This window comes from Parabacteroides sp. CH2-D42-20 (assembly GCF_003670185.1).
Taxonomy (GTDB): Bacteria; Bacteroidota; Bacteroidia; order Bacteroidales; family Tannerellaceae; genus Parabacteroides; species Parabacteroides distasonis.
The window spans coordinates 57672-99776 of the sequence record NZ_RAYG01000003.1; the positions used below are offsets into that span (position 1 = coordinate 57672).

Sequence of the window (42105 nt, forward strand, 5' to 3'; positions counted from 1 at the left end):
AATCCTCCGGAGTAAACCAATTCTTCGGGAACGGCGGCATCGTAGCTTTCCGGATATTTCTGCGCTAAATACTTGGAGAAGACATCATGGCGGGCAGAGGTCAAACCATTGCTACCCATACCTCCATTGTATTCTTTCTCGTAAGTGGCTTGTCCGGAAGATGCCAGACCTACGATCACGTCTCCTCCTTGGATATTCTTATTGTCGATTACGTCCGAACGTTTCATGCGGCAAGTGACCGTACTATCTACGATGATGGTACGAACTAAGTCGCCAACGTCTGCGGTCTCGCCACCTGTCGCATAGCAACCAACGCCCATCTCACGTAACTCTGCCAGCAACTCATCTGTTCCATTGATGATCGCCGAGATCACCTCGCCCGGAACCAACAGCTTGTTACGTCCAATTGTAGAAGAGACCAAGATATTGTCTACGGCACCTACGCAAAGCAGGTCGTCGATATTCATGATAAGAGCGTCTTGGGCGATACCTTTCCACACCGAAAGATCTCCGGTCTCTTTCCAGTACATATACGCCAAGGACGATTTGGTACCGGCACCATCCGCATGCATAATATTACAATATTCAGGATCACCGCCTAAGATATCGGGGATGATCTTACAGAACGCTTTCGGAAAAATTCCCTTATCGATGTTCTTTATCGCGTTGTGAACATCTTCTTTTGAAGCGGAAACGCCTCGCAGGTTATAACGTTGATCACTCATTGTACTATATTATTTGAACCGCAAAGGTAATACTTTTTTATGTTACTTATCTAAGTTTTAAGACATCTCCTTCCTCCGGGATGTAATCTTTGTCTTTTTTATTCATTTTATACAGACTCTTGATCTGGATTCCGTACATCTGCGCGATACTGTGCATAGACTCTCCGACTTGTACTACATGGTCGTAATTCGGCTTGTCCGCTTTCTTCTTTTTCTTTTCCAGATATACGATATCGCCTGCCTGCAACGGGAAGTCTTCGGGCACCTCGTTGAATTTCATCAACTGCTTGGCCTTGAATCCCATGCTTCGGGCGATCTGGTCGAAACTGTCGTTATCCTTAGCGTATACATAGATCAAACCGTGGGTACGATAGACTTGATAATTGAACACCGGAAGATTTTGCTTCTTGGTAGAGGTCTTCTTTGTTCCCTTACCGGAGTCAAAGCGGTATAACTCATAATCTTCGATAACCTTGATTAATTTATTTGCGTAAGCACGATCGGTGGCGTAACCGCATTTTTGTAGTCCTTTGGCCCAGCCTTTGTAATCCTTGATGTTTAATTTGAACAGGCGTTCGTAGCGGGAGCGTTCGGCGAGGAAGCGGGAATGGTCATCATAAGAATCCTCTACTCGTTTGTATTTCCGGAAGCACTCTCCCCGCAGGTCGTCGTCGTGATAGACCCTGCCGCCTCGCCAGTCCGAATGGCATTTGATACCGAAGTGATTGTTGGAGCGTCTGGCCAAGTCGCTTTGCCCAGCTCCGGATTCCAGTAATCCTTGCGCTAAGGTGATACTTGCCGGAATGCGATATTTCTTTTGGTGTTGAATCGCCAAATCACTGTATTTACTGATGTATTTTTGATAGGAAGTCAGCTTCCGCTGGCTTTCCGCCCCTGCGCTTAAACAGACGAGGGACAATAATAATATACCTAAAAAATGAAGGGATAAACGCATAACTGTTCTTTTCGATCCGATTTTACCGGACAAATATATAAAAGAAAATACATATCTACCGAGAATTGATGGGTTAAAAATAGGAGATACGGGCTAGATAATCGTAATGCTCCCCATCTTCTATTTTTTCCGCTTTAAAGCCGGCTTGCCTTGCGTATAGATTCAGCGTGTTGAAATCTATATATAACCAATCAAATGAATCCCCTTTGATACTTTTATATTGCATGCGGAAATCGATCTCTCCGAAATAATCATCCTCGGGGGCGATATCCAGATTCCCGTCTTCATCTTCAAATAAATAACTTAAGTCGCTAGAGTCAAGTAAAAGCTGTCCGTCCCGGGCTAGAACCTCTTTTAAGCGGTGAAAGAAAGCCGGGAGATTTTCCAGTTTACCGATAATCCCGGAACCGTTCATTAAGAGAAGAATGGTATCGAATGGTCCGGTTAAGCTCTTGTCAAAAAAATTCTGTAAGCGGGCGTCTTTTACGCCCCGTTTGTTCATGGCCTCTACGGAAAGAGGGGATATATCGATAGCGGTAACCTCTTTACCCATTTCCTGTAAAGCCAAGGTGTGGCATCCACTTCCGGCACCAACATCCAATATTTTACCTGTACTGAGTTGAAGGGCTTTCTGTTCCAAGGAGGGCATTTCTTGGAAAGTCCGGAATAATTGATTCACGGGAATCTCATCTTCATCGAACATGGAGGAGAATACACGGAGTTTACTCGCTTTTCCATGTGCGAGATAATCGATGATAGCGGCGCCCATCGGGTCTTTATCGGATGTAAGAAGCATTGAATGCATATGTCTTTGTTCTATATTAAGGTATATTCTATGATGTGGGTGCGAAATTAATATATTCTTTTTATATTTATAGCCTATAAGAATTATAGTTATGTTTCTTTCAAAACATTAAAACAATCAAGAAAATGAAAGAATTGAAATTAGAGACCCGGGTAGAGGTCTATGCGGTAGGAGAATTGGATAATATATATAGGCAATTGTACGAGGCCGCTTTTGAAGCCTCGAAAAAAGCTTATGCTCCTTATTCCAAGTTTCATGTGGGAGCGGCGGTTCTATTGGAGAATGGGGAGATACTTTCCGGAAATAATCAGGAAAACGCAGCCTATCCGTCTGGGCTTTGCGCGGAGCGGACCACCTTATTTTATGCGGGAGCACGTTATCCGGATGCGGCAGTTCAGATTTTGGCGATCGCGGCTATGAAGGATGGGGAACGTGTGGATCTTATCACGCCTTGTGGTGCCTGCCGGCAAGTGATGTTGGAAACCGAGCAACGTTATAACAAACCTATGAAAGTCCTTCTTTGTGGAAAAGAGGAAGCGTATCTCGTTCCGAGCGCGACGGCCTTGTTGCCGTTTTGTTTCAGTAAGTCTGATTTGATCTGATAGAATAAAAAGAGGCAAGAACGATTCTCGCCCTTGCCTCTATATGTAATAATTAAGTTCGATTAGATCCCTAAAGAAGCCTTGATCTGATTGATCTTTTCTTCTGCCGCTTTCTCTGCCTCCGGCAATTCATCGATACTCTTTACCTTGGAGTGAACCTCGCAATAGAATTTGATCTTCGGTTCTGTTCCGGAAGGACGGATAGATACTTTCGTATTATCTTCCGTGAAGTATTGAAGCACATTAGAGGTAGTAGGCATATCTAATGTAACGGTTTCGTTCTCTGCATAGTCCTTACCTTTCAATGTAGAGTAATCGTAGAAATAAGTTACCTTAGAGCCTGCGATCTCTGTCAATGGGTTCTCGCGGAACTTTTTCATCATAGCCTCGATCTCTTCCGCTCCACTCTTGCCTTTCTTCACGACAGAGATACCTTTCTCCTTAGAGAAGCCGTATTCCACGTAAATCTTCTGAAGCAATTGATACAAACTCAAACCTTGATCTTTTGCCCAAGCTGCGATCTCGGCTAAGATAACGCAAGCGGAAACAGCGTCTTTATCGCGAACGAAATCCTCGCAAAGGAATCCGTAGCTTTCCTCGCCACCACCAATATAGTTTTTCTTGCCTTCGTTCTCACGCATAACGTTAGCGATCCATTTGAAGCCTGTATAAACATCGTACATTTCTACGCCATTACGCTCGGCGATCGTCTTGATCGTCTCTGTCGTAACGATTGTCTTTACGATATATTCTTTACCATTGATCTTACCTAACTCTTTCCAGCGAGTGATTAAATAGTAAACGAACATCAAAGCGGTTTGGTTACCATTCAAAAGTACCCATTCGCCTTCGTTATTCTTAACGGCGGCACCTACACGGTCTGCGTCCGGATCGGAAGCCATTACCAATTCAGCGTCAGTCTCTTTTGCTTTCTCTACAGCCATAGCTAAAGCAGCCGGCTCTTCCGGGTTCGGAGAGATAACCGTCGGGAAATCACCGCTAACAACATCTTGTTCCGGTACATGGATAATGTTCGTGAATCCGTAAGCTTTCAAAGCGGCAGGAACCAATTTAACACCTGTTCCGTGAATTGGAGTATACACGATCTTCATGTCCTTATGGCGGGAAATAGCCTCCGGAGACAAAGAAATCGTTGTTAATTCCTTGATATATTCATCATCGATCGCTTGTCCGATGATCTCGATCAATTCTTTATTTCCTTTGAATTTAATCTCGCTAGCGTTACGGATCTTGTTAACCTCAGCGATCGTATTCTTATCGTGCGGGGCGATCATTTGTGCGCCATCATCCCAATAAGCCTTGTATCCGTTGTATTCTTTCGGATTGTGAGAAGCCGTCAAGATGATACCGCTCTGGCATCCCAGTTTACGGATAGCGAATGACATTTCCGGAGTCGGACGCAGGTCTTCGAATAAATAAACCTTGATACCGTTAGCGGAGAAGATATCGGCTGATATTTCCGCGAACTTACGGCTGTTGTTACGGCAATCGTGGCCGATGACAACCTTTATCTGCTCAAGATCTGCGAATTCCTTTTTCAGATAGTTGGATAAACCTTGGGTAGCCGCGCCAACCGTATATATATTCATACGATTTGAACCTACTCCCATGATTCCCCGCAATCCACCTGTTCCGAATTCTAGGTCTTTATAAAAACACTCGATTAACTCAGTAGGATCTTCGTTGTCAAGTAACGCTTGAACTTGAGCACGAGTTTCCGCATCATAACTTTTCGTAAGCCATCCTTGTGCCTTACTTCTTACCATTTCTAATAAGTCGTTGTTTTCCATGTTTATAATATTATTGTGTTTATTGTTGAGCAATCTACTCAATACGATAAATATACAAGAAACAAATATACGAATTTCTTAAAGTAAAGCAATCAAAGGACTTATATTTTGCCTAAAAAATACGATAAATCGTCCTACCAAGTAAACGGATGTGTATAAATCGACTCATTTCCGCAAGCATCCGTTACGATTAATTTAAGTTCATGCTTGCCTCTTTGCAACCTCTTTTTATCGAAGCGATAGGTAATAACCGATTTATTATTCATCTCGAATAAGACAAACTGCCCGTCTATTTCTCCCCGGTAGGTTTGTACCCCGCTTAAGTTATCGGACAAACGGAATATGAAGTTCTGTTTGCTGATCCACGTCTGTTGGTTGATCGGCGTGATAACCGGAGCCTTTGTATCTTGTTGTATCTTATAACTGCCGAATTCCTTGATATTTGCGTCGATCCAGCCATTACGGTATGTACCGCCCATCCAAGAGGCACGTCCGTTTTGTAAGCGAACCACACCATATTGTTGTTTATTCTCAAGCGTATCGCTTTGCAAGAATAGTGATAACTGGGCCGTTCCATGCAAAGGGATTGGCTTATCGTGCAATATGTGGGTGGCTGATAATGAGGTACTATCTTCTTTCACCGAATAGCGGAAGTAGAGGTCATTATATAGATTACCTTTAGGCATGACGAGACGGATGCCTTTAGCGCCGAACCTATTCTCGCTACCCCAATGGAATAATTCTGTATGAGTCGTATCGATCTGGGGAATCTCTTGTTTCTTTCCCTCGATCCAGATGGATAAACGGGTGGCATTGCCGAAAGCGTCAGCAAGTGTATACGTCAAATGATAGGTACGAGGTTCATCTATACGCAAGATTCCCCGGTTTACGCTTTCAAGGAAGCGTAGACGGTTTCCCGGCTCGATGAAACTACGCATATAGAAAGAGCGATGATCTTTCCATTCTTCGTAATCTGTGAATGTGTTCAGATAACGGGTCTCGTCAAATGCGAACTTATCGAGATTACTATGGAAAATCACTTGGCTGTCTGCCGTGAGCGTGATTTCTCGTACGCCATAAATGTTAGTCGTATTATCCATATAATCATAGGCTTTTACAGCGAGCCCTATTTCTCCCCATGCCTCGATTTTTCCAGTGATTGTCTGTTTCCCGTTTTTCGCCGTGACGGGTTTTATCTCAAGCTTCTTGCTTTTGCCGTTTACTACGCCTTTTCCTTCGATGGGGACGATCTGTATTCCTTGGATTTTAGGAGGACGGGTATCGGTTATCCGATCCGAGAAATAATCCAAGGGGTCCATGACTTCCTCGGTCTCGGTGTCTCGTATCTCAAAATGGAGATGAGGTCCACCAGAGCTTCCGGTATTGCCGCTTAACGCTACGACTTCATTTTTCTCGACAGGAAGCAAATCCGGCGTAAGGAAGAGATTTACATTGAAACTTTCTTGTGCGTATTGTTGCTCTTTTACATAATTCGCTATTTTCTTCGAGAATTTTTGTAGATGGCCGTATACGGTGGTCGTTCCATCCGGGTGTGTGATGTAAAGCCCGTTACCGTAGCCCCATGGACTTACGGATATACGTGATACGTATCCTTCTTGTACCGTATGTACGGGTTTACCTTCTACCCCTTGTGTCTTGAAGTCTATTCCGGAATGGAAATGATTACTTCTTAACTCACCGAAGTTTCCGCTCAGTAAGATCGGGAAATCGAAAGGATTCCTAAGTTGCTGGGCGTTTGTGTTGATTATGTGGGAGCCGATGATTGCGAATAGACCGGCTAGATATATGGATCTAATATTCATAGGTATTACGTATTTTGACAGACAAAGATAATCGTTTTCGATGAATTATCTATCTCTTATCCTTTGGTATCGGACTTGTACCTGATTTCATGGGGCGAGCCTTTCTTTTTTCCAATGGCCGTCCGGTTGAAGGGTATATACTATGCGATCATGAAGCCGGTTGGGCCTACCTTGCCAGAACTCGATACGTTCGGGAATGACGGCATACCCGCCCCAGTGAGCCGGACGCTCCACTTCTTTTCCAATCCAACGAGCTGCCTCTCTAATGAAAGCTCGTATAAGTTGCATACGGCTGCCGATGGGTTGACTTTGTGGGGATATACGAGCTCCGATCCGGCTTTTATACGGGCGTTTTTTGAAATATTGATCCGATTCATCCGGGGGGACTTTTTCAGCCGTACCTTCGATATGTACCTGCCTTTCTAATTGATGCCATACAAACGAAAGAGAGATTGCCGGGTTTTGTGCCAGTTGCCTGCCTTTTCGGCTTTCGTAGTTGGAGTAGAAAATAAACTTATCATCATGCAGGTCCTTTAATAAGACGGTACGGGTGGAAGGTTTGCCTTCTGGAGATACGGTCCCTACTAGCATGGCCGTGGGTTCATCTACTTTGCTGTCTATAGCCTCTTGTAACCATTGACTGAAAAGCAAGAATGGGTTATCCGGAAGTTCACTTTCCCTTAATCCTCCTTTTGTGTATTCTTGCCGGATTGAGGCGAGATTTATTTCCATATGTGTTCTGTTTGCTTGTTGACTACATAGCTTTTCTTCTTTAATAGGATAACAAGAGATCGGAAAAAAGGTTTCAATGTTTTCCTTTCAGCGTTTGATCTGAGAACGTATTAGGAAATCGACTGTTAATGGTAAATGGTCACTAAAACCGCCCTCATATTTAAAGCCGTAATAGGTTCGAAAAGGACGTACCCCCCGCCATGTTTTATCCTTAGTCAATAAAAAATCAGGAGCGAATATGTGGATGCTTTCCGGAATGATATGCATGGAAGACTCTTGCGTGATGAGATCCCGGTTTACGATTATTTGATCGAGTTGGCTCCATTCGCCTTGGTATTTATGACTACCCGGGAATTGAGTTATATGGGGGCTTGCGAACAAATTATAATAGGTACAAGATGTGGAATCTGTGATCTGCGTATTTTCAGGAAAGGCTTGGGCAGCGAATATCTCGGAAATACTTCTGTCTTGAGGGGTATCATTGAAGTCTCCCATAATGAGTATCTGCGGCTTTTCTCGTATCAGTAACAGGGAATCGCTAGATCCCCGTAAAGTGCGGGCCGCGTCAAAACGATCCTTTTCACTTTCTTTTTCTCCTCCGTAGCGGGAGGGGAAATGACACACGAAAACATCTAAGGTATCGCCTGTTATGATCTTTCCATATACGTGTAGGATATCTCGGGTTAATTTGTGTTTGTTCCCGGAGAAACGAATTGGAATGGATTCATGTCGTAAATAAAAGAATTGATCTCGTTGATAAAGAAGAGCGACATTAATACCTCTGGGATCGGGGCTTTGAGTGATAATATATCGGTAATCCTGCCAGCGGAGCGGTGTGCGACGGGTAAGATGAGACAGGACGGAGTCATTCTCGACTTCGCAAAGAGCTATTAAGGCCGGTGTGCTCCATTCCCCGGCAGCGCTTATTACTTTCGCTATTTGTTGTAGTTTATGATAGTAGCGGCTTTGTGTCCAGTACCGGTTGCCGGAAGGTAGAAATTCATCGTCGTTCTTGGTTGGACTATCCCTTGTGTCGAAAAAGTTCTCCACATTATAGGTCATAACCTTGAACGTAGCTTGGGCAAATAACGGAGGGGAGGCAAAGAATAAAAGAAAAAACATAAAAATCTTCATAGTTAAAGCTTTGATTAATTGTTAATATGTAATGTATTCTTATTCGTTTGAATCTTCGGTCTCTTCCTGAACAAACTCGTAGGCTCCTATGGTCGGGCCGTTTGAACTGGTTAGCCGGTTGACACCGTAACGATCGATCGGATAATTCTTCGTTATCTCGGGATCTGCTTTTCCGACTCCGGTAGTCGATACGGAATCTGGCCGGAAATCATAGGTGTATTTATTTTGCTTGCCTCCTACTTTCCGATAGGAAGGAGTCTTTTTGATGAACAAGACCTCCTTGAAGTGATCGCTGGAGGATTCTTTGGCCTTAAGCGCACAGTGATTGAACCGATAATCGAAATCTGTACTGCCATCTGCTTTTAATTCGACATCGTAACTTCCATCGATAGTGCAATTGTCAAAATAAGCTTGCGTGATAGGATACGGGCCATTTCCGTCTACTGTTACGTTATTGAGCAAGTACAGGCATTTACTATCTAAAGGAACAGTCTCGCTGGCCATTTCCCTTTTGGTTAAACTCATGTAATTAGCCATCGTACAGTGAGCGAAGTAATATTTACCACCGACTAAAGTGAGTACACTTCCTCCGGCATTGCTGAATTCCGTATTTGTAGCGATAACATCACAATTGATGGCGAAGAATAGATCGCTCCCCATATTCGTGATCTGTGAGTTATTTATCTTGATCTTTGGCCGGTCCGGGGTGGAAGGCTCGCAATATACACCGGAGGTACCATTACGTACGATTACATTATCCCAGACATTCCCGTAGCTATCCGCCTTAAAGGTAATGCCTCCCCATTGTCCGGGAGTCCGGTCATACGGTAATATATCATTTAGTATATAATCCAAACGGTCGCCTCGGAAAGTGATAGGCTCATCCAAGGTGCCTAAAGCGTTCATGGAGCCGTGAACGATCAGGCTCGCTTTATCATGCATATAGAAAGTAGCCCCCTTCTCAATATTCAATGAAACCCCTTTAGCGATAACCAAACTATCGTAGATCAAATAAGGACGATTGGCCGTGAGGATAGAATCTTTTGTAATCGTAACACCGCCTTTGTAAAGATTAACATCCTGCCCATAGGCTTCCAATAATACGGATTGACGGATGCCATTCACGGTGAAAAGTACGGAATCCTGTATCAACAGAGGTTGATTACCCCCATTCGGATCGACCGTTACTTCCACGAATACATACATGCTGTCGTTGGCGAGTATCCCTACATTATTAAATGAGCTACCTTTGCGTCCATCCACATTCATGCGGAAGCCGGTTGCCTCTCCACTGGCCAGCATGATGGACTCAATGCTCAGAGGTTCACTATTTTTATTGTAGATCATAAATTGACGAGTGGTAGAACCGATCGTACTGAAGATCGTGTCAAAAGCGAGCGTGTCTGTCGAGAAGCTTAGCCGGTAAGTCGGGTTGGTGGAATAATGATCATCCAAACCGTCGCATGCCGGAAGCATGTTCAACAGAAGCGTCGCGAGTATAAATAGCGTTATCGTTAATCTTTTCATTTTCGTAAATGTTAACTGTAAATATCTTGTGTTCTTGTTTCAATAGATAAACAAAATTATCATAAAAAAGTTGCAAGACATTAACATAAAAAAAGAGGATAGACACGGTTATCGTGTCTTTCCTCTTCCTATAACGCAAAAAACGTTGGTTTATTTTGCGGGGATGCTCTTTAATAATTCAAGAAGGTGGCTCCACCATAAACCGACCGTAGCGATCTCGATACGCTCGTTGGGTGAATGTACGTCACGCAAAGTAGGCCCGAAAGAGATCATATCCAGTTTCGGATATTTTTCCAAGAACAAACCGCACTCTAATCCGGCGTGGATGGCCATGATCTTGGCGTCTTTGTTGAATAGGCGTTTGTAAGTCTCCTGTGCGATCTTCAAGATCTTAGAGTCGGGGTTCGGGGCCCATCCCGGATAGCCGTCGCCATGTTTTACATCTGCTCCAGCCAATAGGAACGTGGAGGCTACCGTATTGGCGATAGCGATCTTGCATGATTCGATAGAGCTACGTTGGCTGGTACCGACCAAGATCGTATTGCCTTCTTTCATCTTTACGGAAGCAAGGTTGGTAGAAGTCTCTACCAAGCCTTCTATATCGTGGCTCATACCGATTACGCCGTGCGGACAAGCGTGCAAGGCGTAGATTAATTTCTCGGCGGTGGCATTGTCTATATGGTACTCCGGACGATCCGTGGACTCCATCGCTAACTGAACGTTCGGATCTACATGTTTCAACTCATTTTCAACGTCGGCGGCGAAATGGTTCAGCAAGATACGTACATCCTCCTTATTTTCCGGATGCAAGCCGATCACGGCGTGTGCCTCGCGAGCGATTGCGTTACGTAAGTTTCCTCCATCGATAGAGCAAAGAACGAAATCATATTTCTTTTTCAATAAGAATAAGAAACGAACCAAGATCTTGTTGGCATTGCCTAATCCTTTGTGGATCTCGCCACCGGAGTGACCGCCATTCAACCCTTTCACGTCGATACGGAAATACTGCATCTTATCGGACGTAGGAACTGGCTCGTAATGGAAAGTCGCTTGCGTGTCTTTACCTCCGGCGCAACCCATAAAGATCTCTCCCTCGTCCTCGCTATCGAGATTTAACAAGATATCTCCGGTCATGAAACCTTCTTTCAAGGCTTTCGCTCCGGTCAAACCTGTTTCTTCGTCTACCGTGAACAAACATTCGATCGGACCGTGTTGGATATCATCTGAGGCAAGCAAAGCCAACTCGGCCGCTACACCGATACCATTATCGGCTCCCAAAGTAGTGCCGTTGGCACGCAGCCATTCGCCGTCGACGATCGTCTCGATCGGATCATTGTCGAAATCGTGTTTCGTACCGTTATTTTTCTCGCAAACCATATCCATGTGAGACTGCAATACGACTACCGGACGATCCTCCATTCCCGGAGTGGCAGGCTTTGACATTAAAAGGTTGCCGGCTTCATCTTTCTTGATAGCTATTTTGTACTCTTTCGCGAATGATTCTAGGAATTCAATCATTTTGCCTTCCTTTTTTGAGGGGCGAGGCACTTGGGTTACTTGATGGAAGAACTTCCATACGATAGTAGGCTTTAAATCAGTAATCTTCATAATGTTACAATGTATTATAGATGTTACTCTAAAGTTAATAAAACCGCAACTGAAAGAGCTTAGTTCGAAAAAAAGTAGAATAAAATGCCAAAAAGACACTTAGTAATCACTTAAACTCTTATATTTGCGTCCACAAATATAGAGAAAATGCTTACAACGTTATTATTTACGGTCATAATTCTTGTTATCAGCGTCGTGTTGCTATCGATAAAAGTGCTGTTGAAAAAGGGAGGAAGGTTCCCGAATACGCATATCGAAGGAAACAAGGCGTTGGGTAAGAAAGGTATATTTTGCGCGAAGACCATGGATCGTATGGCGGTTAAGCAAAAGGGGCTCTATGACATCATGAACGAAATAAAAGAATAAAAAAATAAGATTTAAATTGCACTTTATGAAGAACATTAACTACGTTATTAACGGTGTGCTAGCGGTGGCTGTCGTAATCTTGTATATTATGCAATTTTCCGGCAAGAAAGAATCAAGCGTAACAAGAACATTTGCGTCAGCGGGAGACACAACGGCCTTACTTCCGATCGCTTATGTAAATGTGGATTCCCTGTTACTTAATTACAATTATTCCAAGGATCTGAACGAGATCATCTTGAAGAAACAAGAGAATTCCCGTGCTAACATCACCCAGAAAGCCCGTAGTTTACAAGGCGAGATGCAAGATTTCCAGCGTAAGGTAGAAAATAACGCTTTCCTTACCCGTGAGAGGGCGGAGCAAGAGCAACAACGTTTATTGAATAAGCAACAAGAGTTGCAGAACTTAGATAACCAATTGGCTCAAGAGTTGATGCAAGAGCAGCAGAAGTTGAACGAGCAATTACGCGATACGGTTGTTTCTCAATTGAAGGCTTTCAATCTGGGTAGGGGCTATCAAGTGGTATTCAGCAATACGGTAGGAGATAATATCCTTTTGGCTGGCGATTCCTATGATATCACAGGCGAATTGCTGGAATACTTGAATAAGAATTATTCCTCTCCGGCCAAGTAAGCTATTAATAGAATTTATAAAAGAAAGGGTGTATCAAAGGAACGTTTGATACACCCTTTTTTAACGGTACTTACCGGGGATTTTATAGAAGATATACTGTATCTGCAAAGTAATATATACTGCGTTGGCTTGGTCAGTATATATTCATCGGTCGGATCAGTAGCGCTGCGTTTTGCGGCCAATTACTCTTTAGGAGTAACGAAAGCGGTATATACTTGTAAGATAGCGGCTACGCTCAAGCAAAGGATCCACTCGGTACGGTTGTTGAACATAAAGCCGGAAGATACGATCATTAGAAGTCCGGCGAATACGTTGAAACGGTGGAGCCGACGGCGACGAAAGTCCAAGTCCTTAACCGGAAGGGTCAGATAGCAAACGGCTATACCCGCCGCACCGACAGCGAATAAATAAGGGGCGACAGCCCAATGAGTAAGAAACAATACGGCACCGGCTAATACGAGTAATCCCGCTACGCCGAAAATAATCGATCTGATTTGTTGATTCATTTATTTGTCCTTGATAATAAAAACATCCTCGTTCGACCTTTTCATAAAATACTCTTCACGGGCGAAACGTTCCAGTCCCTCCTTGTCCGTATGCAGGTCGTTTAATTTCTTGCTGTTGATTTCGATCTCCTTTTGGTAATGTTTGATCTCTTTCTCCAAGCCGCGTATTTTCTCGTCGTACGTATAGCGTTTATACAGGCTGCTATCGCCCACCGTAAAGGTGACGATAAGGAACACGATGGTAACCAACCAATAAGCGTTGATCCACGATAGATACTTTATGTAAAACTCTTTTATGCGTGACATCGAAACATCGTTTTCGCAAAGATAATGAATTATTTTGTTTATCTTTGTCTTATCAATAAAAAGCAGAGAATGGATAATTATATTGTATCGGCAAGAAAATATCGCCCGTCCACTTTCCGGAGTGTAGTAGGGCAGAAGTCTCTTACCACTACGCTGAAAAACGCGATACAAAGTAACAAATTAGCGCATGCTTATCTGTTTTGCGGTCCTCGTGGAGTAGGAAAGACCTCGTGTGCCCGTATCTTTGCGAAAACGATCAATTGCTTGAATCCGACGGCGGATGGCGAGGCTTGCAATGCGTGCGAGTCGTGCCGGGCTTTCAATGAGCAGCGTTCTTACAATATCCATGAACTGGATGCCGCCTCGAATAACTCGGTGGACGATATCCGTACCTTGATCGACCAAGTGCGTATCCCGCCTCCAATCGGTAAATACAAAGTCTTCATTATTGACGAGGTCCATATGCTGACAACCGCCGCTTTCAACGCATTCTTGAAGACATTGGAGGAACCTCCGCATCATGCTCTCTTTATCTTGGCTACGACCGAGAAGCACAAGGTGCTTCCCACGATCCTTTCCCGTTGTCAGATCTATGATTTCTCCCGTATATCCATCGCCGACATGGTGGAGCATTTGCAATATGTCTCTTCGCAAGAGGGGGTAACAGCGGAACCGGAAGCCTTGAACGTGATCGCTCAGAAGGCGGATGGAGGTATGCGCGACGCTTTGTCTATCTTTGACCAAGTGGTAAGTTTCACGAATGGCAATATCACGTATCAAGCGGTTATCGATAACTTGAACGTGCTGGATTATGAGTATTATTTTCGTCTGACGGATGCGATCTTATCTAGCAATGTGCGGGCATCTTTATTGATCTTGAACGAGATATTAGGCAAAGGATTCGACGGGCAGAATATCATAACCGGTTTGGCCGGGCATTTCCGGGATTTATTGGTATGCCGGGATGAGTCCACCTTGGTGCTATTCGAGGTGGGGGCTTCTATACGTGAACGATATAAGGAGATGGCGAAACATTGTCCGGATCAACTTCTGTTCAAGGCGATAGAGCTAGCGAATACGTGCGATTTGAATTATCGTGCCAGCCGCAATAAGCGTCTTTTATTGGAATTGACGTTGATTCAGCTCTGTCAATTAACACAGGTAGCCGCCGACGATAAAAAAAAAGCGCTGATTGAGCCGATCGCCGGGACGAATCCAGCTTCTCAAGCGGTGAATAGCGGGAAGCCTCAACAGCCGCCTCAAGCTCCTTCAGTTACGGCAGCGGCCGGTGCTCCACAAGTTATGAGTACGCACATGCCGAGCTCGGTTCCTGCGCCACCTCCGTCTACAGCGCCTAATCCGGTTCGTAGAACGGCTCGTCCGATGGGAATCTCCATGAAGGAGATCGGAGTGGAGAAGCCTAAGCAACAAACCGTTCAACAAGCGACAACGAACGTAAAGGAGGTAGTAACTCCCTTTGACAATGATTCCTTGGTTCGTGAATGGGATAATTACGCCGCAACGATTGACAAGAAAGTGTATCTTAAGAATACGATGATCAATTGCAAGCCTACCTTGCAAGAGAATTATTATTTTGAGGTAGCTGTACATAACCCGGGGCAGCAAGAGGAATTGATCAATAATGCGATCCATATCCTGCCATTTCTCCGCCAGCATCTTACTAATAGCCGTATCCAGATGCGTGTCCGGATCGTAGAGGGAAATGAGAAGCATTTGGCTTATACATCCACGGAGAAGCTAGAGTTGCTGATGAAGATAAATCCTACCTTGGGTCGTTTGAGGGATGAATTTAATTTGACGTTAGATTAAGTAGATATGCTAAAGATCCCAAGAAGAGGGATCTTTAGTCTTATTTTTATTCCTTTGTCTCAAGATAAACCACTTGAGTTTGCAAATACTCCTCAAGTCCATGTTTTCCATCTGCGCCACCGATTCCGGATTTACGCCATCCCGCGTGGAAGCCTTGCATAGCCTCAAAATTCTCACGGTTAATATAAGTCTCCCCGAATTTTAAGGAACGCATTACCTTGAATGCATTATCCAAGTTTTGTGTATATACGGAAGATGTCAATCCATATTCGCAATCATTCGCCCATGCGATAGCGTCGTTGATATCTGAATATTCGACAACCGGCAGTATGGGGCCAAAAGTCTCTTCTTGTATGATATCCATTTTCTGTGTAACACAATCCAAAACGGTCGGTTCGAAGAAATATCCTTTTGTACCGATCCTATGGCCACCACACAGTAGCCTAGCACCTTGCTGGATCGCTCTCTCTACTTTTTTCTCCATAGACTCCAATGCGCTGGCTTCAATAAGCGGTCCCATATCCAGATCCGCGACCTCATTGGGGTTTCCTACTTTTACCTGCTTCATGCCGGCGACTAGTTTTTCCATGAAGGTCTCTTTTATCGCTTTGTCTACATAAACCCGTTCGGCACAATTACATACCTGTCCGGTATTGATCACACGAGAGGCAATAATAGACTTAACAGCAAGATCGATATCTGCGTCCTTCATCACGATAGCCGGGGCTTTACCTCCTAACTCCAGAGAAACTTTCGTGATATTAGGAGCGGCAGCTGCCATGGTTTGTTGTCCGGCTCCCACGCTTCCTGTCAGACTAACCATACCTACTTTCGGATTCGCCGCGAGTTCATGCCCAATCACGCTACCCCGTCCATTTACCAGATTGAAAACACCGGCAGGCAAACCTGCCTCCTCCACGATCTGTGCGAATACGTATGCGTTCTCTGGCGTAAGCTGGCTAGGTTTTATCACGATCGTATTTCCGGTGATCAAGGCCGGAGCGGCTTTACGAGCGACTAGAAAGAATGGGAAATTCCAAGGTAGGATACCTGTCGTTACTCCAATCGGTCTCTTAAATAAGAAAATGCTTTCATGAGGGCGGTCACTGGGAATGATTTCCCCTTCGTACCGACGGGCCCAGCCTGCCATGTAATCCATATAATCTGCGGTAAAAAGAACTTCAACATTGGCGAGTCCTTGGGTTTTGCCTCCTTCACGGACGATGATGTCGGTCAGTTCCTTCTCTCTCTTACGGATGCCTGTCGCTATCTTTGTCAGATAAGCAGCCCTTTCTATAGAGGGTGTTCTTTCCCATTGATTCTGCGCTTTCTCTGCGGCATCGATCGCTTTTCTGGCATTTTCAACCGTCCCGTCGGGCATCAGTGAAATAACCTCTTCGGTAGAAGGATTCAATACCTTGATCCATTTCCCAGACTCATTCTCAATGAATCTGCCATCTATAAACATTTTCAATTCTTTCATGATACTATTTTTAGGTTGAATAATTTGTTCTTAAAAGTACGGGAAAGGAAGGAATGGCAATGTTTTAAAAATGATAATAGTTCTATCAGAAATGATAGTGAATCAAGATAATAGGGTAGATATAGGAAAAACAGCCTCAAGAAGTTGATCTTCTCAAGGCTGTTTTTTTATAGAATGATCGTTTTTCGTTTTAGCAGGCTTTGAAGCTCATATCCAAGCTCTTCACGGAGTGAGTCAAAGCCCCTACGGAGATGAAGTCTACGCCACATTCCGCGTAATCACGTAATGTGTCGAACGTGATACCACCGGAAGACTCTACCTCGAAACGTCCGTTGATGCGGCGAACCGCTTCTTTTGTATTCTTGATATTGAAATTATCCAACATGATACGATCGATACCGCCTACTTTCATGGCTTGTTCCAACTCGTCGAAGTTACGAACCTCGATCTCGATCTTCAGGCTCTTTCCTTTCTCTTTCAGATAGTTTTGCGCATGTGTGATCGCCTGCTCGATGCCTCCGGCGAAATCCACATGATTATCTTTCAATAAGATCATATCGAACAAACCGATGCGATGGTTCATGCCGCCACCGATACGTACGGCCTCTTTCTCGATCATACGCATACCGGGAGTTGTCTTGCGAGTATCTAGAACGTGTGTCTTGGTGCCTTCTAACGCCTTGGCGTATTTACGAGTCGTAGTAGCGATACCGCTCATGCGTTGCATAACGTTCAGCATCAACCGCTCGGTCTGCAATAAGGATTGGATCTTACCTTCCACCACGAACGCTATATCCCCTTTTTTCACTTCGGCTCCGTCTTGTATAAAGACCGTCATTTTCAGTTCCGGATCGAAGTCGTGGAAGATACGTTTAGCCATTTCCACGCCGGCCAATACGCCATCTTCCTTGATGATCAGCTGGCTTTTCCCCATCGCAGTCTCGGGGATGCAACATAAGGTGGTATGATCACCATCGCCAATATCCTCGGCAAACGCTAATTTGATTAAGTCGTCAATAAGTTTGTCCATCTTTTATTCTATTCTGATTGATTGTATAATCGCTGTATTCCCTTCGGCACGGTACGTGATGTTTACACGGTACTCACCGGAAGACGTCGGAAGCTTTCCGACAAGGAAACCGCTTTCCTTTTTATCCGCATGATGTACGACCGAGAATCCGGAAGGCTTATTCGAACTGAAAAATGAGGACAACATAGAGACGGCCTCACTTCCGTTACATTTCTTAGAGGAACCGGGCAAGGCTACATCCACCACCTTATCCATAGCACCGGATAGAGAGGAGGCATTTCCTGCCTTGAAAGCATTTGATATACTGGTAATATCCGCCGCCTGCGCACATACGAATGCGAATATCAAGGCGAATGTAAGTAAGAGTCGTTTCATAAGCTTTCTTTATTTAAAATAGTTTCTTTAATTTCTTTATATCTTGTCTGCAATCAAAAATACCCACGATGTGTATATAAGGTTCGTCTATATAGTAGATGATCTTGTATACATCATCTATTAATATCCTAAAAGGATGAGCCCAGTCTGCTCTCATTTCCATTGTTGCACCATTTTCTTTACCTCATCATGGCTTCTCGTTTGGCCTTGTTGCACCTGTTTTTCGGCGGTTTCGTAGAAGGCCTCACGTTCATGAACACCCAAACTCTCCCATGTTTGCAATGGATAAACTCCTGCTTTTTTTGAAGAACAGAAGTCTTTTAATTCTTTTTTTAGGCGAGTGATAAATGATTCATCAAGATCCGCCGCTAAAAAGTCTTGTATAAATTCTAGTTTTAAGCTATCTGTTCCCATAAATATTTGGTTTCGTTTTTGCAAAGGTATGTATTTTTCTTGTAACTTAGCCTTTCTAAACCTGTAAATGTAAGTAGATGAAGATTGGACTGATTGTGATTGGTAAGACGGATGCCGGTTATTTTGTGGAGGCTATCAATGAGTATAAAAATCGCTTGACGCATTATATACCCTTTGAAATGGAAGTCATACCGGATATAAAGAACGTGAAGAACCTCTCAGAGGCGCAGCAAAAGGAGAAAGAGGGCGAATTGATTTTAAAGGCTTTGCAGCCCGGCGATTATTTGGTGTTGCTGGACGAGAAAGGGAAGGAGTTCACCTCCATGCAATTTTCTACTTATCTGGAAAAGAAAATGCATGCGGTTCCGAAACGCTTGGTATTTGTGGTGGGCGGTCCTTACGGTTTTAGTGAGGCCGTGTATAAGGCGGCATCGGAAAAGATCTCGTTGAGCAAGATGACTTTTTCCCACCAGATGATCCGATTGATCTTTATCGAGCAGATTTACCGGGCGATGACGATCTTGAATAACGAGCCTTACCATCATGAATAACCGCATCGTTTAACGCCGGTATCCGCATAGCCCTACGCCTATACTGGCGTAAGTTCACACCGATACAGCCGTGAGGCTATGCGAATACTGGTGTTTTTCTCCCGGATTAATGGACTAATTTCAGGCCGACGATCCCTATCAATATCAAGGATAAGAACAATAATCTGAATATATTTGCGGAATCATGGAAAAACAAGATTCCAAGAAGAACAGTCCCTATAGCCCCGATCCCGGTCCAGATTACATAAGCTGTACCGATCGGGATGCTTTTCTGGGCGAGATATAAGAAATAACCGCTTAAGCCCATGGATAAGATCGATAAACCTATAAACCAAATAAAATATTTGGAATGCATACTTGCTAATTTAAAGCCCAGCGGCCAGCCGATCTCGAATAATCCGGCTATAATTAACAGAATCCAAGCCATATAGAATTAGTCTTAAAAGTTTTCCCGTGTCTTCTGGATCAATAAATAATCCAATAAAGTCATGGCGGTCATAGACTCGACGATAGGTACCGCACGAGGCAATACGCATGGATCATGACGTCCGCGTGCCTTTAATATCGTATCCTCTCCCTCCATGTTAACCGTTTCTTGTTCCATCAAGATCGTAGCGACCGATTTAAAGGCTACCCGGAAATAAATATCTTGTCCGTTGGAGATCCCTCCTTGGATACCGCCGGAATTATTGGTACGAGTATTGATATGCCCGTTATCATTGAAAAAGCGATCGTTCCTTTCCGATCCGCGGAAGAAGGCGGCGTTGAATCCGTCTCCATACTCGAAGCCCTTCACGGCGTTGATCGTAAGCATCGCATGTCCCAACGCGGCATGTAACTTGCCGAACACAGGCTCTCCCAATCCGACGGGAACCCCTTTCGCCACACAGGTAATAACACCGCCGATCGTATCTCCTTTTGATTTGACCTCGGCGATCAAGGTTTCCATCTCTGAGGCGGTCTTCGGGTCCGGGCAACGTACGTCGCTCTCCTCCGTCAAGCTTAAATCATAATCTTGGTAACTACCCGCTAATTGGATCGGGCCGACCTGCGAGGTATAAGCTTGAATCTGTATGCCGTATTGCTTAAGGGCGAGTTTAGCGATGGCCCCAGCCACGCAACGAGCTATCGTTTCCCGGGCGGACGAACGTCCACCTCCACGGGGATCACGGATTCCATATTTCGTTTGATAGGTATAATCAGCATGGGAAGGACGGTAAACCGTTTTCATATTGTCATAGTCCGAGGAATGTTGGTTTTTGTTCCAGATGATGAAACCTATCGGCGTGCCGGTTGTCTTTCCCTCGTAGATACCGGAAAGAAACTGTACCTCATCATCCTCTTTACGGGGGGTCGTGATACGGGATTGTCCCGGTTTACGACGGTTCAGCTCTTGCTGGATGAATGCCGTATCTAATTCGATCCCGGCTGGGCATCCGTCGATCACGCCGCCGATACCGGGGCCGTGCGATTCGCCGAACGATGTTAATCTATAAATATTACCAAAAGTATTCACCGTTTTGTCTAATTGAAAATTGAAAACTGAAAATTGAGAATCAAAAGCCGATGATTAGGCACTTCTCCTAATTTTCAATTTTCAATTCTCAATTTCCCATTATTTAGTGGCATCCACCACAACCGCAACCACCCTCGTGGTTATCGCCACAATCGCTACCGCAATCGTCGCAACCGCAACTACATCCACCTGCGGGAGCGGAGAAGGCTGCGATCTCTTCCGCTGTCGGTTCGTGTACGTCGATTACCTCGCCGCTGAAATGCAAAGTCTCGCCAGCCAACGGATGGTTGAAGTCCATTACCACGATATCATCCTTCACTTCCAATACAGAGCCGTTCATACGGTTGCCATTAGAATCCATCATTGGGACGGTATTACCTTCCTTGATCATCTCGGCGTCGAATTTACCGTCCACCTCGAAGATATTCTTCGGAAGATCCAATACGTGCTCCTCGTTATATTCGCCATAAGCCTCGGCTGGCTCGATGGAGAAGTTGAACGTGCCACCTACTTCCAGCCCGTTCAAGGCTTTCTCGAATGCCGGAAGCATCATGCCTGTTCCGTAGATGAATTTCAAAGGAGCCTCGACCGTCGCTTTTTCCATTAACTCACGTTCTTCACCTTCGCCAACGTTCAGGTCGTATGTAACCGCAACGTATTTGTTTGCTGTAATTTTCATTTGTCTTGTATTTTAAATATGTATAGAAATGCTCGCAAAGATACGATTTTATTTCTTATCCACCGCCTTTTTAAGAGCGTTCATCGCTTTATCTAAAACAGAGCGGGGGCAACCAATGTTCAAACGCATATGGCCTTCTCCCCCGGGGCCGAAGATACTTCCGTCGTTCAGCGCTAGTCCGGCTTTGTCTTTGAACAGGTGTACGAGTTCATCTTGACTTAATTCCAGTTCCCTGCAATCCAACCAAACGAGGAAGGAGGCTTGGGGCTGGTAAACTTTTATCTTGGGGAGATGTAGTTTCATGAACTCTTCCACGAAACGTACATTCTCCATGATATACATTCGCATTTGTTGCAACCATTCGGCACCATAGGTGTAAGCGGCGGTTGTCGCCGTATAAGCGAAGATCGTGCCATCGCCAAACTCTCCGGCCTCAAGGAAAGAGTAAAATTCTTCCCGGATGCGATCATTGGGTACGATTGCGTAGGAAGTCACGATACCGGCGATATTGAACGTCTTGCTCGGTGCCATGAAAGTTACGCTGCAAGAAGCGGCAGTATCTGATACGGAGGCGAATGGATAATGCGTATACTGAGGATAGGCCATTTCCGCATGAATCTCATCGGAGATAACCAAAATATTGCGCTTGGCGCAAATCTCGGCCAATCGGACCAAGGTTTCCTTTTTCCAGACGATCCCGCCCGGATTGTGAGGGTTGCAGAGGATCAATACCTTGCATTTATCATCTATAATAGATTCAAGATGATCGAAATCCATCTCATAAACACCATCTACCATCTTTAGCGGATTATAAACGACCTCACGCTTCATTTTCTCCGGAACGATGCGGAACGGATGATAAACAGGGGGCTGGATGATGACCTTATCTCCTTTTTGCGTAAAGCATTGGATAGCGAAAGCGATTCCCTTTACGATTCCCGGGATATAGCTGATCCATTCCCGTTGTATTTTCCAGTTATGTTTGTAGTGTACCCAATTGATGATACTCTCGTAATACTCGTCGGAGCCGAATGTATAGCCGAATATCTCGTGCTCACAACGTTTCTTCAGGGCCTCTACAATAAAGTCCGGTGTGCGGAAATCCATATCCGCCACCCATAGTGGTATCAGATTCTCGTCACCGAACATCTCTTTCAAACGGTCGAATTTCACGCAACTCGTCCCATGCCGTTCGATAACTTCGTCGAAGTTGTAGTGTTTCATATTTTTATTAACGATCAGTTTCTTAATTGTTTTAGGGGTCAAACTTACATAAAAAACTGCGATTTTAAAGCAAAATATGTATAAAGATGATGTTTTTGTATAGTAGGAAACTTTATAAAAGACTTTTCTCTCTAAAAATAAAATCAGTGAATTTGCTTCTTGAAAAATAAGAGAAACAAATTCACCGAATAGTATAAGACATATAGTTTACTTTTGGTCGAAGATACTCTTAGCAATCTTTAATGAAGCTTTATGTGCATTGGCCAACATGGTTAATTCCTGTACAATATCCGGATGTTCTTCTGCTATATTGTATAATTCTCCAGGGTCAGTACCTAAATCATATAAAACAGGTTTATCATATACGATTTTATCCGTTGCTCCATAAGCTGGTCTATAAGAGAAATGGGCTTTATATTTACCTTTTCGAATCGCATATAATTCACTGCCTCTGTAAAAGTAAAACACATCGCGTTTACAAGTAGACTTATCTTTTAATACATTTAGCAAGCTGATTCCATCATAATGCCGATCTGAAGGCAATGGAATTCCTGCTATCTCACAAAATGTAGGTAGTAAGTCTAATGTACTAGCCATATCCGTTATATATCCCGGTTTAACCATTGCTCCCCACATAATACATGGAACGCGGAACCCTCCTTCGAACATGGAAGCTTTGCCATCCTTTAACGGACCCGGTGATCCTCCTTCTTGTTTACATAAAAGCCATGGCCCATTATCGGATGTGAAAATAACCAATGTGTTTTTATCTAATCCTTCAGATTTTAATGTTTGCAAGATTTGTCCTACACTCCAATCCAGTTCCTCTACGGTGTCACCATATTTGCCTCTGGCTGATTTACCTTGAAAGTCAGTAGAGGCATATACTGGCATATGAGGCATAGGGTGTGCTAAATACAAGAAAAAAGGCGAATTCTCATTTGATTTAATGTAGCGGATAGCAGCTTCCGTCACTTGTTGCGTTAAATTATATTGTTGGGGCTCCCTTTCCAGCTCTTTTTCTTGTTCATAAATAATATATTCATAAGGATATTTTGTGTTGCCTAATTTAATTTGTTCCTTCCGGCTCATATCATTGGAATAAGGATAACCGTAAAAATAGTCAAAGCCGTGACGTAATGGCATGTATTCTGGTAAATGTCCTAAATGCCATTTACCTATGCAAGCCGTATGATATCCGGCTTGTTTCAGCAGTTCTGCGATCGTTAGTTCCTCAGAAGGCAATCCCCCTTTGGAATCAGGAAACAGGACTCTGCGTTGATCTCCATACATTCCGGTACGGACTCCTAGGCGGCCTGTTAATAATCCGGCACGGCTAGGGGAGGAGACTGATGCTGAAACGTAAAAACTACTCCATTTTTGTCCTTCTATAGCCATCCGGTCGATATTCGGGGTTTTTATCGTAGGACTTCCGAAACAAGATAAGTCTCCATATCCCATATCATCACAATTGATAACTATGATATTGGGCTTTGTCGGTTGACTATGCCCGTCATACGAGGCTAAAACTCCTGTAATGTACAGTATATATTTAATTTTATTCATGGATTAATTGTTTATTAAACGACATGGCATTCGTGTCTTGATATTGTTTTTGTAAACGTATAAGCTCCTTTTCCAGTTGATGAGTGATATTCTCATATCCTGTTTTTCCATACAAGTTGTTCATCTCCATAGGATCTTCTTGTAGATCAAATAATTCCCATTTATCGATATCGTTATAAAAATGAATTAATTTATAACGTTCTGTGCGTACGCCATAATGACGTTTAACAGAATGCTCCGCAGGGTACTCATAAAAGTGGTAATAGAGTGATTTACGCCAGTTCTCAACTTTTTCTCCACGTAACAGAGGCAAAAAGGAAATACCATGCATATCGGATGGGATTTGGATTCCTGCTAAATCTAGGATGGTCGGTCCGTAATCAATGTTTTGGACAAACTCATCGATATCTCCTTTCTTTCCTCCCGGCAAACGAATTAATAAAGGAGTCCGGAAAGATTCCTCATACATGAAACGTTTATCGAACCATCCGTGTTCTCCCATATAGAATCCTTGGTCGGAAGTGTAGACAATCATTGTGTTTTCTAATAATCCTGTCTTTTCTAAATAATTCAATAATACTCCAATATTTCTGTCTATGGAATGGATGACACGTAAATAGTCTCGCATATATTGTTGATATTTCCATTCAGATAGTTGCTTACCAGAAAGTTTGTCTTTCTTGAATTTCTGAATGATTGGATCATAATGAGCATCCCAAGCAGCTTTCTCTTCGGGTGTCATACTGTTATACATGCTGCGTCCGGCATTCTCTAACCCTGTAGTTGTATGGATTTCATTTTCTTTATCAGCCATTTTTAAATCATAGACTAAATCCATATCTTTTATGATACTCATCTTTTGCTCATGAGCGGCTTGACGACCGTTGTAGTCGTCATAAAAATTGGCTGGTAACTCGAATGTCGTATCGCTGAAAAGTTGTAAATCACAAGTATCGGGCATCCATGTACGATGAGGAGCTTTGTGATGGAGTAACAAGCAGAAAGGCTTATTTTTATCATGTATATTCTCCATCCAGTCGATTGCTTTTTCTGTGATGACGTTGGTAACATAGCCTTTTGATGGGACCTGTTTCCCGTTTTTGATAAATGGAGCGTTGTAATAAATGCCTTGGCCTATTAAAATTTCCGAATAATCAAATCCGGTAGGAGCGGAAGTTAGATGCCACTTTCCGATTATTGCTGTTTCATATCCGGCTTTTTGTAAAAGTTTGGGGTATGTTTGCTGGGAACCATCAAATGTGGAACTGTTATCAGTGAAACCATTAGCATGACTATGTTTACCGGTTAATATACAGGCTCGACTAGGTCCACTGATGGAATTGGCAACAAAGCTATTGGTGAAACGTACTCCCTCGTTTGCCAGTCGGTCTATATTTGGAGTTTGTATGAAGCGTTTATCATAAGCACCGATTGTCTGGTAAGAATGATCGTCAGACATGATATAGATGATATTCATCGGCTTTTTTCCTGCTATCTGCTCTGAATCTGTTTTTTTGATGTTGCAGGAAGTCGTAGCTATTAAAGCAGAGAATGTGAATAATAATTCTTTTTTCATTATTTAGACTTTTATTGTGTTCGTGATTAAGGTATTTGTTTATTACAGGGTTTAGCCTAAAGTTTGTGGGAAAAGACTTGCTCTTTTATTAGGCTAAATCCTGTAATCAAGTAAATTACCAACCGGGGTTTTGGACCCATTGGTTACCTGTAAGCGATAGCATACGAGGTTGTATGGGTAATAAATAATCTCGTTCCGGATTGAATTGCCATCCGTTAGGATAATGCTTATTATTGAACGGTATGATATAGCGTTTGGAGTCGGAGGGCGTACCTGTTAAGAAAAGATTTTCACCTTCTTGCAGGCTTTCTCCATAAGCGGTTTCCAAAGAGCTCCCTTTGAATAATGCACCTGTTGGAGTTTTTCCAATAATGAGGATGTCTGCGGCGGCCCAGCGCAAGATATCTTGAAGCCGGCTTCCCTCTAAAGCTTTTTCTATGCGTCGTTCTCTTCGTACTGCTTGTATATATTTATCCAATTTATTAAACGGATAATCGGGATCGGTATTGAACTCTCTGTCGAAATCCATCTCGGGCATGCCCACACGCTCTCGAAGTGGCCTTAAGGCTTCTTTTATTTTGCTAGCGTTAGCCGCGCCATCTAATTCTGCCAGAGCCTCAGCGTAGTTTAATAAAATATCGGCGTAACGGAATTGTATAGCTGGCGCTTGGCTTTTGCCTTCCCCATCTATAGTAGGAATATAAGTCGTATTATATTCTACGTATTTTAGGATAGAATAACCTGTCGTATTTTGATTCCGGCTTTCCTCATTCAAAGGAGGAAGTTTGAATACGAATTCTCCATTTGGACGTAAATCTTGTCCTGGCATGCAAATGGTCTGGGATAATCGTGGGTCTCGTAAGTCCGGACTCAATTCGTCCCCGTACATTACCTTTGCTTTGTCTCGTTCGGAACCGACAAAAGGTTTTCCTTCTTTTGTTAAATAATCATCAACAAGAGAAGCGGATGCCCCACAAGTGCCACCTCCTTTATTTAAATAACGTGTTACGGAATGGCCGATGTTATTGGCGGCATCATATTTCTTCCACCATAAAACTTCTGGATTATGTGAGAGATCCAAAGTGATGAACAAGTCTCGATAAGCGGTATTGGGATCCCCTTTTGAGATGCTCCATACCCCTTCGTCTATTACATCTTTAGCGGCATCTGCGGCTTGCCGTAGATAAGAGCTGATTTTCTCATCAGTTACTTTTTTATCATAGAATGGCGTGTTTTTCGCACGATGGTATTTCTCCCAAGTACCTTCAAATAAAGCGACCTCACTCTTAAGCGCTCTTGCTACATCTTTGTGTACACGCATTGTCGAGCTATTGGTTTGAGTGTTTAGATGCTCGATCGCTATATCTAAATCCGCCAATATACTATCAGCGACCTCAAGCCTACTGTTTCGGGGACGTTCCATCTGTTCTTGAATCGGATCTAATACTTTCGTTAACCAAGTGACTTCTCCATAATTAACGAATAACCTATAATAATAGCAGGCTCTGAAGAAATAAGCTTCTCCGATGCATTGCTCCATTTCCGGACCGATCTCCTCGCAATTATCGAGGTTGTTGATTAAGAAGTTTAGACTTCTGATATGTTTATACTCTGTTAATTCGACAGCGGAACTTAATGTGGTTTCTCCCGCAAGACGTGTGTCTATTACATTACTCTGCATATTATCGCTATTCAAGTCCCCAAAGGCGATGCCCGTTGGATTTCCAATGCTGTTAGATTGTACCTTTATGGCAGAGTTTGCCACATCTTTGTCATTAATTTTAAGAGTTGATTCATAAAACTGATTCAGATACTTGGTGATTTCTGTTGTACTGGTGAAAGAATTGACAGAAGACAATTCTCCTTCCGGATATTTATCCATGTCGAAACAGCTACTTAGCCCTAATAGACATAGGGAAACCATTGATAGATATATTCTTTTCATAAATAAATTACGCTTTATAGATTAACAATAACTCCGATAGATAACACTTTATTCATTGGATAATTCTTTCCGGCCTCACTGGTATAGTCATTACCTGTAAAAATAGCTTCCGGGTCAAACATGGAAGGAAGCTTGGTAAATGTTAGAAGATTCTCTCCAGAGAAAAACACTTGTGCTTTGCTCAACCCAATTTTCTGGCTCCATGAATTAGGCAGATCATAACTAATTGTCAGATTTTTCAAACGGCAATAAGCGGCACTTTGCATGTATCTGTCACTTTTTTGTGAGGTCTTATTTCGAAACTGATTGATACTTCCTGCTGCTCCTGTATAAGGATTGGGATAATAGGCGTCTGGATTCTCTGGAGTCCAATAATCTAGATGATCGTTGAATACCGTGACTTGTGCATAAGCTCCCGATCCCCAAAAGTAAACGGTTCCTAGATCTGGAGACCAATTACGTTTTCCTATGCCTTGGAACATCATGCTAAGGGATATTCCTTTCCATGAAATGGAACCATTAAGCGTATATTGATATCGAGGAGTCGTATTCCCGATAACACACATATCACCCATATCTTCCAATGTGTTATTTCCATTGTTGATCTTTTTGTCGTTATTTAAATCCATATATTTAACATCTCCCGGCATCCATTTTTGACCGGATAAGAAAGATAAATCGTATGTGTTATTATATGTGTCAGCTTCTTCTTGGGTCTGGAGTAGCCCAGAGGCTTTGTATCCCCAAATCTCACCGACTTTCTTCCCTACATACCAATTATCTTGAGGATTGGTCCCTGTCGGATTTTCATAAGCTGTAACTTCGGATGTCGCGTCAGCTAAAGAGCCTCCTATTGAATAATGAATATCCTTCCCGATTTTTCCTCGGTATTGCAGGCTAAGTTCCCATCCCCGGTTTCTCATCCTTGCGTTATTCGTATTGGGAGCCTCTGCTCCAAAGAAATCTGCAAGGTCGGCACTTGGTCCTAACATATCTTTTGTATCCCGCTGGAATACATCGAAGGTGCCGGTCAGAGCGTTGTTAAAGAACCCGAAGTCAAGGCCAAGATTCTTACTTTCCACTTTTTCCCAAGTTGTAAAAGGATCAATAACTCCAGGGGCGTTTATGTACATATCTCTTCCATCTTGAAAATACCAATTACCTAACGGCTGGATTCCCATGATTGAGGTAAAAGTATAAAGTCCGGCTCCGCTTTGATTCCCTAATAGTCCCCAAGAGGCTCGTAACTTTAGATTAGATAATACCTCTAAAGATTTTTCCATGAAAGACTCACGTGTAATATTCCATCCTAAAGAGACCGAAGGGAAAAATCCCCATCTATGATCTGAGGTAAAACGAGAAGAACCATCGTAGCGTCCATTCACTTCTAATAAATAGCGTCCGTCATAATCATAGTTAATACGTCCGAAAAATCCTCGGGTAGCCCATCCGTTTCGAGTATCTGTCGTGGATTTTTCTCCTGTGCCAAGATTGAGCCCCGGATTATTGGTGGAGATCATGTCGGTTACAGACTCATATAAATAGCTATATGCGTAATTTTCTTCTTGGTAACCAGCCATAACGGTGAAATTATGTTTATCGGCCAAAGAGAACATATAGTTTGAGTATAGATTAATTGATTGATATTGGCTTAAGGCGGATGAACGGGTGAATTGTCCATTCTCCATCACGCCTAATTCTTGCCTTGTCCCTTTGTATAAGGTCTCGTTATCCGCTCCCGGGATCATCGGGGCTACGTTGAGCGCCTCATAATTCTCATTATTTTGCCGGTACGTATAGTCGAAGAATATTCTCCAGTTCTTGATTGGTTGTGCTTCGAGACCACCAGTCAGTGTCAGATTATTTTTCTGTGTATTTGTATACGTGCCACTTTGTAAATAGGGAATCATTGTAAGCTCTGTAAAATGACCATTAGGATCGATTGGGCTTATGGTAGGACGGAAGCGAGCTAATGAATGATAAAAGCCTTCAGATAAGGCCCCTTTACCAAAAGGTGTGTCATTATCCGAGTTCATGAATTTAGTATTAACTTTCAAATTTAGCCAGTCCGTAATTTGAGAGGCGATATTTGCATTGAAATTTAAGCGTTTATATTTTATATCCGCATATCTTAAAATACCATCTTCCGTATACATTCCGGTAGAGATATAATATTGCGCTTTTTTGCCACCTCCACTGAGACTCAAATTATGGTTTTGTTTGAATGCGGAGTTCTTGTAATGTAAATCAAAGTAATCCACATTGCCCAAACCCTTTGGTGTGTTTTCGAATGCTCCTACTAGATTATTTTCTCCATTAAGCTCTGCCCAAGGATTTACGCTAGCAGGATCTTTCATGTACTGCTGAAGTTGCTGTAATTTTTCCGGGTTATATTGCTTGATTACGTTAGCATTGGTACAAGCTTGATTGAAAAAAGTCGCATAGTCATAAGCATTAGCCATTTCCGGCATTACAGTAGGAGAACTCCATCCTACGGTACCTTGATAACTGATGCGCATCTTACCTTCTTCACCTTTTTTCGTCGTAACTAAAATTACGCCATAAGCGGCACGGGCACCATAAATAGCGGCGGAAGCGGCATCTTTTAAGACGGAAATCGATTCAATATCATTGGGGTTTACATCTGCCAAATCCATCTCTACACCGTCTACTAATACATAAGGATTCGCTGTGTTCGCTAAATTTCCTTGTCCTCGTAAACTCAAGGCTCCACTAGCTCCCGGGCGACCTGAGTTGGAGTTGGATACGGTTAATCCGGGTACTAATCCTTGTAAACTTTGAGTTGCGTTAGCTACTGGGCGTTGGCTGAGTTCTTCGCCTTTTACGGCAGAAACAGATCCAGTAAGGTTTACCTTTTTCTGTACACCGTATCCAACAACTACTATCTCATCTAACTTCTGGGTGTCTTCCGTCATTGTAACCTGTAAGGAGGTTTCTTCCTTGACTGTTATTTGTTTGTCGGAAAAACCGATATAAGAGATATTTAAGATGGCATTTTCGGTAATTATTAATTCAAATTTTCCATCCAAATCCGTAATGGAACCGTTTGTTGTACCCTGCTCAATTACATTTGCTCCGATGATTGGTAAACCGTCAGGGTCTACAACTGTTCCTGTTATTTTTCTTGTCTTTCTCGGAGCTTGCGGTGAAGAAGATGATTTAACTGTTAATACAATCATATTATTGGCCTCTTTTTTATAGGATATTTCCGTATTGGCTAATAATAGGCTCATGACTTCATCAATGTTTTTATCCTGTACGGATATTGACGTTTTGTGATCTAGGTTACTTAGATCACTGTTATAGAAGAATTTGTATTCCCCCGCCTTTTCTATCTCTTTTAATATGTGACGGATGGATTGGTCTTGTACATCCAGTGAAATTTGGGCATAAAGTGAAGGAGCCAAGATTAAACTACTGAATAGTGCCAGACCGACTGTTTTGATTGACCGTATTTTTATGTATTGTGATACACGGACAAGTTTTTTTTTCATACTTTTGTATTCTATGGATATTAGTACTTGCGCTTGCTATTTGCGAGATACCTAAGTGCGGTTAACTGATTTCTTTTTCGGGGGGAAATGCCTAGCATTTCTACCCCGATTTTTTACGGGCTTTTCATGAAATTGCTATTTACTGTTTTAATACTCTGTTATATAACTCTTTTTTGTCGTTGTTCTCATACAAAATAACCACACTGTCTTTTATCTCGTAGGCTAATGGTGAGGTAAGAGATAATAAATGTAAGATGCTCGCTAGACTGGTATTCCCGGGCTTACCTGTAAAACGATAACTCTTTAAGGCCTCAGATTTAAATACGATCTGGGTATTGTAATAACGTTCCAGCGTATGAGCAATCTCGCTGAATGGCGTTGACTCAAAATTCAATGTATTGTACATCCAACTGGAGTAATCTAAACTATTGTCAACTCTGTTTTTCCCCAGTATGCTAGAGTGTTTATTGAAAATAGCTTGTTCATTAGGCAACAGGTCTACATGGTTATCGTTTGCGGTTACTTCTACTTTCCCGGTCATTAATACAACGGATATGTGCTCTTCCGTGTTATAGTTCTTTACGTTAAAACTGGTTCCTAAAGCTTTTACGGATACCTTTCCCGATTGAACGATAAAAGGACGTTTAGCATCGGGCTTGACTTCAAAATAAGCTTCGCCTTCTAGATTCAGAACCCGTTCATCTGCATTAAAACGGCTTCCATAAGATAACTTTGAATCTGAATTTATCCACCCTTTTGAACCATCAGGCAATGTTATATTCGCTTTTTGTCCTTTCTCGACAGCGACAATCATGTCCATCGGTTCTCGCTGTTTATCCATTGCATAATGATAGGTGACAATACTTGTTGTTATGAGCAATAGGATAATTGCTGTGATACGTAGCGCATAATGGAAAAGTGAAGGGAGAGAAAGACTCATGAATGTCCTTTTCCCTGTTTCTTTAAAAAAGATTTGTTTACGGAGTTCGTCTAGTAAATGTTGTTTTACTGAAGGATCCATTTCCATCGGGGATTGCATCCATATATCATCAGCCCATGTGTCAAAAGCTTTTCGTTCTTTTAGCCATTCTATCAATAGCTTTATTTCCGATGGAGTTGCCTTATTCTCTAGGAACTTGTTAAATATATGTATGTAATCGTTTCTTTCCATTTTCCTCTGTCTTTATTCAGTATACAAATGACAGGGAAGTTTCCGTTATCGCATCCTGTGGATTTAGTATTCGTTAACTATTAAGGAGGCAACTTAAAGCTAAAAGTCCTAGGTCGTATTGGTCTTTTAACCTTTTGCGTAGAAAGGAGATGGCTTTGGTCAGTTGGGATTCCACGGTATTCTCTGATATCTGCAATTGGTCTGCTATCTCCCGGTTGGATAGGTGGGATTGTCTGCTTAGTTTATAAATTCTTTGCCTTCCTTCGGGCATTTGTTGTATTAAAGAATCAACGAATTCTTCTAGGAGATGATATTCTACGATCTCGTCCGTACCTCTGGCATAAGGAGTTCCGGGGTGGTCGATTTGTTGTTCTATATAGAGAATCTCCATCATTTTATGTTGGTAATGGTTAGTTAATAAGTTTTTTGCTATCGTACATAAATAGGCTCCAAAAGACAGTTTTGGGTCTAATTGTTCTCGATTTTTCCATACTTTAAGAAATACAGTTTGTACCATTTCCTCTGCCAAGTAGGAATCCCCATGAGAAATTTTCATGACAAAATTATATAATTTGCCACTCCAAACCGTGTAAAGATATTCAAAAGATGAACGATTACCCTTTCTAAGGTTCTCAATATGCTTGTTCCTCTCTCCCATGGATTAATCCATCAACAACTTTATGAATAGTCGCGATATTAGCTAATTTTCTTGAGGAGGGCAAATTTTATTTAAGAACTAGCTTGGAACTATATAAATTTCCTGTTTCGCTATTGGGGCTTTTTTATGAAATTTGGTGGGGATAGACTTTTCTATGTGAACCTTGTTGACGAAATGTCAAAGTGCTATTATTGCTCTCTGTGGGTGATGAATTATGGGGCGGGGGCTTGGTCGCACGGAAAAAACGCAAGCATTTGATGGTTGTGTAAATCAGAATGATGTTTGAATGCAGGTCTTGTTGGCCTTTTTTTATGATTGATGTTTGAAGAGCTGTCTATCGGTTGAGTATTTAAGGCTTTCTCTGTCTGAAAGTCATTTTGAAAATGTCTTCGCTTGAGCTGCTTCTAGCGTGGGTTATGCCGGATTTAGTCTTGATTTTAGGTGATTTTCATTCGAATGTTAACAAAATTTAGTCCGATACTAGATGAAATTTCTTCCTTATGTTCTTTAGAAAACTTCCTTATGTTTTTTCTAGAACACTATTATGAATTTTTTCAAGGCTATTTATAGTCTACAAGTGTTAATAAATATGTGATTTAGAGTTTATATGTATCTTTTTTATCGCTAGAATAGGATTTTCTTATGAGATACGTGTTATCGTAAGTCGTGTTATCTGATAAAAATGTTATCTGGAATCTGTTTTAGATAACATTTGTCTTTTTACTGTTTCTGTTTGGAAATCGAAGTTTTTTCCCTTCTATACCTTCCGATTCCTAAGTAATACACTCTTGCTCCTGTTAAAATGCAATCCTGAAATGGTATTTGCTTGAGAATTGAAAGAAAAATGAAGAATTTTCTTTTAAATCCTTTGCGCATATCAATTATTGTTCTACATTTGCAGCGTCAAACAAACAAAGACAATAAGAAAAGATGATGAACAACGTATTGCATATTATTCTCGTGGTGGTCCTTCTAGTCATTAGTAGGTAAGGAGAAAGGTGTGTAAGAAGTTGTGAAGTCGTAGAGATATTTCTTAAGCCTTTCTCCATATAGGGAAAGGCTTTTTTTATTATAAATAATTCAAGGTAGAGGCGTGGATAAAGCGCTCTACGAACAAAAAATAGGAAAGAGATGAAGAATCCGTTAAGAAGCTCATTTAGCACCGAAGGTCGTAGGATGGCCGGAGCCCGTGCGCTATGGCGTGCCAACGGGATGAAAGAGGAACAGTTCGGCAAGCCTATTATCGCTATCGTAAATTCATTTACCCAGTTCGTGCCGGGGCATACGCATTTGCATGAGATCGGGCAACTGGTCAAGGCCGAGATCGAGAAACAAGGTTGTTTCGCCGCTGAATTTAATACGATCGCTATCGACGACGGTATCGCTATGGGGCACGATGGGATGCTTTACTCGCTTCCTTCACGCGACATTATCGCGGACAGCGTGGAATATATGGTAAATGCCCATAAGGCGGACGCTATGGTTTGCATCAGCAATTGCGATAAGATCACGCCGGGTATGCTTATGGCTTCCATGCGATTAAATATCCCGACGGTGTTCGTGTCCGGTGGCCCGATGGAGGCAGGTGAGCTGGATGGCCGCCATCTTGATTTGATCGACGCGATGATTGAGTCTGCCGATACATCGGTAAGCGATGAGCGTATCGAGCAGGTGGAACGCCATGCGTGTCCGGGTTGCGGTTGTTGTTCCGGTATGTTTACCGCTAACTCTATGAACTGCTTGAACGAGGCGATCGGTCTGGCGCTTCCGGGTAACGGGACGATCGTGGCTACCCATAAGAACCGTATCCAACTTTTCCGTGACGCAGCTAAGCAAATCGTTGAGAACGCTTACAAATACTATCGTGACGGGGATGATTCCGTGTTACCTCGCAACATCGCTACCCGTCAGGCTTTCTTGAACGCCATGTCGCTGGATATCGCCATGGGGGGGTCTACCAATACGGTGCTTCACTTATTGGCCGTGGCACAAGAAGCCGGCGCCGATTTTCATATGGAGGATATCGATATGTTATCCCGCAAGACTCCTTGCCTGTGTAAGGTAGCCCCGAATACGCACACTTATCATGTACAAGACGTAAACCGTGCCGGTGGAATCCTCGGTATCATGAACGAGTTGATGAAAGCCGGGCTTGTGGATGGCAGCACGAGACGTGCGGACGGCCTGACCTTGGCCGAGGCTGTTGATAAATACGCCGTCACTTCCCCGAACGTAACGGAGGAGGCGATCCGTAAATACAAGAGCGCTCCCGCTCATCGGTTCAGTATCCAGATGGGTTCCCAAGAATCTTATTATAAGGAATTAGATACGGATCGTGCCGAAGGTTGTATCCGTGACGTGGAGCACGCTTATTCCAAGGATGGCGGCTTGGCTGTTTTGAGAGGGAATATCGCCTTGGACGGATGTGTCGTAAAAACCGCCGGTGTGGATGAGAGTATTTGGAAATTCTCCGGCCCGGCGAAAGTCTTCGATTCACAGGATGCCGCTTGCGAGGGCATTTTAGGAGGCAAGGTCGTTTCAGGCGATGTGGTCGTCATCACGTATGAGGGTCCGAAAGGGGGGCCGGGAATGCAAGAGATGTTATATCCTACCTCTTATATAAAGAGCCGTCACTTAGGTAAGGAGTGCGCCTTGATCACGGATGGTCGTTTCAGTGGCGGTACGTCCGGCCTTTCTATCGGGCATATCTCTCCCGAGGCCGCTTCCGGTGGCGCTATCGGACTGGTGAGAGACGGGGATATCATCGAGATCAATATCCCGGAACGTTCCATCAACGTGCGGTTGAGCGACGAGGAGTTGGCCGAGCGCCGTAAAGCGGAAGAGGCACGTGGAAAGAAAGCCTTTACGCCGCCGACGCGTCAGCGTGAGGTCTCGAAAGCGTTGAGAGCGTACGGGAAGATGGTTAGCTCCGCCGATAAGGGAGGTGTAAGGATTGTTGAAGATTAAAGCCAATAATATACATTAAACACGTTATTTCTTATGGAGAAACAAAAGATAACCGGTTCGGAAGCTTTGCTGAAAGCGTTGATTGCTGAAGGAGTAGATACTATCTTCGGTTATCCCGGAGGACAGGCGATACCTATTTACGACAGTTTATATGATTATAGGGACCAGTTGAGGCATGTATTGGTGCGCCACGAGCAAGGCGCTACCCATGCGGCTCAAGGATATGCCCGTGTATCCGGCAAGGTAGGAGTGACGTTGGTTACTTCCGGCCCGGGCGCTACGAATACCATCACGGGTATCGCTGATGCGCTGATGGATAGTACGCCAATGGTCGTAATCGCCGGTCAAGTACCCTCGCCGTTGTTGGGAACCGATGCTTTTCAGGAAGTCGATGTGATTGGCATCACGCAACCGATCACGAAATGGGCTTATCAAATCCGCAAGCCGGAGGAGATCGCATGGGCTGTTTCTCGTGCTTTTTATATCGCTTCTACAGGCCGTCCGGGTCCAGTTGTGCTGGATTTAGCGAAGGACGCGCAAGTAGGGTTGGTGGAATATGAATATAAGAAGGTCGATTACGTACGTAGTTATCAACCGGAGCCGGATATCAATAAGGATCGTATCAAGGCCGCCGCCGATTTAATCAATGAGGCGAAGAAACCCTTCTGTCTGGTCGGGCAGGGAGTATTGTTAGGCGGTGCGGAAGAGGAATTGAAAGCGTTTCTCCAAAAGAATGATATACCTGCCGGATCTACGGTATTGGGCTTATCTGCGTTGCCAACCGATTTCCCATTGAACAAGGGAATGCTCGGCATGCATGGAAACGTAGGGCCGAACCGGAAAACGAATGAGTGTGATGTATTGATCGCTATCGGTATGCGTTTCGACGACCGTGTGACTGGCGATTTAAAGACATACGCTGAGCAAGCCAAGATTATCCATCTGGATATCGACAACTCGGAAATCGGCAAGAATGTTGCCGTGGACGTAAAGGTGCTGGGGAATGCCAAGCACACGATACCGATGATCACGGCGTTGTTGGAAGAACGTAAACGCCCGGAATGGAATGCCGAGTTCGATCGGGACGAGAAAGAGGAATACGATAAGGTAATCGAGAAGGAATTGTATCCGACCGAGGGTCAACTGAAAATGGGCGAGGTAGTCCGTAAGGTTTCCGAGGCGACCGGTAACGACGCTGTATTGGTGACCGACGTTGGGCAGAACCAGATGATGGGCGTCCGCTATTTCAAATATAAACAAACCCGTAGCGTGGTGACTTCCGGTGGTTTAGGTACGATGGGATTTGGTCTGCCGGCCGCTATGGGCGCTAAGTTCGGAGCTCCGGATCGTACGGTCTGCTTCTTTACCGGTGATGGGGGTATGCAGATGACGATTCAGGAATTGGGCACTATCATGCAGGAGAAACTGAACGTGAAGATTATCATTCTTAATAATAACTTCTTAGGTATGGTACGTCAGTGGCAAGAATTGTTCTTCCACGAGCGTTATTCAAACACCATCATGGAGAATCCGGATTTCGTGGCGATCGCTAAAGCCTATGGTATCGCCGGCCGTGCCGTTGAAAAGCGGGAGGAATTGGACGACGCTATCGCTGAGATGCTAAACCACGACGGCGCTTACGTGTTGGTCGCTAACGTGGAGACTTGCGGAATGGTATATCCGATGGTTCCTGCCGGGGGAAGCGTGACAAACATGATTATGGGAGACGAGAAATAAGGAGGAGATGAAGCTATGACAACAAAGAAATTATATACCGTTATTATCTTTTCAGAGAATATCGTAGGTCTTTTGAACCAGATAACGATTATCTTTACACGCCGACAGCTGAACATCGAGACTCTGTCCGTCTCTCCGTCCGCTATCAAGGGCATCCATAAGTTTACGATCACGACATTCGCCGATGAGGATATGATCGATAAGGTGGTGAAACAGATCGATAAACGTGTGGATATCTTGAAGGCTTATTATAATACGGATGAGGATCTGGTTTATCAAGAGATCGCCCTTTATAAGCTAAGTACCGAGCTTTTCATCAAGATGGGAACCGTGGAGGGATTGATCCGTAAATACAACGCTCGTATCTTGGAGATGAACGAGACCTGCGTGGTATTGGAGAAGAGTGGCCACTATGACGAGACACAAGCCTTGTTCAATGAGTTGAGCGAGACGATCGGTGTCCTGCAATTCATCCGCTCCGGACGTGTGGCTATCACGAAGAGCAAGGTGGAGCGCTTGAGCGATATGTTGGCCGATATGGAGCGAAAGTTACATGAAAAGCAACAATAATAAGATATGGAGAAAGTAGGATTATTTCATTTTGTGGCGGAGCCGTATTTGATGGATTTCAGGGGACGTGTAACGCTCCCTATGATTGGTAACTATTTGATTCACGCCGCTTCCAGCCATGCCGGAGAGCGTGGGTTCGGTTTCAATGATATGTCGGAGCGTCATACGGCTTGGGTGTTGTCCCGTCTGGCTATCGAGATGAAGGAATATCCTACCGCCTTCGATAAGATTAATCTATACACTTGGATCGATGAGGTCGGACGCCTCTTCACCAGTCGTTGTTTCGAGCTGGCGGATGAGAATGGGAAAACCTTTGGATTCGCCCGTTCTATTTGGGCGGCTATCGACGTGGAGACCCGCCGTCCTACCTTATTGGATATAGAGGCATTGGGCAAATATATCGACGAGCGTCCGTGCCCGATCGAGAAGCCGGGCAAGATCATGCCGGCGGAGAATAAGGCGGAGGGAATCCCGTATTCGATCAAATACAGCGACTTGGATATCAACGGTCACTTCAATAGCGTGAAGTATATCGAGCACCTGCTGGATTTGTTCGATATCGACCAGTTCAAGACCCGTGAGATCGGCCGTCTGGAGATCGCCTACCAATCCGAGGGTAAACAAGGTATGCCGCTTATGCTTCATAAGGCGGAGTCCGCTCCCGATAAGCAAGACATGGCTATTTGCCATGAGGGAAAGGCGATCTGTCGTGCGGCGGTTACTTGGAGATAATAAAAGAGATACATAAATAGGTTTTTAAACATTAATAGTTAAAAAGAAAATGGCACAAATGAATTTTGGCGGTGTTGTAGAGAATGTAATGACCCGCGAGGAATTTCCGTTGGAAAAGGCAAGAGAGATATTAAAAGATGAGACAATCGCTGTTATCGGCTATGGCGTACAGGGACCGGGACAGTCATTGAACCTTCGTGACAATGGCTTCAACGTAATCGTTGGCCAGCGCCAAGGTAAGACTTACGAGAAAGCGGTTGAGGACGGATGGGTTCCGGGTGAGACTCTGTTCGGTATCGAGGAGGCTTGCGACAAGGCCACGATCATCATGTGCTTGTTGTCCGACGCTGCCGTAATGTCTGTATGGCCTACGATGAAGCCTTATCTGACAGCTGGCAAGGCCCTGTATTTCTCTCATGGTTTCGCGATCACTTGGAACGATCGTACGGGCGTTGTTCCTCCCGCGGATATTGACGTGATCATGGTCGCTCCGAAGGGGTCTGGTACGTCTTTGCGTTCCATGTTCCTTGAGGGTCGTGGCTTGAACTCTTCTTTCGCTATCTATCAAGACGCTACTGGCAAGGCGATGGATCGTACGTTGGCGTTGGGTATCGGTATCGGTTCCGGTTATTTGTTTGAGACGACTTTCATCCGTGAGGCTACTTCCGATTTGACTGGTGAGCGTGGTTCTTTGATGGGCGCTATCCAAGGTTTGTTGTTGGCCCAGTATGAGGTATTGCGCGAGAATGGACATACTCCTTCCGAGGCTTTCAACGAGACGGTCGAGGAGTTGACTCAATCCTTGATGCCCTTATTCGCCAAGAATGGTATGGACTGGATGTACGCTAACTGCTCTACGACTGCCCAGCGTGGCGCTTTGGACTGGATGGGTCCGTTCCACGACGCAATCAAGCCGGTTGTCGAGAAATTGTACGCGAACGTAAAATGCGGTAACGAGGCTCAGATCTCTATCGACTCAAACTCTAAGCCGGATTATCGTGAGAAATTGGAGGCTGAATTGAAGGCATTGCGCGAGAGCGAGATGTGGCAGACAGCTGTTACTGTACGCAAGCTTCGTCCGGAGAACAACTGAATAATTGAAAATGGAGAATTGAGAATTGAAAATTAGGATAGTATTTAATTGTTGATTGATAGAGGCGGGTCACTTGTGGGTGGCTCGCCTTGCTTTATGTCATTCGATGTGGATATTCCTTGTCTTCTTGATCTTCCGCATACTGGATGCGGAATGGACGATGTCCAGCACCTCGATGCGTTCCTCGGTGATGCGGTAGATGATAAGGTGTGAATCCAAGATGATGTTCCGGTACATACGGCTTTTCGTAGTTAGGTGCCGGCATTCGGGATAATAAGGATACGTTCGGTCTAACTCGTATAAGATGGCTTTTATCTTGTTAGCGTATAATTCCGCTTGGTAGAATCCAAATAAGTCAAGGCCTTGAACATATACATTATCATAACTCTCCCAAAATGAGCTACTGGTTATAACCTGCTTTTGAGTAGGTCTTGCTTCCATGCCTCAAAACGTTTAAAACCTTCATCCAGGGTTAGGAACGGCCCCTTCTCAATCTCATGGATATGTTCCCATATCTCCTCTTGGGTGAATTGGATGGGGCGGGTGGGATCCCATTGGGGGGCGGTCGGGGCGGTTTTGGCCTTGCGTGTCCTTGCGGCCTTGGCCGCTGTTTCTTTTACGGGGATGTTACTTAATTTCGTCATAGTCGTAATCCTTATTAATTCGTGTGGGGCAAATGTACGGAATATAGTTGGTAATTAATAGTTAATAAGGGATAATGGTTTGCGGATGACGCTGGAATTATTCCTTATCCTTTATTATAAGGTTTGTTATCCATACGGAGAGTACGAAAGGGGCGGTAAGGGTCGTGATCCCCAGACGCATGCCGCCAATCTGTAATCCGATAGATAGTAAGATCGCCAAGGTTGCCCGTATCAGGCTACGGATAGAAAGATGGTTGCCTGCTGCGATAGCGCATAATACACCGTTGTAGCCGAGCAACCCCATGTTAAAATCAGCAATGCTTGTCGCTGGTAGTAATATCATTCCCAATGGCAGCAATGCGCCCCATATTGTGTAGGCTGCGTTTAAGCGTGAGTTTAATAAGATGGCGAAAAGAAGGAATAGCCCTGTTAACATATTGCCTTGAAACATCACTTGTCCGATGTTAGCGCTGAAAGCATAAAGTAAATTTGGGACATGTTCGGGAGGAGTCGCTACAGGTGGGAGCATCAACGAAGGGAATAGATATCGACATAGGATTAATAAAATCCATACCGAAAGTATGAATGGGGCTGTATATCCCGGTAGTTTATTCTGGCGATTGAATTGCCGGGCGATCCCGCTTGATAAGGCGGATCCCATAAGAAGCAGAGATATCGACCAGATATTTATTCTCATGAATACTCCGATCGCTATACCTACCAGTGTTCCGTTGAAACCATATAGGCCTTCGCGTATATCTTCGCGAGAATATCCGAGGAAATAGGCCGCCAGCGTACTTGCGATATTGCCGGCTAACGCCAATAACGCTAAAGTCCATGAACTACAGGCAATACCTATCAGCATTAATAGTCCGGAAAGAGCATTGCCTTGAAACATCACTTGACCGATTCCCCGGCCTACAACGAGTAATCCCTTATACATACCATTTTAGTTTTGACTGCGAAAATAACGAAAATAGCACAATCACGAGCGTAATTCGGGCAACTGTGCCAAGATTCCGGTTACGATATGTTTTGCGGCATGATCGTCAACCTGTTTCTTTTGCGTTTTTTTGCAAATAACCGCTTATATTTTTGTTTGTTAGGATTAAATATCTAACTTTGGCTCTTGTTATAAGAGATACGAATGACACAAGTTTGCAGATATACGGCGTTAACCTTTTTTACCGATAAATATTTGGTGAACTGGCATAATTGTTTAGCAAGCAAGCAAGCAAGCAAGCAAGCAAGCAAGCAAGCAAGCAAGCAAGCAAGCAAGCAAGCAAGCAAGCAAGCAA

General features: G+C 43.7%; 38 protein-coding genes (1 of these 38 cut by a window edge). 10 read left to right on the plus strand and 28 right to left on the minus strand.

Annotation, left to right across the window (positions count from 1 at the left end; all coding sequences use genetic code 11):
* The 3 genes from D7V92_RS03200 to D7V92_RS03210 all read right to left on the minus strand — a co-directional run.
* Positions 1–725, minus strand: the 5' portion of a protein-coding gene (locus tag D7V92_RS03200; RefSeq protein WP_005864354.1) for an AIR synthase related protein. The gene continues 442 nt to the left of window position 1, outside the view; only the first 725 of its 1167 coding nucleotides appear in the window; its start codon is at positions 723–725; its stop codon lies beyond the left edge, outside the window.
* Between the two features lie 46 nt (positions 726–771).
* Complete coding sequence (locus D7V92_RS03205) at positions 772–1680, minus strand: glucosaminidase domain-containing protein (protein WP_008773548.1); 909 nt, start codon at positions 1678–1680, stop codon at positions 772–774.
* Between the two features lie 73 nt (positions 1681–1753).
* A complete protein-coding gene (locus D7V92_RS03210) occupies positions 1754–2485 on the minus strand; it encodes a bifunctional 2-polyprenyl-6-hydroxyphenol methylase/3-demethylubiquinol 3-O-methyltransferase UbiG (RefSeq protein WP_008780042.1) in 732 nt (243 codons plus the stop codon).
* Between the two features lie 125 nt (positions 2486–2610).
* Here D7V92_RS03210 and cdd point away from each other — a divergent pair, with 125 nt between their 5' ends.
* Positions 2611–3087, plus strand: a complete 477-nt coding sequence (gene cdd, locus D7V92_RS03215) for a cytidine deaminase (protein ID WP_005864357.1) — start codon at positions 2611–2613, stop codon at positions 3085–3087.
* Between the two features lie 62 nt (positions 3088–3149).
* Here cdd and D7V92_RS03220 read toward each other — a convergent pair whose 3' ends face one another.
* From D7V92_RS03220 to D7V92_RS03245, 6 genes are all read right to left on the minus strand, one after another.
* Positions 3150–4898, minus strand: coding sequence for a phospho-sugar mutase (locus tag D7V92_RS03220; protein ID WP_008780043.1), 1749 nt, complete (start codon positions 4896–4898; stop codon positions 3150–3152).
* Between the two features lie 134 nt (positions 4899–5032).
* On the minus strand, positions 5033–6721 hold the full coding sequence (locus D7V92_RS03225) for a M23 family metallopeptidase (protein ID WP_121772260.1): 1689 nt from the start codon (positions 6719–6721) through the stop codon (positions 5033–5035).
* 87 nt (positions 6722–6808) lie between these two features.
* The gene (pdxH, locus tag D7V92_RS03230; RefSeq protein WP_005854404.1) at positions 6809–7453 is read right to left on the minus strand and encodes a pyridoxamine 5'-phosphate oxidase; all 645 of its coding nucleotides are present in this window, start codon (positions 7451–7453) and stop codon (positions 6809–6811) included.
* 87 nt (positions 7454–7540) lie between these two features.
* Positions 7541–8587 (minus strand): endonuclease/exonuclease/phosphatase family protein, encoded by a 1047-nt coding sequence (locus tag D7V92_RS03235; protein WP_121772261.1) that lies wholly within the window; start codon positions 8585–8587, stop codon positions 7541–7543.
* A 39-nt stretch (positions 8588–8626) separates the two neighbouring features.
* Positions 8627–10114: a hypothetical protein gene (locus D7V92_RS03240; RefSeq protein ID WP_005864361.1), complete on the minus strand. Its 1488-nt coding sequence runs from the start codon at positions 10112–10114 to the stop codon at positions 8627–8629.
* 150 nt (positions 10115–10264) lie between these two features.
* Positions 10265–11722 (minus strand): aminoacyl-histidine dipeptidase, encoded by a 1458-nt coding sequence (locus D7V92_RS03245; protein ID WP_121772262.1) that lies wholly within the window; start codon positions 11720–11722, stop codon positions 10265–10267.
* Between the two features lie 147 nt (positions 11723–11869).
* Between D7V92_RS03245 and D7V92_RS03250 the strand changes: the two genes are divergently transcribed.
* Positions 11870–12088, plus strand: coding sequence for a hypothetical protein (locus D7V92_RS03250; protein ID WP_036631282.1), 219 nt, complete (start codon positions 11870–11872; stop codon positions 12086–12088).
* 25 nt (positions 12089–12113) lie between these two features.
* Positions 12114–12719 carry an OmpH family outer membrane protein gene (locus D7V92_RS03255; protein WP_005854413.1) on the plus strand — a complete coding sequence of 202 codons (606 nt, stop codon included), beginning with the start codon at positions 12114–12116 and terminating at the stop codon, positions 12717–12719.
* A gap of 182 nt (positions 12720–12901) precedes the next feature.
* On the opposite strand, the gene D7V92_RS03260 is transcribed toward D7V92_RS03255, so the two are convergent.
* Positions 12902–13225: a hypothetical protein gene (locus D7V92_RS03260; protein ID WP_036613279.1), complete on the minus strand. Its 324-nt coding sequence runs from the start codon at positions 13223–13225 to the stop codon at positions 12902–12904.
* Positions 13226–13531: a septum formation initiator family protein gene (locus D7V92_RS03265; RefSeq protein ID WP_005854418.1), complete on the minus strand. Its 306-nt coding sequence runs from the start codon at positions 13529–13531 to the stop codon at positions 13226–13228.
* A 69-nt stretch (positions 13532–13600) separates the two neighbouring features.
* On the opposite strand from D7V92_RS03265, the gene D7V92_RS03270 reads away from it, so the two are divergent.
* On the plus strand, positions 13601–15361 hold the full coding sequence (locus D7V92_RS03270) for a DNA polymerase III subunit gamma/tau (protein WP_121772263.1): 1761 nt from the start codon (positions 13601–13603) through the stop codon (positions 15359–15361).
* 46 nt (positions 15362–15407) lie between these two features.
* Here D7V92_RS03270 and aldA read toward each other — a convergent pair whose 3' ends face one another.
* From aldA to D7V92_RS03290, 4 genes are all read right to left on the minus strand, one after another.
* Positions 15408–16844 carry an aldehyde dehydrogenase gene (gene aldA / locus D7V92_RS03275; RefSeq protein ID WP_036631286.1) on the minus strand — a complete coding sequence of 479 codons (1437 nt, stop codon included), beginning with the start codon at positions 16842–16844 and terminating at the stop codon, positions 15408–15410.
* Between the two features lie 190 nt (positions 16845–17034).
* A complete protein-coding gene (gene nadC / locus D7V92_RS03280; protein ID WP_121772264.1) occupies positions 17035–17874 on the minus strand; it encodes a carboxylating nicotinate-nucleotide diphosphorylase in 840 nt (279 codons plus the stop codon).
* Positions 17875–17877: 3 nt separating this feature from the next.
* Positions 17878–18249 (minus strand): DUF4783 domain-containing protein, encoded by a 372-nt coding sequence (locus D7V92_RS03285; RefSeq protein WP_008780051.1) that lies wholly within the window; start codon positions 18247–18249, stop codon positions 17878–17880.
* 153 nt (positions 18250–18402) lie between these two features.
* A complete protein-coding gene (locus D7V92_RS03290; RefSeq protein ID WP_036613269.1) occupies positions 18403–18663 on the minus strand; it encodes a hypothetical protein in 261 nt (86 codons plus the stop codon).
* 77 nt (positions 18664–18740) lie between these two features.
* Here D7V92_RS03290 and rlmH point away from each other — a divergent pair, with 77 nt between their 5' ends.
* Positions 18741–19214, plus strand: coding sequence for a 23S rRNA (pseudouridine(1915)-N(3))-methyltransferase RlmH (gene rlmH / locus D7V92_RS03295; protein ID WP_036613267.1), 474 nt, complete (start codon positions 18741–18743; stop codon positions 19212–19214).
* Positions 19215–19320: 106 nt separating this feature from the next.
* On the opposite strand, the gene D7V92_RS03300 is transcribed toward rlmH, so the two are convergent.
* From D7V92_RS03300 to D7V92_RS03345, 10 genes are all read right to left on the minus strand, one after another.
* Entirely contained in the window at positions 19321–19641 is a 321-nt protein-coding gene (locus D7V92_RS03300) for a multidrug efflux SMR transporter (protein ID WP_005854432.1), read from the minus strand.
* A 12-nt stretch (positions 19642–19653) separates the two neighbouring features.
* The gene (gene aroC, locus D7V92_RS03305; protein WP_022192777.1) at positions 19654–20730 is read right to left on the minus strand and encodes a chorismate synthase; all 1077 of its coding nucleotides are present in this window, start codon (positions 20728–20730) and stop codon (positions 19654–19656) included.
* 103 nt (positions 20731–20833) lie between these two features.
* Positions 20834–21409 carry a peptidylprolyl isomerase gene (locus D7V92_RS03310; RefSeq protein WP_005854436.1) on the minus strand — a complete coding sequence of 192 codons (576 nt, stop codon included), beginning with the start codon at positions 21407–21409 and terminating at the stop codon, positions 20834–20836.
* A gap of 48 nt (positions 21410–21457) precedes the next feature.
* Positions 21458–22633, minus strand: coding sequence for a MalY/PatB family protein (locus D7V92_RS03315; protein ID WP_121772265.1), 1176 nt, complete (start codon positions 22631–22633; stop codon positions 21458–21460).
* Positions 22634–22840: 207 nt separating this feature from the next.
* Positions 22841–24199, minus strand: coding sequence for a sulfatase (locus D7V92_RS03320; protein WP_005854440.1), 1359 nt, complete (start codon positions 24197–24199; stop codon positions 22841–22843).
* On the minus strand, positions 24192–25775 hold the full coding sequence (locus tag D7V92_RS03325; RefSeq protein WP_121772266.1) for a sulfatase: 1584 nt from the start codon (positions 25773–25775) through the stop codon (positions 24192–24194). The genes D7V92_RS03320 and D7V92_RS03325 overlap by 8 nt, the downstream gene beginning before the upstream one ends.
* A 115-nt stretch (positions 25776–25890) precedes the next feature.
* Positions 25891–27720, minus strand: coding sequence for a RagB/SusD family nutrient uptake outer membrane protein (locus D7V92_RS03330; RefSeq protein ID WP_121772267.1), 1830 nt, complete (start codon positions 27718–27720; stop codon positions 25891–25893).
* Positions 27721–27734: 14 nt separating this feature from the next.
* Positions 27735–31235, minus strand: a complete 3501-nt coding sequence (locus tag D7V92_RS03335) for a TonB-dependent receptor (protein WP_121772268.1) — start codon at positions 31233–31235, stop codon at positions 27735–27737.
* A gap of 139 nt (positions 31236–31374) precedes the next feature.
* Positions 31375–32406: a FecR family protein gene (locus D7V92_RS03340; RefSeq protein ID WP_008773532.1), complete on the minus strand. Its 1032-nt coding sequence runs from the start codon at positions 32404–32406 to the stop codon at positions 31375–31377.
* 73 nt (positions 32407–32479) lie between these two features.
* The gene (locus tag D7V92_RS03345; RefSeq protein ID WP_008773531.1) at positions 32480–33064 is read right to left on the minus strand and encodes an RNA polymerase sigma-70 factor; all 585 of its coding nucleotides are present in this window, start codon (positions 33062–33064) and stop codon (positions 32480–32482) included.
* A 1131-nt stretch (positions 33065–34195) separates the two neighbouring features.
* Between D7V92_RS03345 and ilvD the strand changes: the two genes are divergently transcribed.
* The 5 genes from ilvD to ilvC are packed head-to-tail and all read left to right on the plus strand — an operon-like array spanning position 34196 to position 40163.
* Positions 34196–36031, plus strand: a complete 1836-nt coding sequence (ilvD, locus tag D7V92_RS03350; RefSeq protein WP_005864376.1) for a dihydroxy-acid dehydratase — start codon at positions 34196–34198, stop codon at positions 36029–36031.
* A 33-nt stretch (positions 36032–36064) separates the two neighbouring features.
* Entirely contained in the window at positions 36065–37768 is a 1704-nt protein-coding gene (gene ilvB, locus D7V92_RS03355) for a biosynthetic-type acetolactate synthase large subunit (protein ID WP_121772269.1), read from the plus strand.
* A 15-nt stretch (positions 37769–37783) separates the two neighbouring features.
* Entirely contained in the window at positions 37784–38338 is a 555-nt protein-coding gene (gene ilvN / locus D7V92_RS03360) for an acetolactate synthase small subunit (RefSeq protein ID WP_008780057.1), read from the plus strand.
* Between the two features lie 6 nt (positions 38339–38344).
* Positions 38345–39070 carry an acyl-[acyl-carrier-protein] thioesterase gene (locus tag D7V92_RS03365; RefSeq protein WP_121772270.1) on the plus strand — a complete coding sequence of 242 codons (726 nt, stop codon included), beginning with the start codon at positions 38345–38347 and terminating at the stop codon, positions 39068–39070.
* A 49-nt stretch (positions 39071–39119) separates the two neighbouring features.
* A complete protein-coding gene (gene ilvC / locus D7V92_RS03370) occupies positions 39120–40163 on the plus strand; it encodes a ketol-acid reductoisomerase (protein WP_005854467.1) in 1044 nt (347 codons plus the stop codon).
* A 99-nt stretch (positions 40164–40262) separates the two neighbouring features.
* Here ilvC and D7V92_RS03375 read toward each other — a convergent pair whose 3' ends face one another.
* The 3 genes from D7V92_RS03375 to D7V92_RS03385 all read right to left on the minus strand — a co-directional run bounded on the left by D7V92_RS03375 (position 40263) and on the right by D7V92_RS03385 (position 41750).
* Positions 40263–40604, minus strand: coding sequence for a type II toxin-antitoxin system RelE/ParE family toxin (locus tag D7V92_RS03375; protein WP_121772271.1), 342 nt, complete (start codon positions 40602–40604; stop codon positions 40263–40265).
* Positions 40571–40807 carry a hypothetical protein gene (locus D7V92_RS03380; RefSeq protein ID WP_121772272.1) on the minus strand — a complete coding sequence of 79 codons (237 nt, stop codon included), beginning with the start codon at positions 40805–40807 and terminating at the stop codon, positions 40571–40573. The genes D7V92_RS03375 and D7V92_RS03380 overlap by 34 nt, the downstream gene beginning before the upstream one ends.
* Positions 40808–40904: 97 nt before the next feature.
* Positions 40905–41750 carry an urea transporter gene (locus tag D7V92_RS03385; RefSeq protein ID WP_121772273.1) on the minus strand — a complete coding sequence of 282 codons (846 nt, stop codon included), beginning with the start codon at positions 41748–41750 and terminating at the stop codon, positions 40905–40907.
* Positions 41751–42105 lie beyond the last annotated feature (355 nt).

Bases quoted from the DNA above. Each gene is read 5' to 3' on its own strand.
- D7V92_RS03210 (WP_008780042.1), bottom strand. From the start codon at position 2,485: ATGCATTCAATGCTTCTTACATCCGATAAAGACCCGATGGGCGCCGCT.
- D7V92_RS03255 (WP_005854413.1), top strand. From the start codon at position 12,114: ATGAAGAACATTAACTACGTTATTAACGGTGTGCTAGCGGTGGCTGTC.
- D7V92_RS03330 (WP_121772267.1), bottom strand. From the start codon at position 27,720: ATGAAAAGAATATATCTATCAATGGTTTCCCTATGTCTATTAGGGCTA.
- D7V92_RS03290 (WP_036613269.1), bottom strand. From the start codon at position 18,663: ATGGGAACAGATAGCTTAAAACTAGAATTTATACAAGACTTTTTAGCG.
- pdxH (WP_005854404.1), bottom strand. From the start codon at position 7,453: ATGGAAATAAATCTCGCCTCAATCCGGCAAGAATACACAAAAGGAGGA.
- D7V92_RS03380 (WP_121772272.1), bottom strand. From the start codon at position 40,807: ATGACGAAATTAAGTAACATCCCCGTAAAAGAAACAGCGGCCAAGGCC.
- D7V92_RS03320 (WP_005854440.1), bottom strand. From the start codon at position 24,199: ATGAATAAAATTAAATATATACTGTACATTACAGGAGTTTTAGCCTCG.
- D7V92_RS03240 (WP_005864361.1), bottom strand. From the start codon at position 10,114: ATGAAAAGATTAACGATAACGCTATTTATACTCGCGACGCTTCTGTTG.
- D7V92_RS03270 (WP_121772263.1), top strand. From the start codon at position 13,601: ATGGATAATTATATTGTATCGGCAAGAAAATATCGCCCGTCCACTTTC.
- D7V92_RS03315 (WP_121772265.1), bottom strand. From the start codon at position 22,633: ATGAAACACTACAACTTCGACGAAGTTATCGAACGGCATGGGACGAGT.
- D7V92_RS03250 (WP_036631282.1), top strand. From the start codon at position 11,870: ATGCTTACAACGTTATTATTTACGGTCATAATTCTTGTTATCAGCGTC.
- D7V92_RS03265 (WP_005854418.1), bottom strand. From the start codon at position 13,531: ATGTCACGCATAAAAGAGTTTTACATAAAGTATCTATCGTGGATCAAC.
- D7V92_RS03260 (WP_036613279.1), bottom strand. From the start codon at position 13,225: ATGAATCAACAAATCAGATCGATTATTTTCGGCGTAGCGGGATTACTC.
- D7V92_RS03340 (WP_008773532.1), bottom strand. From the start codon at position 32,406: ATGGAAAGAAACGATTACATACATATATTTAACAAGTTCCTAGAGAAT.
- ilvC (WP_005854467.1), top strand. From the start codon at position 39,120: ATGGCACAAATGAATTTTGGCGGTGTTGTAGAGAATGTAATGACCCGC.
- D7V92_RS03285 (WP_008780051.1), bottom strand. From the start codon at position 18,249: ATGAAACGACTCTTACTTACATTCGCCTTGATATTCGCATTCGTATGT.
- D7V92_RS03365 (WP_121772270.1), top strand. From the start codon at position 38,345: ATGGAGAAAGTAGGATTATTTCATTTTGTGGCGGAGCCGTATTTGATG.
- D7V92_RS03375 (WP_121772271.1), bottom strand. From the start codon at position 40,604: ATGGAAGCAAGACCTACTCAAAAGCAGGTTATAACCAGTAGCTCATTT.
- D7V92_RS03225 (WP_121772260.1), bottom strand. From the start codon at position 6,721: ATGAATATTAGATCCATATATCTAGCCGGTCTATTCGCAATCATCGGC.
- D7V92_RS03245 (WP_121772262.1), bottom strand. From the start codon at position 11,722: ATGAAGATTACTGATTTAAAGCCTACTATCGTATGGAAGTTCTTCCAT.
- ilvB (WP_121772269.1), top strand. From the start codon at position 36,065: ATGGAGAAACAAAAGATAACCGGTTCGGAAGCTTTGCTGAAAGCGTTG.
- nadC (WP_121772264.1), bottom strand. From the start codon at position 17,874: ATGGACAAACTTATTGACGACTTAATCAAATTAGCGTTTGCCGAGGAT.
- ilvD (WP_005864376.1), top strand. From the start codon at position 34,196: ATGAAGAATCCGTTAAGAAGCTCATTTAGCACCGAAGGTCGTAGGATG.
- D7V92_RS03385 (WP_121772273.1), bottom strand. From the start codon at position 41,750: ATGTATAAGGGATTACTCGTTGTAGGCCGGGGAATCGGTCAAGTGATG.
- D7V92_RS03220 (WP_008780043.1), bottom strand. From the start codon at position 4,898: ATGGAAAACAACGACTTATTAGAAATGGTAAGAAGTAAGGCACAAGGA.
- rlmH (WP_036613267.1), top strand. From the start codon at position 18,741: ATGAAGATTGGACTGATTGTGATTGGTAAGACGGATGCCGGTTATTTT.
- aldA (WP_036631286.1), bottom strand. From the start codon at position 16,844: ATGAAAGAATTGAAAATGTTTATAGATGGCAGATTCATTGAGAATGAG.
- D7V92_RS03335 (WP_121772268.1), bottom strand. From the start codon at position 31,235: ATGAAAAAAAAACTTGTCCGTGTATCACAATACATAAAAATACGGTCA.
- D7V92_RS03300 (WP_005854432.1), bottom strand. From the start codon at position 19,641: ATGGCTTGGATTCTGTTAATTATAGCCGGATTATTCGAGATCGGCTGG.
- D7V92_RS03325 (WP_121772266.1), bottom strand. From the start codon at position 25,775: ATGAAAAAAGAATTATTATTCACATTCTCTGCTTTAATAGCTACGACT.
- D7V92_RS03235 (WP_121772261.1), bottom strand. From the start codon at position 8,587: ATGAAGATTTTTATGTTTTTTCTTTTATTCTTTGCCTCCCCTCCGTTA.
- D7V92_RS03345 (WP_008773531.1), bottom strand. From the start codon at position 33,064: ATGGGAGAGAGGAACAAGCATATTGAGAACCTTAGAAAGGGTAATCGT.
- D7V92_RS03310 (WP_005854436.1), bottom strand. From the start codon at position 21,409: ATGAAAATTACAGCAAACAAATACGTTGCGGTTACATACGACCTGAAC.
- cdd (WP_005864357.1), top strand. From the start codon at position 2,611: ATGAAAGAATTGAAATTAGAGACCCGGGTAGAGGTCTATGCGGTAGGA.
- ilvN (WP_008780057.1), top strand. From the start codon at position 37,784: ATGACAACAAAGAAATTATATACCGTTATTATCTTTTCAGAGAATATC.
- D7V92_RS03205 (WP_008773548.1), bottom strand. From the start codon at position 1,680: ATGCGTTTATCCCTTCATTTTTTAGGTATATTATTATTGTCCCTCGTC.